The following is a 57,671-nucleotide window of genomic DNA, read 5'->3' as shown; positions in this document are numbered from 1 at the left end:
CGCGATTTCTTTTAGGGTAGAACCTACCTAAAGGTAAGTGTGAGAAATTTGATGAGCTATGCCCGAGTTTGCGGCCTGGATGCCTCGCTCGCAGTCGTAGGCGGCAAGTGGAAGCCGCTGATCCTTTTTCACCTTGCGGGCGAGCCGAAGCGTTTCGGGGAGATCAAGAAACTGGTTGTTGGCATTAGTGAAAAGGTCTTGATTCAGCAGCTGCGTGAGCTCGCGGCGTTCGGCGTGCTTACCAGGCGTGATCACCATCAGGTGCCGCCGATGGTGGACTATACGTTGACGGATTTCGGCAAGACACTCGCCAAGGCGATCATGCCGCTCTGCGAGTGGGGTACGGAGCACAGGCAGCAGATTGAGAAAGTTATACGGGCTGGAAATCCGACCGCAGCCGCAAGGTCGCCAACCGATTGACGACGTTCGGCCTCATCGAACGGCCGGGAGTAAAGCGCCGCCCACGAAAGCAGCCAGGCCGCTAACCACCCGGAAGCGGGAGGAGCTGCAGCCGCTCGCCTCAGCGCGCCGCGGTCGTCCGGCTGGCGAGGAAGCGGGCGGTCTCGAGCGGGGCGGCGAACGAAGTGCCGGTGCCGGTGACCGCGCGGCCGTCGATCGCGGCGGTCGGGACCTTCACCCCGAGCGCCCAGGCGTAATTATAGCCGTCGGGTGCGGCGTCGGGACGGTTGGTGCCGCTCCACGGCTTGCCGTCCGAATCGATCGCGCCGACCAGCACCGCATTAGGGTAAGCGGCGCGCGCCGGGCCGAGATTGCCGGGGTGATCGTAGCCATTGTTGCCGGCGGCGAGCACGACGCGGATGCCTTTGGCGGCGGCGTCGGCGATCGCGGCGGTGATCGACGGATCGGGATCGAGCGCGAGCGAGATGTTGATCGCATCGACGCCGAGATCGGCGGCGCGGCGGATCGCGCGGACCACCGGCGCCGCCGAGGGCTGGCACGGCGGGTTGGCGCCGCTCGGGCAGCCCGCGGGATCGTCGATGCGCAGCGAGATGATGTCGACCTGGCCGTGCGCGGCGCGGGCGAGGATCGTCGCCACCATCGTGCCGTGATCGTAGCGCGGCTCGAACGCGGTGCGGCCGGGATCCGAGGCCATGTCATATTCGGCGGAGACGAGCGCGGCGAGCTCGCTGGTCTTCGCCACGCCGCTGTCGATGATCGCCACGCGCGGCCGCGCCAGCGGAGCGGCGATCGGCGGCACCACCACCGGCGTCGCCATGATCGGCGGCGCGGCGACGGGCGCGGCGGTTTCCAGTAGCGCGACGAGCGACAACAACAGCGTGTTCACGAAACCCCGACCCCCCGGTCAAAGCGATTCACTTCGATCTTGCTATCCTACCGAGCTTTGCGGCGGGATTGCGGTGATGTGCGGGGGGTATGCTTAATAGTTTGTGGAGGAATCACCGCGGCGGCGCGGCAAGGGCTTCCTCCACAGGGGTGAAGGCCGAGCGGGTGCCGGTGGTATCGGGCACGTCGGTCGCGAAAAAGGCGATTCCGGTGCCCGCCGCGCGATCGAGCCACAGCCCCGAGCGCAGGCCGTACGCCTCGCCGCCATGGCCGAGGCGCGGACGGGCATCGCCGAACAGGGCGTCGCGGCATCCCGGCCGCGCGGTCGGCAGGAAGGTCATGGCGAGGCCGTAGCTGCAATAGAAGCCGTTGCTGGTGTCGCCGTTGCTGCCGTCGAACGTCCAGAGCGGGGTCTCGAGCAATGCCACCGATTTGCGGGTGAGCAGGCGGACCCCGTCGAGCTTGCCGCCCCCGAGCAACAGCCGGCCGATCTTCGCCAGCCCGCGCGCGGAGATGCGCAGGCCGCCCTGCGGCGAGAAGATCGCGCCATTGGCGCCGGCGCGCCACTTGCCGAGATCGCAACTGCCGTCGCTGGCCAAGGTCACCGCGCAAGCGGGTGCGGCGCCCTTGTTGTCGTCCTTGGTCGGCTGCTTCGCACGATAGATTACGACAGCGCGCGCCGCTGTCGCCGGGGAACAGCTCGCCCAATTATAGCAGGCATCGAGCTCGAGCGGCCGCAGCACCAGCCGGTCCATCAGCCGGTCGAAGCGCTCGCCGGTGGCGCGCTCCATCACCGCGGCGATCACCGGGAAATTGAAATTGGCGTAGCGGAAGAAGGTCCCGGGCGGATGTTCGGCGTCCCACGCCTTGGGGTCGGCGAGCACGCCCGCCATGTCGGCGTCGAGCGGCAGCACGTAATCGATATTGTCGGTCAGGCTCGAGCGGTGCGACAGCAACAGGCGCAGCGTGATCGGCGCTTCCGGAAAGGCGGGATTGCGCAGTTTCCGGCCGAGCGCGATCGACACGTCGGCGTCGAGATTCAGCTTGCCCTGCTCGACCAGCCGCAGCACCCCGATCGCGACGACCAGCTTCGAGACCGAGGCGACCCGCACCGGATCGTCGGGCGTGACCGGGCGCTTCGCCGCAAGATCGGCATAGCCCGACACGGCCAACGCGGTCTCGCGCTCGCGATCGAAGGCGATGCGGACCGTCGCGACCGGATCGGGCGCGGTTTGCGGGAGCGAGGCGAGGAGCAAGGCCGGGAGCAACATCGAGGCAGGATGACCAGCGCTTTCCCTTTTCGCAAATAGCGATAGTCTTCCGCCCCATGAACTTGCGGCATATCGAGATCTTCCACGCCGTCTATGTGAACGGCTCGGTCAGCGGCGCGGCGCGCGCGCTCAACGTGTCGCAGCCCTCGGTGTCGAAGATGCTGCGCCACGCCGAATCGCTGCTCGGCTTTCAATTGTTCCAGCGGACCAACGGGCGGCTGGTGCCGACCGAGGACGCGCACACCCTGTTCACCGAAGTCTCCGAGATCCAGGACCGGGTCTATGCGCTGCGCGAGGCGGGCAAGAATCTGCGCCGCGGGGCAGGGGGGATGCTGCGCGTCTCGGCGCTGCCGAGCCTCGCGCTGCAGGCGCTGCCGACCGCGGTGGCGCAGTTCCTCAAGACGCGCGACAACGTGAAGTTCGACCTTCAGACCGTTCACCACGACGATCTGCTGCGGAAGTTGTTCGAGCGCGAGACCGACATTGCCATCGCCTATGAAGTGCCGACCGCGGCGCCGATCGATCACAAGCCGCTCGGCGAGGGCGAACTGGTGGTCTTTTATCGCGAGCAGGACATGCCCGACGCGCCGCCGCGCTGCGACATGAGCTGCCTCAAGGGTCATCGCTTCATCAGCCTCGCGACCAGCGGGCCGATGGGGCAATTGTTCACCCAGGAAGTCCAGCGGCAGGGCATCGTGCTCGACGAAGTGATCCTCGCCCGGACCTTCTACATCGCCGCGGCTCTGGTGCAGCAGGGCGTCGGCATGACCGTGGTCGACAGCTTCACCGCCCAGGCCTCGCTCGCGCCGGGGCTGGCGATGCGGCCGCTCAAGCCGCCGATCACCTTCGGGGTGCATGCGATGTACCTGCACAATCGGCCGCTGACCGCGCTCGCCACCGATTTCCTCAAGACCCTGCGCGGCGTGATCGACGTGGCGTAGAACGACATAGGCTGGAAAGCTTTCTCCCGTCACTGCTTCGCGGGGGGGGGGGGGGCGGCGAACGGCATGTTCCGGCCGGGCGCGCTTACCTGTCCCGAAGCTTCTGTATCGCAACCCAGATATGGAGGCTGAAGATCAGGCCGCTTCCGACAAGCCAGGCCCATGCGTTGAAATCGCGTTCCGGCGAGTTGAGCGAACCTATAAGGACAATGCCAGAGAGCAAAAGGCCAACGATTACAAAAGGCCAATTGACCATGGCGCGAGCTTGACGCCTCGCCTCTGAAGCCGGCCTGGGAGGAACTATGGCGGGACGGTCTCGAACGAGACGATGCGGGGCAAAGCCAGCCCAGAATAGCCACGCTGATATGCCGAGAACGCATGCACCAATGATGATGGAGTCCGACCAGTCGGGAAGCGACAATGATCTGGAGATGATGGTCCAAACGATGATCGCCAAAGTGACGATGCCGGCGACTGTCCATACGCCGCGTCGACCGGCTATCTTACGCCAGTCTTCTGTCAGTTGCTTATATTCGTCGGCGGTTACAAGTTTGCCACCCCCATTCTTGGATGGATAATACAGATATCCTCCCTCTACGGGGACGAATTGCTTATTGAATGCGCCAATCGAATCAAACACTGGAGCCTCGCACCACGAGCAGGTCGAATAGGGGATGCGCTGCAGGGTGCCAAGGCGTGACCAGTTGATACGGGCGAATGGAAGAGGCGGCTCTCAAGGTCCCGCCCCAAAGCAGACCATGCGCTTTCCACCATTCTCGGCCGCGCACGATCGCAGCTGCCTTTGACCGTCGCAATCTTGGTCGCACGCAGAATACAAATGGCGATGCAGCCCCGCCAAACAAGCCATAACAAGGGGCTATGCCGCGCGCGCCAGACGTTATGCGCAGACTTTTGGAGCCGCGCGATACGGAAGGCAGGTGATGATCCCCGCTCCCTATCTGCTCTATCTCGGCCACAGCACCGATGCCGTCGGCATCAAGACCTCGCGCGGGCTCGCGGCCTTCCGTCCGCAGGATTGCGTCGGCGAATTCCGCTACGACGATTGCCCGCTGACTCTGGGCATCCCGCGGATGACGATCGCCGAGGGGGCGGCGGCGGGGGCGAGGACTCTCGTGCTCGGCATCGCCAATTCGGGCGGGACGCTGGGCCGCGATCTGGTCGACGATGCGCTGGCGGCGCTCGAGGCGGGGATGAACGTCGCCTCGGGGCTCCACCAGCGGTTGCGCGACGAGCCGCGGCTGGCGGCGCTGGCGCAGGAGAAAGGTGTCCAGCTGTTCGACGTGCGCGATCCGCCGGCGAATTTGAAGGTCGGCAACGGCAACCGGCGCGCCGGGCACCGGCTGCTCACCGTCGGCACCGATTGCTCGGTCGGCAAGATGTACACCACCTTGGCACTCGCGCAGGGCATGCAGGCGCGCGGGCTAAAGGCCGATTTCCGCGCGACGGGCCAGACCGGCATCCTGATCGCGGGCGGCGGCGTGCCGATCGATGCGGTGGTCGCCGATTTCATCTCGGGCGGGATCGAGCAGCTCGCCCCGGCGCGCGACGATGACGGCTGGGACCTGATCGAAGGGCAGGGCTCGCTGTTCCACCCCTCGTTCGCCGGCGTCTCGACCGGGCTGCTCCACGGCGCCCAGCCCGAGGCGATCGTGATGTGCCACGATCCCAATCGGCTGCATATGCGCGGCATCCCCGGGCGGGCGCTGCCCGAGCTGGGAGAGTGCATCGAGATGAATCTGCTGGTCGCCCGGCTCACCAGTCCCGATGTCCGCGCCGTCGGCATCTGTCTCAACACCTCGGCGATGGACCCGGCCGAAGCCCGGGCGCTGTGCGCGCGGCTCGAAGACCGGCACGGCCTGCCCTGCACCGATCCGATCGCGTTCGGAGTCGATGCCGTCCTCGACGAATTGCTATGTCCCGCACCCTCCGCGCGCAGCACGATAGCTTCGCACTGAGCCAGCCCTTCCGGATCTCCCGCGGCGTCAAGACGCAGGCGGAGGTGGTCACGGTCGAGCTGGAGCGAGGCGGGGCGGTCGGGCGCGGCGAAGGCGTGCCCTATGCGCGCTACGGCGAGAGCGTCGCGAGCGCGCTCGCCCAAATCGAGGAAGTGCGCGCCGCCGTCGAAGGCGGTGCGGACCGCGCGCAGCTGCCCGGGCTGCTCCCGCCCGGCGCTGCGCGCAACGCCCTCGACTGCGCCTTGTGGGATCTCGAGGCGCGGCTGGCGGGCCGCAGCGTCGCCGACACGATCGGCGCGCCCGAGCCCGGCAAGCTGGAGAGCGCGCTCACCATCGGCATCGACACGCCGATGGCGATGGCGGTCGCGGCGAGCAAGATCGCCGATGCCCCGCTGATCAAGGTCAAGGTCGACGCGACGATCCCCGATGCGCAGATCCGCGCGGTGCGCAACGCCGCGCCGCATGCGAGGCTGATCGTCGACCCCAATGAGAGCTGGGACCAGCAATTGGTCCGCGCGATGCAGGTGCTGCTGGTGACCTTGCGGGTCGATCTGCTCGAACAGCCGGTGCCCGCCGATGCCGACGAATGGCTCGAGGACTTTATCCCCGAGGTGCCGATCTGCGCGGATGAATCGGTGCATGTCGCCGCGGATCTCGATCGCGTGGCGCGGCGCTATCAGGTCGTCAACGTCAAGCTCGACAAATCGGGCGGGCTGACCGAGGCGCTCGCATTGGCCCGGGCGGCGCGCGCGCGCGGGCTGGGGCTGATGACCGGCTGCATGATCAGCTCGTCGCTGTCGATCGCACCGGCGCTCCACGTCGCGCGGATGAGCGATTTCGTCGACCTTGACGGTCCGATCTGGCTCAGGGAGGATCGCGCCGGCGGCGTGCGCGACGAGGCGGGCTATCTGGTGCCGCCGGAACGGGGTTTCTGGGGAATTTTATGAAGGTCGTGCTGCTCGGGATCGCGACCCTGTCGCTGGGAGCGGCACCGCCGGCGCCGCGGAAAGTCGACCTGCTCATCCGCGGCGGCACCATCTATACCGGGTCGGCCGAGCCCTTTGTCGGCGATGTCGCGATTGCGGGAGATCGCATCGTCTCGGTCGGCCGCCATGCCGCTGTGACCGCGGCGCGGGTGATCGACGCTAAGGGCATGATCGTCGCGCCGGGCTTCATCGATCCGCACACCCATATGGGCGGCGATCTGGCGTCCGACGACGCGGCGAAGCGGCTGGTGCCTGCCTTTCTGCTGCAGGGCGTGACCACGGCGTTCATCGGCAATGACGGGGGCGGCAGCCCCGACGTCGCCGCGGTGCTGGGCAGTGCGGCGGTGCGGCCGGTGGGGATCAACTATGCAGCTTATGTCGGCTTCGGCGCAGTGCGCGAAGCTGTGGTGGGCGAGGCCGATCGCGCGCCGACCCTCGCCGAGCTCGGCCAGATGAAAAGGCTGGTGGCGGACGCGATGTGCCACGGCGCGCTGGGGCTCTCGACCGGGCTGTTCTACGCGCCGCAGAGCTTCGCAAGGACCGGCGAGGTGGCGGCATTGGCGCGCGAGGCGGGGAAGCGCGGCGGCGTGTACGACAGCCATATCCGCGACGAATCCAGCTACACCGTGGGGCTCGCCGCTGCGATCGACGAGGCGATCGCGATAGGCAGAGAGGGCGGGCTGCCCACCCATATCAGCCATATCAAGGCGCTCGGCGTCGACGTGCAGGGCCACGCCCCGGCGATCATCGCGAAGGTCGCGGCGGCGCGGCGCGCGGGACAGAAAGTGACTGCGGACCAATATCCGTGGTCGGCGAGCGGCACGAGCCTGGTCGCGTCGCTGATGCCGCTCTGGGCGCAGGACGGCGGCCGTCCGGCCTTGCTCGGGCGCTTCGACGATCCGGCGCTGGCGGGGAAGCTCCGCGCGGGGATCACCGAAAATCTGCGCAAGCGCGGCGGCGCGGACAAATTGCTGATCGTCGAGGGCAAATATCTCAACCGCACATTGGCCGACGTCGCGAAGCAATTGGGGCAGGACCCGGTCGACGCGGCGATCGCGGTGATCCGCATCGCCGATCCCGGCGTGGTCTCGTTCAACCAGAGCGAGGCCGATATCGCCAAATTCATGGCAATGCCCTGGGTGATGACCGGCTCGGACGCCTCGGGCGGGCATCCGCGGGTCTATGGCAGCTTCGCGCGCAAATACGCGAAATACGCCAGGGCCGAGCGGGTGATCACGGTCCGCCAGTTCATCGAGCGCAGCTCGGCGCTGACCGCCGATACGTTCGGGCTGGCCGGGCGCGGGCATCTGCGCGCCGGCGCGTTTGCCGACGTGGTGGTGTTCGATCCGCGGACCTATGCCGCACGGGCGACCTATGAGCAGCCGACCTTGACCGCGCAGGGCGTGCGGACGGTGATCGTCAACGGCGTCGTCGCGGTCGACAAGGGCGCGCTCACCGGCAAGGCGGCAGGCCGCGCATTGCCGCATGCGCCGACGCCGGGGACGTGCAAGTGACGGGCATGCTCCAGCCGCCTCGTGCTCCGGCGAAGGCCGGAGCGTTGGCCACACTCCGGTGCGCGCCGTCTCCAGCGCTCCGGCCTTCGCCGGAGCACGGTGAGCGATGCTGAACCGCTGGTTCGCCATCGCGCTCTGGAAGCGCGTGCTCGGTGCGCTGGCGCTGGGGCTGGTCTTCGCCCTGGTCTGGCCGCAGGGCACGCCGTACGTCCAGTTCATGGGCGATCTGTTCGTCCGCGCGATCCGGATGCTGGTTGCGCCGATCGTGCTGGTGACGATCGCCGCGGGGATCACCGCGCTGGCCGATCCGCGGCGGCTCGGCGGATTGGGCGGGCGGACGATCGGGCTGTTCGCGCTGACCACCGCGATCGCGGTGTCGGTGGGGATGCTGGTCGCGACGCTCGTCCAGCCCGGCGTCGGCGCGCCGCTCGGCACCGCCGCGCCGCACGCGCTGGGCGAGCCGGTGACGCCGTACCAGCAACTGATCGGGATCGTCCCGCTCAACATCTTCGAGGCGCTGGCCAAAGGCGACATGCTCGCGCTGATCTTCGTCGCGATCCTCATCGGGGTCGGCACGGTGATGGCAGGCGAACCGGGCAAGCCCTTCGCGGCGCTGCTGCAAGCGACATCGGCGGTTTTGCTCAAGGTCGTCGGCATCGTCATGGAAGCGACGCCGTTCGGGGTGTTCGCGCTGATCGCCAATGCCGTCGCGGCGAACGGCGCGGCGGTGTTCGTCAATGTCGGCTGGCTGGCGCTCGCGGTGGTGCTGGGCAGTCTGATCCAGATCCTCGTGGTGCACAGCCTGATCCTGAAGCTGCTCGCCAAGCTGCCGCTGTTGCCGTTCTTCCGCGGGATCGTCGACGCGCTGGTGGTGGCCTTCTCGACCGCCTCCAGCTCGGCGACCCTGCCGGTGGCGATGCGCGTGGCAGAGAAGAATCTCGGGGTGGCGCGGCCGGTCTTCTCGACGGTGCTGCCTTTGGGCGCGAGCATCGGCAAGGACGGCACCGCGATGTATGTCGGGCTGCTCAGCATGTTCGCGCTGCAGGCGTTCGGCACGCCGCTGAGCCCGCAAGTCTATGGCATGGTGTTGCTGACCGGCGCGCTTGCCGCATTCGGCACCGCGCCGGTGCCGTCGGCGTCCTTGTTCATGCTCGCGGCGGTGCTTTCGGCGGTCGGCGTGCCGCCCGAGCAGACCGCGCTCGTGGTCGGCTTCGTACTGCCGTTCGACCGGCTGCTCGACATGACCCGGACGGTGCCGAGCGCCAGCGCGAACCTGATGGTGGCAACCACGGTGGCGCGCTGGGAAAGCGAGCTCGACGAAGCGGTGTACCGGTCGAAGGCCGACGCCTAGCGCGGCTTCTGGCACCAGAAGTGGATCATCCCGGCGAACAGGAACGGATGCTCCGCTTCCACCGCGTCCCATAGATCGAGATCGAGCGGATCGGCATCTGCGCCGTGCGTCGCGCAGAAACGGGCCGCGGCTTCGGGCGTGGCGTCGAAACCGACCAGCCGCAGACCAGCGCCTGCCACCAGCGCGGCGATCTCCGGAAAGCGATAGTGCCGCTCATGGACGTGGAAGGCGAGATCGCGGCAGCCGCTGAGGCTGTAGAAATCCTGGCTCTCGCGCAGCATCGCGCGCGGGTCCTCGTCGGGCAGCGACAGGATGTGCGCACGAAAGGCGCGGATTCCCGCGGCATCGCCTTGCCAGCCGCGCTCGGCGATCAGCGCGTGCGCGGCGCGGACCGGGGCGCGGGCGCGGTGGCTGTAGACCGCGAGACGGACCACCCCGCCCGGGCGCAGCACCTCGGTAATGCTGGCGAGGCCCATATCGGGATCGGCCATATGGTGGAGCACGCCGGTGCTGGCGGCCATGTCGAAGGTCTCGCCGAGCGCGGCGAGCGCGAGAAGGTCGCCCTGCAGGAAGCGAAGGTTGGCGAGGGCCAATGCCTCCGCCTTGCGCCGCGCGAAGGCTAGGCTTGCGCGGCTGAGGTCGATCGCGGTGACCGACAGGCCCGAATCCATCCGCGCCATGTCGATCGCTTCGTAGCCGGTGCCGCAGCCGGCGATCAGCAGGCGGAGCGGCGCCGCCGGAAGCGCCGGACGGTCGATGCCCGGCAAGCCTTCGAGAATCCTCCGGAAATCGGTGCGGCGCGACGCCGGCGGCGCCTGCCAGCGCGGATAGGGATGTTCCTCATATTGGCGCCGGACCGCGTCCGAAACGCCGTCGGCAGGCGGAGCGAAGCAGGGGATCGTGGCCGCGATCGCGTGCTCGACCGCGAGCTCGCCCATGCGCTGCGCGAGCGGCCGCCACGCCGGATCGTCGGGCAGCGCGGCGGGCTGACCGGCGAGCGCCGCCATCGGCCCTTCGAGCGGGATGCCGGGTTCGGACCAGACATATTGACTGGCAAAGCCGTGGAGCGCGAGCGCCGGCAGCAATGGCGCGCCCATATCGCCCGAGCGGATCAGCGCATCGCGCATCGCGATCAGCCGCGCTTCCATCGCCGGATCGGCATTGATGCAGCGGGTGAGGAAGGCGATCCACAGCGGCTCGGTGTCGCCCGCGTGGAGCAGCAAGCGCGCGGCGACGCCCGCCAGCGGCTGCGGATCGAGCTCTTCGCCGGCGAGGCAGCCGCGGACATCGTCGGCGAGGCCCGCATCATATGCGGCCGGGCGGAGCGTCGCGAGCAGATCGGCGAGCGGACGGCGGATGGCGTGGCGCGCGGCGGCATTACCTTCGGCACGGGCCAGCGCGGAACGCAGGACATGCAGCGCGGCGGCGGCGTCGCCCTGATGCGCGGCCAGCCCGCTCAGCGCCAGATAGCCGGGAAGGAAATCGGGATGCGCCTCGATGTTGCGGGCATAGGCCGCGCGCGCCGCGCCGAGGCGGCCGGCGCGCGCGTGTTGCTGGGCGAGGAGGAACAGCTCGGGAGCGGCGCGCATCGGGTCCATTCTAGGGTTGCCGTCCTCCCGGCGAAAGCCGGGATCTCATGTCGTACCGAGCCACCGCCTGAGATCCCCGCTTTCGCCGGGAAGACGGTAGGCGATACCCTGCGGTTATGCCTCGGTTCGCGTCGGGCGGTTGCTCCGGCGCCGAATGGCGATAGGCTCCGGCCATGAAACCATCGCTGCTGCTCCCGCTCCTCCTCGCCGCCAGCCCCGCATTCGCGCAACAGAGCCTCCAGCAGCGGGTCGAGGCCGGCTTCGCCGAAGCGGCGACCGGCACCCGCTTCGGGCTGGTGGTCGCCGACGCGGCCGGAACGGAGGTGGTCGCGGTCAACCCCGACGGACGCTTCATCCCGGCGTCGAACACCAAGATGTTCACCACTGCTACGGCCTATGCGTCGCTCGCAGGGCTCGACCAGCCCGACAGGTCGGGCGGCGCGGCGGTGCGGATCGAGGGCGGCGACGTCATCCTCGAAGGCCATGGCGACGCGCGGCTGTCGAGCGCCCCGGACTGCAAGCTGGATTGCCTCGCCACGCTCGCCGACGCGGTGGCGGCGAAGACGAAGCACGTCCGCCACGTGATCGGCGACGACACGGCTTTTCCCGACCAGCGCTGGAGCCCGGGGATGAGCTGGAACAACATCCCCAGCCGTTCGGGCACCGGCATCTCGGCGCTGACCCTCGACGACAACGAACTGGCGATCGACGTCACGCCCGGCGCGGTGGGCGCGCCGGCCAGGGTCGCGCTGCCGCTGGCTTATTACAGCGTCGACAATCGCGCGGTGACGGTGGCCGGGGGCGAGCGCCGGATCGGCTATGAGCGCGAGGTCAATGGCAGGGTGCTGCGGATCACCGGCACGATCGGCGCCGACGCCAGGCCCGAGCCGCTGCGCGTCGGGATCGACGATCCGGCGCATTATGCGGCGTGGCGGTTCAGGGCGCTGCTCGAAGCGCGCGGCGTCAAGGTGACCGGCGCGGTCTCGGCGCGGCACCGTGCGCTGATGCCGGGCGACGATCCCGAGACGCGCAAGGGCGCCCCGGTGGCGCGAGCTCCGCTCCAGCCGACGCTCGCACGGCTGACCCCGCCGCCGCTGGCCGAGGACGTGACGATCATCAACAAGGTCAGCCAGAATCTCCATGCCGAATTGCTGCTGCGCCGGGTCGGGCTGCGCACGGGCAGCGGCTCGATCGCCGACGGCGTGGCCGAGGTCCGCGCGATGCTCGAGGCGGCGGGGGTGCCGCGCACCGCCTGGGATCTGTCCGACGGTTCGGGCATGTCGAGCTACAACCGCGCGGCGCCGCGCGGGACGGTAAAGATGCTGCGCTGGATCGCGGCCCAGCCCTGGGGCGCGGCGTGGCGCGCGTCGCTGCCGGTGGCCGGCGTCGACGGCACGCTGGCCCGGCGGTTCAAGGGTACGGCGCTGGAGGGCAAGCTGTTCGCCAAGACCGGCACGCTCAACGCCACCAACGCATTGTCGGGCTATCTGATCGCGAAGAGCGGCAAGATTCTGACCTTCTCGGCTTTTGCCAACGATGTGCCCGCCGACGCCAGCGCCACCCGGTTTCTCGATGCGGCATTGGTCGCGGTGGCGGAGGCGAACTGATGTTCGTGCCCGTATCCGTGTTGATCGGCGCCGGTCTCGTCGTCCTGCTGTTGCTGGCCCTGCTCCTGCGCCCGCGCCGTCGCGATCCGCTGATGGGCGGGCAGCCGCCGATCGCGCGCACGAGCAAGCCGGCGGCGGCGGTGACAACCTTGCCTCCAGAGACCGAGGCGGAGGTGCGCGCATTGCTCGCGGCGGGGCGCAAGATCGAGGCGATCAAGCTCGCGCGCGATGCGGCGCATCTCGGCCTCAAACAAGCCAAGGATCTGGTCGAATCGATGGAGCGCTAAGCGCCGTCATGGCCGTCGGGAGGCCGCGCGGCGCGTCCCGGCGCTGGTTTGCAATGTAGGAATTCATGTGCTTGCCTCGGGCAGAGGCCCTGCCGCTCTGCTCTTTGACAAAGTCTAGTCCATCGTCGCCGATCCGCTGGAGCAGCTGTCACCTGCGGGGCGAAAGTGTCGCCTGCGTGTCGCATGGGTGTGTCATCGAAGGCGCGCGGGCGGCGCGTTCGAGTCGCCTTGGTGTCGCGTCGCCGGCGCCAAACCGCCGCGTGGCCGGCCTCTGCCCTCGTGTGAGCCGCGCGATTCGGCGTCAACCCGAAAACTTGGTAAACTTTGGACGAACTTCAGCCCGTGCCGCGGCCCCATGCCGCGATCACCGCATCCCCGGTTTCGGGCCGCAGCCGAAAGATGCCGCTGTCGAAATGACGGGTCGGATGGACCCGGTTGGTGAGCAGCGTCCAGGCGAGCCCGCGCTCGAAATCCACCCACAGGCCGGTGCCGGTGAAGCCGGTATGGCCGATCGTCTCGGCCGAGCAGGCCGCGCCGCCCGACCAGCCGGGAAATTTGCGTTCCCAGCCGCAGGTGCGGTGTTCGTATTGCGGCGTGCGGATCGCCGCGAGCATCGCGGGCGACGCGCCGCTGCCGTCGAGCAGGCCTTGCGCGAAATCGAGCACCCCGGCGACGGTGCCGAACAGTCCTGCATGGCCGGTCTCGCCGCCCATCGCGGCGCAATTCTCGTCATGGACCTCGCCCCTGAGCACGCGGCCCCGCCAGCTGCAGCGCTCGGTGGCGACCGCGGGGCCGGCGGGCGGGCCGAAGCACAGGCCGTTGCCGAGCGGCCATGCCCCGAGCGGCCGCCCGGTGACTCGCTCGATCGCGATGCCGAGCAGGAGAAAGTTGATGTCCGAATAGACCGGCGGGCCGTGCCGCCATTCGCGCTGCAGGACGAAGGCGCGCAGCCGGGCGGGATCGTCGCCATAGGTGTAGATCGGCTCGACCGCGGGCAAGAAGGTCCGGTGGGCGAGGCAATCGCGGAACGTCAGCTTGCGCTCGGCAGCATTAGCCACATCGTACTGGCGCAGATCGGGGATCGCGCTGGTCAGCGGCGCGTCGAGATCGAGCCGGCCCTGATCGGCGAGGCTGAGAATCATCGTCGTGGTGGCGATCACCTTGGAGACCGAGGCGAGGTCGAACCAGTGATCCTCGGTCAGCTCCTCGGGTTCGGGCACCAAAGCGGCCTTGCCGGCGTGGCGGATCCAGCGCCGGCCGTCTGCAGCGACCACCCCGAGAGTCGCGCCGGGAATGCGGCCCCCGGCGATCGCGGCGGCGGCGGGCGCGAAGGCCGCTTCGATGTTCATGGCGCGACCGGCTCGCGATCGTCGGGGCGCGGCCTGGCGCGGACGAGGAGCGGCAGGAACAGCAAGGCCGCGAGGCTGATCGCGCCCGAGGCGAGGAAGAACAGGTCGAAGCCGCGCAGGCCCTGGCCGTCGAGCCATTCGACGATCTGCCCGCCGGCGCCGGACAGCAGTCGCGGGAGCAGGAAGGCGAAGCCCGACAAAAAGGCATATTGCGCGCCGGGAAAGCGCGGGTTCACCAGCATCGACAGATAGACCACGAACACCGCCCCGGCCATGCCGTTGCCGAACTGGTCGGCGGCGGTGGCGACATAGAGCAGCCATTCGTCGTGTCGCTGGTGCGAGAGCCAGACGAAGCCGAAATTGCCGATCGCGGCGAAGATCGCGCCGATCGTCAGCGTCACGCCCCAGCGCCAGCGCGTCACCATCCAGCCGCCGAGCCCGACCCCGACGATGCTCGAGGCGAGCGCCACCACGCCGTCGGCGCGGCCGATCTCGCTCTTGGTATAGCCGAGATCGAGGATCATCGGCTTGGACAGGTTGAGCGCGAGCACGTCGCCCATCCGGTAGATGGCGACGAAGCCCATCAGCACGATCGCATAAAAGCCGTAGCGCCAGAAGAAATCGACATAGGGGCCGATCGCTGCGGAGGCGCGCGCCGGAGCGTCGGGCCGCAGCTTGCGGATGCGCGGAGTCAGTGCGGCCATCACGAGGAAGGGCAGCATGCAGAGAATGAGGACGACGGGCGTGACGTTGGTCTTCGAGCTGATCCCCGCGCCCGCGGCGGCGGCGAGGATCAGCCAGCCGATGATCGCAGTGGCGAGCGCGAGGACGAGCAAGATGACGATCGCTGCCGCAAGCCCGTCGAGCAGCGAGCCGAGACGATTGCCGCTGCAGCCGGGCTGGCGCGGCAGCAGCGCGAGGATCGGCAGCGGCACGAACGCGCCGGCGGCAATGAGGAGATAGGAGGCCTGCCAGCCCGGCTCCACGCCGAGGCTGCGGAGCATCGGCGCGAGGCTGCCCAGCGCGTCGGCGAACAGCAAGGCGCCGCTGCCCGCCGCGACCATCGCGGTGCGATAGCCCCACAGGTTCGACGCCGCGACCGGGCCCTGCTCTTCGGGCGTCGGCGCGAGCTCGATCCGCCACGCGTCGGCGGCGACTTCGAGCGTAGTGGTCCAGAAGGCGAGCAACACCGCGAACAATGCGGTCAGCGGCAGGCTCGCATCGGTGGGAAACAGCGCCATCGCCAGCATCGCGCTGAAGATGCCGAGCTGCGACAGCATGATCCAGCCGCGGCGCTTGCCGAAGAAGCGGGCAAAGCCGGGCACGTCATATTTGTCGAGCAGCGGCGCCCAGAGGAACTTGAAGGTCGGGAGCAATTGCACCCAGGCGAAGAAGCCGATGATCGCAAGCGCGACCCCGTGATCGGCGAGCCGCACGCTGAGCACGGTCGAGAACATGTAGAAGGGCAGCCCGGCCGAGAAGCCGAGCAGCACATAGAGCGCCATGCGCGGAAAGCCGCGGGGAATGCCGCTCGCGCCGGCAGCGGGCTCAGCCAAAAGGCGCGACCGATCGATCGTGCAGCCAAACTTGCGCCATGATGCGTCCCCGAACCATCCGTCGGCACGCTCGCCCGGCGCCTCGTGCCAGTCAATGGCGAAGGTGTTGCAACCACGACACAATCCCCCGGCGAACATGCCGACCGGCTATGGAGGTGTGAACAGAAACTATGGCGTGGCGTAACATTCTTGTTACTTAATGCCCGGGTTCCGCGGTGGGCACGCGGGACGATGGGGGCACCACTACATGGCTGGTTTCGCGTCGTTCAAGATTCTTCTTGTTTCGGGAACGGCATGTGCCGCGCTCGGTTTCGCGGTTCCGGCATTCGCGCAGACCGGCACCGAACAATCCACCCCTGAGGCGGCGACACCGACCGGCGCGGCGGTTCCGGTATCGGATGCTGAGGCGAGCACCGAGCCGCAGGGCCGCGAGAACGAGATCCTCGTCACCGGCTCGCGCATCCGCCAGGACCCGAACAATTCGGCGCTGCCGCTGCAGATCATCACCACGCAGGAAATCCAGCGCAACGGCATCAGCAGCCCCGAGCAATTGATCATGTTCCTGAGCACCAACGGCTCGGGCGCGGACAATCTCGCCTCGAACGCCGACGTGACCAGCGGTGCGCAGCGCGGCACCAACGGGCTTTCCGCCGCCAACCTGCGCGGGCAGGGCAGTGCCGCGACCCTGGTGCTGCTCAACGGCCGCCGCGTCGCCGCGCACGGCCTCACCGGCGGCGCGGTCGACGTCAACCAGATCCCATTCGCGGCGATCGAACGCGTCGAAGTGCTCAAGGACGGCGCCTCGGCGATCTACGGCACCGACGCGGTCGGCGGGGTGATCAACTTCATCACGCGGAAAGATTATCAGGGGCTCGGCTTCAACGGCTTCACCGACGTCACCGAAGCCGGCGGCGGCAACATCTACCGGCTCTCGGGAATCGCCGGCTATGGCGATCTCGACGAGGACGGCTTCAATGTCATGGCCGCGGTCGCCTATAGCTGGAACAAGGCGCTGCGCGGCGAGGACCGCCCGTTCGTCAACGGCTATCAGCCCGATCGCGGGCTCTCGATCGATACCCGCGGCACCCCGATCGCGACGGCGTTCAACATCGGCGCCAACACCCGGCCGAACAGCATCACCGCGGCCGGCACGCTGCTCACCGGGCTGACGCTGACCGCGCCCAACGGCGCCAATGCCGCGGCCGGCGGCATCAATGTTCTCGATCTGCCGGGCGGGGCCGGCTGCGAATCGATGGATGGCGGGCTGCCTTACGACGAGGCGTTGTGGAACGCGCCGAGCACCTATTACGCCTGCGCATGGGATACCGGCCGTGCCGCGGTGCTCCAGCAGCCGATCAACACGCTGACCTATTATGGCCGCGGCGTGGTCAATCTCGGCATGGGTCACCAGATGTCGCTCGAGGTCACCGGCTCCGACGCGACCTCGGCCAAGCGCTTCTCGAACGCGCAGCTGACCGCGAACACCACCAATCTCGCGATCGCCTATCCGCTCAACAGCCTGACCGCGGCGACCTATAACAGCGTGTTCAACGCGATCCGCGCGGCCTTCCCCGCGCAGGCGGCGGCGCTCGACGGTCGCTATGGCCGGCCGATCGCCTATCGCTGGCGTTGCATCGCCTGCGGCACCCGCGAATATGTCACCAACACCAAGACCCTGCGCGCCGCCTTCGGTGTCGAGGGGCCGCTGTTCGAGGGCTGGGATTATCGCGCCGGCGCATCCTATGCGAAGAGCGAATCCTCCTCGGTGCTCGGCACCGGCTATTATTATCGCGGCACGCTGGGCAATGGCGACTATGATCCGAACGCCCCCGCGGTCGCCGGCGCCGCGGCGATCAACGGGTTCACCCCGCGCGGCCTGGTCGGGGTGATGAACAGCGGGCTGATCAATCCGTTCAGCCTCGCCCAGACTCCCGAGGGCCTCGCCGCACTCGAATCGGTGTCGGCCTATGGCGCCACGCTCTATGGCGGCCAATATGAAGTGAAGCAGTTCGACCTGTCGCTGTCGGGGCCGCTGTTCCGCATCTGGGGCGGCGACGTCCAGCTCGCGGTCGGCGCCGATGTCCGCCGCGAGACCTATGAGTTCAACGGCTCGGACGCCGCCGCGGCGAGCGCGCCGGTGATCTTCCTCGCGGCGTTCGACAACATCAACGCGCTGACGCCGAAGAACCGGACGGTCAAGGCAGCCTATGCCGAGATGCTCGTGCCGATCCTGCCGGGGCTCGAAGTCACCGGCGCGGTGCGCATCGACGAATATTCGGGCTTCGGATCGACCACCAATCCGAAGGTCTCGGTCAAATTCCGTCCGATCGACCAGATCATGTTCCGCGGTTCGTACAATACCGGCTTCCGCGTGCCTTCGTTCAACCAGATCTTCAACGGCCTCACCGAAGCGCCGTATCTGGGCAGCGACATCGCCGATCCGGTGCGCTGCCCCGGCGGGGTTCCGACCAGTCCGGTCGGCACCGGGACGCCGTGCGACCAGATCCGCCCGAACATCTATACCGGCGGCAACCGCGAGCTGGGGCCCGAGACGGCGAAGCAATTGAGCGCGGGCGTGGTCGTCCAGCCGGCGCCCCTGTTCAGTGCCTCGGTCGACTGGTGGATGATCAACGTCGACAACACCATCCAGACGCTCACCCTGCGCCAGCTGATCGACAATGCCGCGCTGTTTCCCGAGCGCTTCCTGCGCGACCCGCCGGAGACGGGGACCATCTTCGGGATCGATCAGCGCTGGATCAACGCCGGTTCGCGGCGCACCCAGGGCCTCGAGGTGTCGCTGCGCGGCGGGCACGAATTCGGTGGCAGCAGTCGGGTCATGGCAGGACTCGACGGCACCTTGCTGCTCAAGAAGCGCGAGAAATTGACGCCGACCGCGCAATACGGTCCGAGCCTGATCGGCGTGTTCACCTTCGCCGGCGATCTCGGCGTGCGCTGGAAGCACAACGCGTTCGTCAGCTATTCGAACGACGATGTCGCGCTGTCGCTGAGCCAGATCTTCCGCAAGGGCTATCGCAACGGCGCGCTGCCCGGCATCGCCGCGGGAACGGTCACCCGGCCCGGCTACAATGCGTTCGTGAAGGACTATATCGTCTACAATCTGTCGCTCAGCTATACCGGGCTCGCGCCGGGCTACAAACTGACTGCAGGCGTGCGCAACCTGTTCGACACCGAGCCGCCCTTCGCGATCACCTATGACGGCAATACCGGCGCGGGCGGATCATGGGAGCCGCGCGTCGCCGATCCGCGCGGGCGCAGCTTCACCATGGGCGTCGAAGTCAAGTTCTGAGCTATTCCGGGGGGAGACCAGGGCCGCGGCGGGCAACCGCCGCGGCCCTTTTCTTTGCCGTCATCCCCGGCTGGAATGCCGGCGGTGTTCAGGCGGAAAGCTGCGACGAGCCCAAGCGTCACCCCGGACTTGTTGCGGGGTCCACCGCGCCGCAAAGGCGGTACTACCCGCTCTCGCTCTTCGTCCAGCCTGCTGGTGGACCCCGCCCGAGGCCGGGGTGACGAAGAAGGGCTACGTCCGCAGAATGAAGTGCGAGAACTTCGGGCCGGGAGGGGCCGGCCTGCTCTCGCCAGTCCGCAGGTGAAAATCCAGGGAACCGGGTGGTAAGCCGATCGATTGCTGAAACGCGTGCGAGGCTGCAAGATCGCGCCTCGAGCAGGGAGAGTGCGGCGTTGGGGCAAGCATCGTGAACGAGATCATTCTCGCAGGCGCGCTGGGCAGCCTGTGCGCGGGCATGGCGACCGGGCTGGGCGCGATCCCCGTGCTGTTCATGCGCCAGCCGAGCGACCAGCAGCAGAATCTGCTGCTGGGCTTCGCGGCCGGGGTGATGCTCGCGGCGAGCTTCTTCTCGCTGATCCTCCCGGCGATCGAAGTGGCGCGCGCGCAGGGCGCGAGTCAGGCGACCGCTTCGATCACCGTCGTCGCCGCGGTGCTGCTCGGCGCCTTCGTCATCGCCAAACTGAACGACTGGGTGCCGCCGCTCGACAAATTGGGCCTCGGCCCGCCCGGCATCGCCGCCGCCACCGCCTCGGTGCGACGGATCTGGCTGTTCGTCGCCGCCGTGACGCTGCACAATTTCCCTGAGGGCATGGCGGTCGGCGTGAGCTTCGGCGGCGGCGATTTCGACGCGGGGCGCGTGACGGCCCTGGGCATCGGACTGCAGAATATTCCCGAGGGGCTGGCGGTGGCGGTAGCGTTGAGCTCGATCGGCTATTCGCGCGGCCGCGCGGCGCTGATCGCGGCCGCTTCCGGGCTGGTCGAGCCGGTGGCAGGGCTGATCGGCGTGAGCATCGTCAGCGTGGCGCAGGCGTTCCTGCCCTGGGGTCTCGGCCTTGCCGCGGGCGCGATGATCTATGTCGTGGCGTCCGACATCATCCCCGACGCGCATGCCAGGATCAACGGCGGCGGCAAGGTCAGCACCGGACTGATGATCGGGCTCGCCGCGATGATGTTCCTCGATACGACCTTCGGTTAGGCCGCAAATCACGGTTACCGACGGGTTTTTCCACGACTTTTTGCCAGAGAATTTATTAAGTATTTGATTTGGCGAACGCCTGTCTTGCCTGATCTGGGCATTTACATCGCCGCAGGTCGGTTCTGTCCTATCTTTGTCGGATTTGCTGTGTGACATTCCTGCGCGACTCGCAGACTGCCGGGGGCGGCGGCCGCGAGCGTGTAGGGGGATGTAGATGCGGCAAACCACCTTGTCCGTGGCGCTCGAGGTAAAGCCCGAGAGCTATGATCATTTGTCGTCGCTGCTCGATAAATTGCGCGAGAAGCGCAGCACCGATCCATCGGGCGGCACCGGGCCCTTTGCCGATTTCCTGACGCGGGTGCCGGCGGTGCACTTCATGTCGCTCAGCGTCTTTCCCGGCTTCGACTATGATCCCTTGTTCGTCATCGAAGCCAATTTCGACGGTGAGAAGGGGCCGTTCTGGGCGCAGCTCGAATCGGCGATCGGGCCCGAACTGCGCGCCATGCTGCGCTGCTGCAAGAAGCCGCTCGACAATGACGGACCCTTGTTCGATTCGATCACCGCGTCGGACGCGCGCGCGCCGATCGCCCCCTATCTCGAGCGGCGCTCGCTCACCCCGACGGTTTTCCACCACGGCAATCGCGGGATGACGCGCGACCGCATCCTCGCCGAGCACAAATTGTTCGAAGCGACGCGGGTCGAGCTGGCCTGCGCCAATGTCGACGGCCCGAATCCCTATCGCGTGCTCACGCCGCGGCAGATCCATGCGAAGCTGCGCGAGGCGGTGCGCCCCGATTTCGCGTGGCTCGACCAGCCGGCGCCGACGCGTATCCCGCTCGCGCAGAATATCGGCGATTGGGTGCGGCTGATCCTGTTCGTCGTCGCGGCGGTGTTCGTGCTGTCGGTGCCCGGACTGTTCCTCAGCCTCGCCATGCCATGGGACCGCTATCTGATCCTGCTCGGCGTGGTGTTCGTCGGCATCGCATTGCTGCTCAAGAAGATCGGCGTCGCGTTGCCGGGCACCGCAGTGGCGACCAAGTTCAGCTTCCTCAAATTCTTCTTCAGCCAGCTGATCCCGCTGTTGCTGTTCGTCGCCGGGTATCTGGTGGTCGCGGTGGCGATCGGCACGCCGCTGTCGATGCTGGCCACCGCGCGCGATTTCGACGCGGCATGGCACGGCATGGTCACCTGGCTGCTCTGGGGGCTGGCCGGCGCGCCGGTGGTGGTCGCCGGCATCATATTGTGGCTGCGGGTGATCGAGCGTCGCGATGCATCGCAGGATGCGCCGCCGGTCGATCCGGTGATGCTGCGCGAGATGGCGCGGCGCGAGGACTGGATCCCGCAGAACCATATGGGCTCGGTCGTGCTGATCAAGCCCGGCATCCTGCGAATGATCCTGATCCGTGCCGGACATCGCGGGCTGGGCCTCGTGCTGCGGATCGTCGCGCGCAAGGGCTATCTCGGCTCGATGCGGACGATCCACTTCGCGCATTGGGCGATGGTCAACAACCGGTCGCGGCTGATGTTCTTCTCGAACTTCGACCAGACCTGGGAGAGCTATCTCGACGATTTCATCGAGAAGGCGCATGCGGGGCTTACCCTCGCCTGGTGCTGCGGGGTGGGATTCCCGCCGACGCGGTTCCTCGTCAAGGACGGCGCCAGCCATGGCCGCCAGTTCAAGGAATGGGCACGCCATTCGATGACGGTCAGCCGCTTCTGGTACTCGGCCTATAAGGACCTGACCGCCGAGCAGATCGAGCGGAATTTCCGCATCGCGATGGGCTTACGCAAGCGAACACTCTCGGACAAGGACGCCGCTTTGTGGATCAACGACCTGTGAGCGCCGCACCGAAGGGCCCGCCGAGCTGGAAGCTCGCATCGCCGCACGACACGCTCACCCAGGGCATGGTGGTGAGCGGCTTCGCCTCGCTGCCGACCGGGCGCGCATTGTTCCTGCAATTCTGCTGGGACGGCGTCCAGAAGCAGCAGGGCGGCGCGTGGCTCGCGGCACTGCAGGCGGTGGCGCCGATCACCGATGCCGACGGCAAGGACGCGCGCGCCGCGGGAATTGGCCTCACCTGGGAGGGGATGCGCAAGATGGGGCTCGACGCGAGCACGCTCGCCTCGTTCGACCGGCCGTTCAAGGAAGGCATGTTCCAGGAAGACCGGCTGCGCCGGCTCGGCGACCGGCGCGAGGGCGAATGGCTGTCGACGGTGACTCCCGGCGGCCCCAAATGGAGCGGCAACACGCCGGTCGACAATAGCGGCTGCGGCATGGCCGACGCGCATGCCTTCGACGATCTCGAAAAGGTGGTCGAAACGCAGGTCAAGACGCCGATCACGGTGCATGCGCTGCTGCTGCTCTACGAGAAGGACGAAGAGACTGCCGAAGCATGGTGCCGCACCGTCGGCGATGCGCTGGCGCCGCACGAGGTCAAGATCGTCCACGGCCTGCCGCTCGATCTGCGGACCGACGAACGCGGGATAGCGCGCGAGCATTTCGGCTTCGCCGACGGGGTCTCGCAGCCCGCGCCGTTCGAGGAGAAGGTCGTCGTCGTCAAGGACGGGAGCGATTATCCCAAGGATTATTGGAACGGCGTGCCGCTCGGCGAAGTGCTGATGGGGCATGAGAACGGCCATCACGAGATTGCGTTGGGGCCGGTCGTCGCCGACTCGCCGGCAGGGCGCGCCGCCGGGCTGCCCGAGCATCCACGCGGCGTCGGCTTCCTCGATCTCGGGCTCGACGGCAGCTATATGGTGGTGCGCGAATTGAAGCAGGACGTCGCCGCCTTCTGGAATTCGATGGATGCCGCGTCGGCGCGGATCAACCGGCGCGATCCCGAGCATTCGGGGCATATCGACGCCGAATGGATCGCCAGCCGGGTGATCGGGCGCGATCTCGACGGCAACCTGCTCTGCCCGAACAGCAAGACCGGGGTGCTTCCGGTCGACAAATACGACCAGCCCGACAACGACTTCCTGTTCTACGATCGCGACAAGCTCGGCCATGGTTGTCCGCTCGGCAGCCATGTCCGCCGCGGCAATCCGCGCGACGGGCTCGCGCCGACGCCGAACGACAAGCAGACTCTGCTCGACGCGGCAAACAACCATCGCATCCTGCGGCGCGGGCGGAAATACGGGCCTGACATCCCCGACAAGCGCACCGACGACGGCAAGGAGCGCGGACTGCTGTTCATCTGCCTCAATACCGACATCACCCGCCAGTTCGAGTTCGTCCAGCAGACCTGGATGCTCAACCCGAATTTCGCCTTCCTCTATGACGAGGTCGATCCGCTGCTCGGGCCGAAGGGGATGCTGACCATTCCCGAGAAGCCGCTGCGGCGCATCATCGAGGTCGACACCTTCGTCCAGATGGCGGGCGGCGAATATTTCTTCCTGCCGAGCATGCCGGCGATCCGCTATCTGGCGTCGCTATGAGCGCGTTGACGTCGCGCGACGTGCTCCGGCCGGGGCCGAGGGGGATCAAGGCGGCCATCCAGCGGATGGTGTTCGCGCTGATGCCGAACTTCTTCACCTTCCTGCGGCGCTGGAAGCCGGTGATGAAGCTGGGCAACAACTATCTCACGTCGCGCTACGACGATGTCCGCGAAGTGTTCGCGACCGATCCGGCGTTCGGGGTGATCTACAAGCCGCATCTCGACGTGATCATGGGCGGACAGCCCTTCTTCCTCGGCATGGCCGACACCGAGCAATATCGTCACGATACCGATGCGATGCGCCGGGTGGTGCGGCCCGACGACCTGCCGAGGCTCGCGGCGCAGACCGAAGCCTTGGGCGAGGCGATCGTCGCGCAGGCCGGCGGCCGGATCGACGTGGTCGATACCCTGGTGCGGCGGGTCACCTTCACGATGCTCGGCGATTATCTCGGCGTGGCCGATCCGCAGGGCGGCGATTTGCGCGTCTGGGGCACCCGGCTGTTCGAGTTCCAGTTCGTCGATCAGGGCAACGATCCCGAATTGCGCAAGCAGGTCGACGAGATCGCGCCGGCGCTGCGCCTGCACATCCAGAACGAGATCGTGCGGCGGCGGATCGAACCGGGCAAGGACGATGTGCTTTCCCGCTGTCTCGCGCTGCAGGCAGCGGGCGATCCGGCGTATAGCGACGATTTCATCCGCACCTCGCTGATGGGCTTCATCGTCGGTGGGCCGCCGCAGCCGCCGATGGTCGTGCCGCAGGCGATGGAGCAATTGCTCCGCCGGCCAAAGGCGCTGGCCGAAGCGCAGGCGGCGGCGCGCGCCGACGATGACGATCGGCTGCGCCGCTATGTGCTCGAGGCGATGCGCTTCGATCCGCTCGCGCCGGGCCTGCCGCGGGTGGCATTGGTCGACTGGACGCTCGGCCGGGGCACGTCGCATGCCGCGACGATCCCCGCCGGCGCGCAGGTGCTCGCCGCCTTCGCCTCGGCGATGATGGATCCGCGCCGCGTCGCCAATCCGCGCGTTTTCGATCCCGATCGGCCGGCGAGCGACTATATGCATTTCGGCTTCGGGCTGCACGAATGCTTTGGCCGTCACATCAACCACGCGACCTTGCATCTGATGCTCAAGCCGCTGCTCAAGCGGCCGAAGCTGCGCCGCGCGGCAGGCAAGGCGGGCAAGCTCAGCAAGAACGGCCCGTTCGCCGAACGGCTGGTGGTGACCTACGACTAGCCCCTCGCTCGTGCGATAGCCGCAGGAATTCGCGCGAATCTATCGAATGCACCGCGCGGATGCGCCGGGGTGATGCTACGGGCCCTGGACAAGGCCGAGCGGGGTGCGTGGAAGAGAATGACGGATCAGCGACTACCGGACCGGAGCTTTGCGGCGTTCCTGTTCGACATGGATGGAACGATCCTTGACAGCATCGCGGTCGCCAATCGCGTGTGGACCAGCTGGGCCGAGCGACATGGGCTCGACCCCGGTGAAGTCATCGAGGTACTCCACGGGGTACAGGTGGCTACGACGGTGCGCCGTTTCGCCTCGGCGGAGATGGACGTCGAGCATGAGGCGGCGCTGATCACGGCGGCAGAGGTCGCGGACGTAGACGGGATCGTGGAGGTTGCCGGAGCAAGGGCGTTTCTCGAGAGCCTGCCGCGCGACCGTTGGGCCGTGGTCACCTCCGCCCCGCGCCGGCTCGCGATCAGACGCATGGAAGCTGCCGGCCTGCCGACGCCGCCTATACTCGTCAGCGCCGAGGATGTTCGCAACGGCAAGCCGTCTCCCGATTGCTTCGCTGCCGCGGCCCGCGCGCTCGGCGTCGACGTCGGCGATTGCCTCGTCTGGGAAGATGCGCCGGCGGGCATCGCGGCAGGCGAGGCGGCCGGCGCGACCGTGATCGTGGTGGAAGCGACGCACCGGCATTCGCGCGACGATGGTCGCTTGCGGGTTCCCGACTATCGCGGGCTCGCCGCGCGCGCGACGTCCGACGGCAGGCTGCGCCTGATCGAAAGCGATCCGCAATCCTGAGCGATCGTCCGGTTCGTCGGCCGCTATCTCAGGTCCGCAACCGTCAGTTCGATACCTGCACGATCGTGCCGATCCGGAACGCGCCCAGCGCCGCCTCCCAACCTTGCGCTCCGGCAGGGTCGTCGGCGTTGGCGGGCCGGATCGCATAGCGCGGATCGCTGCGCAGCTTCGGGCTCGCATCGGGGAAGGCGATCAGCAGGTCATAGGCGCCGGATTTCAGATCGCGTGGCAGCGTAACCGCGAGCGGCAGCGCGGGCGTTGCGCCGGACAGCAATTGGCGCAGGTCGACGCCGGCGACCGGCAGGCGACGCACGGCGCCTCCTCTGTCGCGAAGCAGGAGCGTGACGCCACGCGGATTGGACGGACGCGCCCATCCTTCGTTGCGAATCGTCAGAGTCAGCCGGAGATCGCCACCCGGCGCGACGCGACGGTCATGCACGATGTCGAGCAGGCGGAGGCGATAGCCCATCCTCGCGGCGACTTCGTCGTAACAGCCATTGGCGCGCCAGGCGTCGTGGAACTGCCGGCGATAATAGTCGGCATTGAGATAGGTGAGGCCGTAGCGCGCGCCTTCGCGGAGGATGTCGGCACATTGCGTGCGTGGGGCCGCGCCGGGATCGTCCGCGGGGTTGCAGGTCTCGCCGCCGAACGGCGACAGGTCGCCGAGCCGATCGATATAGTCCTGCTCGTCCGCGCGCACCTTCGCATCCTCGCTGAAGGTGCCGACATCGGTCTGGCTGGCGAGGAAGCAGTCATTGTGGAAACCGATGCGAAGCCCCTCGACGGGCAAGCGCGGCAGCCAATCGCGGATATAGGGCGGATAGCGGAACTGGACGAAGCGGTCCGCCGGTGCCGCTTCCAGCAGCGCATCCTTGATCGCCGTACGGGCGGCGGGCTCGGTCAGGCCGTTCGACGAAGTGTGCCATTCGCCCCATGCCCCGACGAAACCCGCCTGCACGAACGCGATGACATCGGAGTTGGCGTGCAGCACCGGTTTCAGTTGCGCGAGGTGGCGCAGGACCAGCGGCAGGGCCGCATCCTTTGCGTCGCGATACTCGGTCTCGCCGCGCGGATAATTGTACACCGCCCGGACGATCAGCTTTACTCCCGCGCGCCGGGCGGCGGCGAAGCCGGTCTCGAGCTTGTTCAGATAGTCCGCGGGCAGCGGCCGCGTGCGATAGGGCTCGAGATCGATCCGCGCATAGATCAGCCGGTAGCCTTGTTTGTACGCGGCTTCGAGAAACGCGGAATCGAGCCGCTGCAGATCGCTCGGTCCGGCGCGGTAGAAGCCGCGTTCGGGGTTCGCCAGCGGTCCGGTCCCCTCGCTGAAGCTGGCCGTGACCCTGTCCTGCGTATGCGGTCCCGCAATCGCATTCGCGCCGCAGAGAAGCACGAGTCCCGCCAAACTCGCGATCACCGTGCGGATCGAAGTCGCGCTCATCGCAGCGCCGCTTCGGCCCAGGTCGCCACCACCGGCAAGTCGCTGATATTGCCGTCGCGCGCGACGACGATCTCGATCAGCTTGCTGCCGCGCAGATCGGCGGTCAGCGGCTGTGCGGCCTCGCCGAATCCCAAGGGCAGGCTCTCTGCCAGCAATCGACCGTCGCCATAGACGCGGAAGCGCACCTTGTCCTTCGTGTTCCGCGTCGAATCATCGACGCCGACCAGTGCCTCGAAGCGGGTCCGTCCCGTGCGGTTGCGGATCTCGAGCCGCGACCCGGCGAGGATGCCGATGCCGGTATCGAAGCCGCGCCCGGCGATCTGCAGCGCCTGATCATAAGGCGTCGCATCGGCGCGCGCGCCGCCCCAACCGGCATAGATCGGGCGCTCGCCGCCATTGCGGGTGCCGCTCCATTGGCCGATCATGCGGTGGCCCATCGGATCGGGCTCGGGCGTGGTGACGCCGTCCGCCGCGACGTTGATGTCCCCCGGGATCTCCGAGAGATACACGCCGTCGGTCAGCCGGCGTACGCCTTGCGCTTCGAAGATCAGCGTCTCGCGCGGCGCGAGCGTGAAGCTGGCCTCTCTCTTGAACGGCGCCAGTGCGGACTTGTCCCACAGATTGCGCAGCCGGATCGGCGCGGTGTCGGAAAATTTGAGGTGCGCGGCGGTGAGATCGACCTTGGCCGGCGCCAGCCCGCGATTGAACAGTGCCACCGCCTTGCGCCCGCCCGCCAGTGTCTTGACGATGATCTGCACGTCATTGCTGTCATAGGCGATCACGCCCTGATGCCCGCCGCGATCCTGATTGACTGCGACCACATCGGCATTGCCCCAGATGTCGAGCAGGCTCTGCGGCGCGTTGCGCAGATCATAGCCGATCAGCAGCGGCGCGTTGATGATCGCCCAGAGCGCGAAGTGCGAACGCGCCTCGGTCAGATGGTTGGCGTCGAAATCGCCATGGCCGATGAACAGCATGTCGGGATCGTTCCACGCGCCCGGCTTGGCGTAGAGCGCGCGCGTCGAGGCGCTGTCGAAATTGTGGAGCATCCGCGTCCAGTTCGGCGTGATGTCGCCGCTGGTACGCCACAGGTGACCGACCCGATTGCCCCAGCTGCGCACGTCGGCGCTGCCCCAGGCGCAGAGCGAGAAGATATAGTCGCCGTCGGGATTGTGGCGTTCGAGCGCCTGCGCGACCTTCTCGTAGAGCGCGCGGACCGTGGGAACATCGGTGCGGTTGATCGATGCCTGGTCGATCAGCGGCGGCATCGGCGTGTAGTGATTGTCGCGCACCACTGCGCTGCCGGGGGCATAGACGTTGATCCCGCAGGCATCGACCTTGATGTAATCGAACCCCCATTCGCGAAAATAGAGCGCGATATCCTGATCGACATGGCCGAACAGCCCGACCTCGCGCTCGGCGGTGGTGCCTTCGGGCAGGTTCGGCGAATGGAGATCATAGGCCTGCGAGCAGGCGTTGCGGCCGACATCGCTGTAGATCCCTGCCTTGAGCCCCATCGCGTGCAGCCGATCGGTGAACGGGCGGAAGCTGGTGTCGCCGCCGCGGACCGCCGCGGAGGGGAAGATGCGGGTGCGGATTTGCATCCGCCCGTCGGTCGTCCGCCGCTTGAGCCACCAGCCGTCGTCGACGTTGACATAGACATAGCCGAGCTTCGCCAGGCCGCTGTCGACCAGCTTCTGCGCGGCGCCGAGCACCTTGTCCTCATCGACTTCGGTGCGGAACGCGTTCCACGAGCTCCAGCCCATTGGCGGGGTCTGCGCCTGCTTGCGCTCGGGCAAGGTCCAGCGGCCGGTCGGCGCGAGTGGATCCGTGGTCTGGGCGCGTGCCGGCGCCGCGCCCAGCACGAGCGCGGACGCGAAAAGGAGAGGCTTGTACATCGAGGACCTGCTGCGGGCCGGAGTGGATATCGAGGGGATCACGCCGCGGCGCGTCCCATGCAGAGATCGACATAATCGGCATGCGCGGGCAGATCGGCGAGCCGCGCCGCGATCGCCGCGCGCATCCTTGCGAGCTGGCTTTCGAGCGCCTCGCGCGGCGCCGCGTCCGCGATCGGATGGTGCCGCTTCGGCATCAGGCCCTGCCCGATCAGCACCGACGCCCAGCTGCCTTCCTTGAACAGATCGTGCGGCTGCTCGACGAACAGGCCCTCCGCGAACAGCGCCAGCCGCTCGGCGAGACTGTCGGGAATCACCATGTCGCGGCAATGCGTCCAGAAGGGCGTGTCGTCGCGTTCGGTGACCTTGTAATGCGCGACGATGAAGTCGCGCACCCGCTCCCACTCGGTGGCCATCATCGCGTTGAAGCTGTTCCGGACAACGGGGTTCACGCCCCCGCCGCGCGGGAACAGGGTGATCAGCTTCGCCAGCGCCGACTGGACCATGTAGATCGACGTGCTCTCGAGCGGCTCGAGGAACCCGCCGGCCAGCCCCAACGCGACGACATTATGGTCCCAGGTCTTGCGCCGCCGGCCGGTGACGAAGCGCAGCATGCGGGGTTCGGCGATCGCGGGCGTGTCGAGCCGGGTGAGCAGGGCATCGGTGGCGGCGTCTTCGGAGACGAAGGCGTCGCAGAAGACATGGCCGTTGCCGGTGCGGTGCTGGAGCGGGATGCGCCATTGCCAGCCGGCATCGAGCGCGGTCGAGCGCGTGAACGGCGGGAGTTCCGCCAGCTTGCCGCTCTGCACCGCGACCGCGCGGTTGCACGGCAGCCAGTGGCTCCAGTCGTCATAGCCTGCGCCGAGCGTCTGCTCGATCAGCACGCCCCGGAAGCCCGAGCAATCGAGGAAGAAATCGCCGGCGATTTCGTGTCCGTCCTTCAGCGTCAGCCCGGCGACGTCGCCGGTGGTGCCGTCCCGGTCGACATGTTGGACCATCCCCTCGATCCGCTTGACGCCGAGGCGCTCGGAATAGCGCCGGAGCATCGCGGCGTAGAGCGCAGCGTCGAAATGATAGGCGAAGTGGAGCTGTCGCGCGTCCGGGTCGCGGAGCTGAGCCATGCCGAAGCGCCCCGCCATCGCCGCCTGGGTCTCGAGATTGTACGCGAGCAGGTCGCTGGTGCCGCCCTCGGCGCGGTGGCGCAGCCAATGCTGGAGAAAGCCGGTGCCGTTGAGGTCCGTGCCGATCGGCCCGAACGGATGGAGATAGCGCGCGCCGCGCTTGTGCCAATCGACGAATTCGATGCCGAGCTTGAAGGTCGCTTCGCTGCCGCGCAGCACGTCGATCGAATTGATTCCGAGGATCTGGTGGAAGGTCTCGATCAGCGGGATCGTAGCCTCGCCGACGCCGACGGTGCCGATTTCTTCGGATTCGATCAGCGTGATCGTGCGCCGTTCGGTGCCCAGCGTCCGCGCGAGGCAGGCGGCCGCCATCCACCCCGCCGTGCCGCCGCCCAATATCACGATGCGCTGCATCGTATCCTCCCTCTCCGCCGACCTTGGGCCGGTGCGCCCATCCGCACCGGCCCGTGCTCCCCGTCAGAATTTGGCGCGGATACCGAATTGGAAGCGGCGATCATATTCGAACGAGCCGCCCGGCAGGAACTTCACTTCGCGGTCCGGATCGTCCTCGGTCGGACCGCTCACCTGCGCGCGCATCTTGATGCGGGTGTTGAGCAGGTTCGAGCCCTGGAAGCTGAATTCGAGCTGCGGCGTCACTGCGATGCGGATCGAGCCGTCGAGATAGCCTTCGGGCTCGTTCCACACCGGGAAGCCGAGGCAGCAGTCATTGACCGAGTTCACATATTTGGATCGCCAATTATAGGCGAGACGCGCGCCGAAGCCCGGCTTCTCGTACATCAGGATCGCGTTGAAGGCGTGATCGGAGAGATTCTCCAGCCGGTCGACCTGGATCATTCCCTCGAGCGCCGAGCGCGCGATCGAACTGCCGCCGGTGGTATCGACGACCAGATTGGCGTTCTTGACCCCTTCGTTCTTGATCCGGGTGTAATTGGCCTGCACGCCGAACCCGTCGAAGGGCGCCGGCAGGAAATCGAAATAGCGCTGGAAGGCGATCTCGAAGCCGTAGATCGAGGCACCGTCGCCGTTGACCGGTCCGCGGACCACGACGTCGCGGGTCACGCCATTATTGGTGATCGGGACCGAAAAGGTGCCGTTCTGGATATAGTCGCGAAACTTTTTGTAGAAGGCCGCGACGCTGAACGAACCCAGGCTGCCGCTATACTTTTCGATCGAGATGTCGAACTGATCGGCCTGGATCGGCTTTAGCCGCGGATTGCCCATCTGCGCGGTATAGCCGTAGCGCAGGCTCACCGGATTGCCGGCGGCGTCGAGCACGATCGCGGGATTGCCGGCGCGGATGTCCGATTGCGGCACGAATGAGCGCTGCACCGCCATGAAGTTCTTGAGCAGGCCGATATCGGGCTTGGAAATCGCGCGCGATCCGGCGAAACGGACGAACCAGTCATCGCCGAGCCCGAAACGGATGTTGAGGCTGGGCAGCCAGTAATTGGTCTGGTTACGCACCGTCGACGGCGTGCTGCCGCCGCTCGAAAAGGCCTGATCCTCGAGCGAATTGACCGCGAGGCAGGCCGGCGAGATCGCATATTGGCCCGGCTCCAGGCCGGCGATCACTTCGGGAGGCAGCGGCTGGCAATTGAGATCGCCCGAAGTGAACGGCACGGCGTAATTGAGCGCGCCCTCGCTCTCGACGCGCAGATTGACCCAGCGCACGCCGAGATTGCCGCTGACGTTCAGACCGCCGATGCGCGCGTCGTCGCCGCCGAACTTGACCATCGCATAAGCCGATTTGGTACGCTCGCTGACGTCGAGGATCTCGCCGGGGGTGAAGCAGCTATTGGCGATCTCGTCGGGACGATCGCAGATCGGGTTCCACAAGGACGAGGCGGTGCCGCCCTCGTCGGTCTGCCCGCCGATGCTGAAGCGGCGATACGTCTCGGCCTGGTTGGCGAGGATGTCGGAGCGCATGAATACCAGAGGCGAGCCGTTGAACAGGCCGCCGCCGAACATGTTTTGCGCGTAGGTGCGGGTCTCCCAATAGCCAGGGGCATAGCCTTCGAAATTGACGCTGCCGTCGGAATTGAACGTGCGCGGGCTGGTCAGGAACACCGAATCGCGCGGGTTGGTCTGCCAGTCCGAAGTGATGCTCGCCCAATTGTAGAGCGACCAGTTATGCTGCTGCCGGCGATCGGCATAGCGCCCGCCGAAACGGACTTCCGCGAGCCAAGGCGAGTTGAATTCATAGGCGCCGTCGATGCGGAAGGCGTCCATCTTCCCGGTGCTGTCGGTGATGTGGTCCATCGCCGAGGCCGGGGTGTAGTTGCGCGGATCGGCAAAAGGCTGATCGCCGATCTGGTTGTAGCCCGAAGGCGCGCGCAAGGTGAGCTTCGGCAGCTCGCCGCGCAGATCGAGGTCCATGTTGGCGAACGTGCGGAAATTGAAGGTGATGTCGTAATTGTAATTGGTCGCGCGGACGTGCTGATAGTCGAGATTGAAGCGGAGCCGGTCGGTCGCCTGCCATGTCAGGTTGAACGACGCATCCTCGACCAGCCGGTCTTCGTTCGAATAACGGGTGGCGACATCGAGCGGGGCGCCGGCGCGGCACGGCACATTGGCGTGGCTGACGTCCGAATTGAGGCACGGCTGATAGAGCGGCAGGCCGTTGGGCAGCACGCCATATTGATCGGTCGAGCCCGGGACATATTGCGGCGGGCTGGCGGCCCAGTCGATCGCGCCGAAGCCCCAGCCGCCGCGCGATCCGGTGATCACCCCGGTCTGGAACAGTCCGTCCTCGCGGAAGGTGAAAGGGGTGCCGCCGCCGGCCTCGTTGAAGCCGAGGCCCGGCGCGTCGGGCGGCGCGAGCAGGCTGCCGTCGGTCCACACCGTCGAATGGTTGGTCACCGCGGGATCGACCCACGCCCAATAGCTCAGCGCCTGATGCTCGATCCACGTATTCTCGTAGCGCGAGCGGTTATATTGCACCGTCGCCTCGAGCCGGCCGTCATTGCTCTTCCATTGCGCCGCCGCCGAAATGCCGAAGCGCTTGCGGTCATATTCGGTCTCCGAGAAGCCGATGCCCGAAGGGATGTAGGTGGTCTCCGGGCCGTAGACGCCCGGCGCGAAGGGCATCATCCGCGGCAAGGTGACACCGCGCGAATTGGTGACGACGTGCGAGTAAGCGAGGTTGGCGAGCAGCCCGAACTCGCCCGCGCCGGTGCTCCAGCGGTTCGAATAGAGCGCGGAGGCGTCGGGCGTCGCGCGCTGGCTGATGTCGCCGTAATTCTGGGTCAGGCTGACGGTGAAGACCTGGCCGGGCTGGTCGAACGGCTTGCGGGTGCGCAGATTGACCGTGCCGGCGATGCCGCCCTCGATCATTTCGGCGGTCTGGTTCTTGTAGGTGTCGACCCCGGCCATCAGCTCGGGCGAGACGTCGCTCCAGCTGAGTCCATAGCCCGAGGTCGCCGAGAAAGTGTCGCGGCCGTTGAATTCCGAGCGCACCTGCTGGAGGCCGCGGATCACCACGCCCGACGGCTCGGCGGAATAATGCATCACGTCGTCCTTGGCGGCCGAGCGGATGACCGTGACACCGGGTACGCGCTGGAGCGCCTCGGCGACCGATTTGTCGGGGAAGGCGCCGATGTCGGTGGCGGTGATCGAATCGACCACGGTATCGGAATCGCGCTTGATCCGGGCCGCATTCTCGAGCGCCTTGCGAACCCCGGTTACGACGATGTCGCCCGAATCGTCCGGCTCCTGCGTTTCGGCTTGACCACCGGCATCCTGCGCCGCCGCGGGAGCCATCGAGCCCAGCAGCCAGAGCGCCGTCCCCGCGACCAGGGCACTACGAAAGCGCGCACGTCTCATCGCTATTTCCCCCCATATGTTTTAGCTGAAATCTAACGTTTCGTTACATTGGTATTGCAAGAGGTCGCACGATTCGCGCACCTTCGCAAGTAAGAATTATCTTATAAATTCACGATATCGCGCATAAGGAAAGAAAACGAAAGCAATCTGTGGCAATTCGGTCACTCCGGGCGCGAGTTGCCCAAAGGCAGCTCCACGTAGACGCGTTGATCGAGCCTCCGCGCGAGCAGGGAGAAATGCCGGTCGTCGATAGAGTCGACTACCGTCCGCGACGACGGCCCCCGCCTCAGAGGCGCCCGCGGACGCCCACGAAGAACGAACGGCCGGAATATTCGTAGAAGTTCGGCACGTTGCGGTGGGTATTGAACCGCCTGATGTCCGAGCCGAGCAGGTTCGATCCCTGGACATAGACCGACAGGTTCTTGGTCAGATCGTAAGAGAGGCTCGCCGACATCTCGTGATAGGCATCTTCCTTGACCGGAAGATAGCCGAGATTGCCCGACTGGGCGTACACGTAGCGCGACTGATAGCTGTACGAGACCTGCGCACCCACGCCGTTCTTTTCGTAGAACAATTTGGCATTGGCCGAGAACGGAATCGCCCCCGGCAGATCGGTGGTCACGTCGCCGGACTTCGCGCGCGAGTGATTATAGGTGAGGTTGGCCTGCACCCCGAAGCCGTTGTCGAGGAAATATTGGCCGCCGAGTTCGACGCCGTACACGTCCGCCGCGTCGCCGTTGACCACCTGATATTCGACGAAGGGGAAGCTCTGCTGCTGGTTCGCCGGCTGCGCGGTCGGCGTGATCGTTACGTCGACCGGCACCGTGGAGACGAAGTTGGTGATGTGCTTGTAGAAGCCGGCAAGGGTCAGGGCGAGGCGGTTCGACGGATAGAATTCGAGCGACGCATCGAGCTGATCGGCCTCGGTCGGCTTGAGGTTCGGATTGCCGGCATCATAGATGATGTAGGTGCCCGATTGGGCCGAGGTGGCGTCCTTGGCAGGCGACAGCTCACCGAAGGTCGGCCGCGAGATCGCCTGCGACGCGGCGAGGCGGAGACGCAATCCGTCGGTGAGATCATAGGCGAAATTGGCGGCTGGCAGCAGCCGGGTATAGTCGCCGCCGCCATCGATCGCGTCGACCGGATTGAAATCGACGTCGTTGTCCTGGGTGCCGGCGCGCGGGATGATGCTCGCGATGGTGGCGCCGTATCCGGTCGACGAGACTTTGGTCGAGACCAGCCGCGCGCCGATATCGCCCCGCCAGCGGCTCCCTTCGAAATTGATCTGGGCATAGCCCGCCCAGGTCCGCTCCTTGATGCGATAGGAAGCGGGGAGATCGGGCTCGATTATCTGCGTCGAATAGCCTGCCGGATACGGCGAGAGCGAGCATCCAGGGATCGCCGCGCCGGTATCGTCGAGGCAGCTGTTCGGATCGAGGATCGCCGGGTTGTTGTCCGCCCGCGGCAGCGCGCCGAGATAGGTGTCGATATCGAAATAGGGGAAGTTGCGCGGGAAATTGCCGCCCAATTTGGCGAGGATGCCGCCACCATTGCCCGGCCGGACCACGTCGGCGTCGAGCTCGCCGAAGGTGAACGGATAGCCGCAATAATTGCACGAAGTGGTATATTGGTTGTCGATCGTCGACACCGTCTTCCGGCGATCGGTCCATGCGACGCCGATCTTGATCGACTTGAAGATGCCACCCAGTTCGTATTCGGCATCGAGCTTCGCGCCGTTGGTGCGATCCTCGATGTTCTGGCCCTGGATGCCGATATAATGCGCGCGGAAATCGTCGTTGGTCGCCTGATCGAGCGTCCGCCCGCCCGGGATGGTGACCGCCAGATCGGGAATGCCGCCGTCGCGCGTCGCGAACTCCGCCGAGGCGCCGGGAATGCCGGCGACGACGAAGCGGTTCTGCCCGCCGGTATTGTCGCGCGCTTTGCCGAAATAGCCGTCGAGACCGAACTTCAGCCGGTCGGTCGCGCGCCAGTCGATATGGCCGCCGAGCTGCCAGGTCTGGCTCTTGCGCGGTTCGTCGGTGGTGAGCACCTCGGCGACCAGATCGTCGAGCGCGAAGCCGGTGACGACATGGTTCGCGTCGGTCTGGATCGACGCCGGATCCCAGCGCAGCGAGCCGTCGTCGCCGAGCGGATTGAGATAGTTGGACGAGCGATAATTGTGCTGGGTGACGTTGTAGCGGCTGTACAGGCCGTCGATGGTCAGCTCGAAATCGCTCGACGGCTTCCACTGGAACGATGCCGCGGATCCGATCCGCTCGCGCTCGCCGCGGACATAGCCGACGCTGTAGTAATCCGGCCAGATGAACGCCGGACCGTTTTCGTCGGGATTGACCTGGCCGTCGCGGTCGAAGTCGATGCCATAGGCGGCCTCGGTGCCGTCGGTGATCGAATACTCGCCGAGATTGTCGGTGCGGAACTTGTACTTGTTGTAGCTCGCGCCGATCAGGAACCCCATCGTGCCGTCGGCGAAGGTGGTGCTGAACACGCCGGAGATCTTGTAGCCGCCCTTCTCGACCAGGTCGTTATACTGGCCCTCGATCGCGATCGAGGCGTGCATCCCCGGGCGATCGAGCGGGCGCGCGGTGCGCAGATCGACATTGCCGCCGATGCTCCCCTCGAGCGCAGAGGCCTGGATCGCCTTTTGCACTTCGGCACCCGAGATGATTTCGGACGGCAGCACGTCGAAGGCGAACGACCGGTCGGCGCCGTCGGTCGGCAGGATGCGGCCGTTGAGCGTGGTGATCGCGAAATTCTCGCCGAGCCCGCGAATAGTGATGTCGCGACCCTCGCCGCGGCCGTCGCGGCCCACCGTCACGCCGGGGATGTTGGCCAGCGCCTCGGCGACGTTGCGGTTGGGGAATTTGCCGAGTTCCTCGGCCGAGATCGCGTCGACGATGGTGTCCGCGTCGCGCTTCGCCTGGATCGAGCGCAACAGGCTGCCGCGCACGCCGCGCACCACGATCGCTTCGCCCTCGGCGCTCGCATCGGTCTGGGGTTCGGGTGAATCGGCCGTCTGCGCTGCGGGCGCGCCGGGGTCCCCGGCCTGGGCAGCTGCGCCCGACGCCGCGAGCAGCGCGGTGACGCTCGCGCCGCCAAGGATCAGATTGCGCCAGAGAAGCTGTCGGGTCATCGCGAATCCCCTTGATGCTGCGCGATGTCCGGATGCTCCGGCCGCGCGATATATTGCGTTTTGGTAACGTCGCGCTTGCATCTCTGTCAAATAGAAAAGAAACGAAACATATTCTGTTTGTTGTCGCCACGGCTCGGCGCTGGTAAGCACCGCTCAGGGAGGTTTTCATGTCCGTCATCCGGGACACCAGCGAACGACGTCAGCAGATCAGCGCACTCGTACGCGAGCGCGGCAGCGTTCAGGTTGCGCCGCTCGCGGCGCGGTTCGGCGTGTCGATGCAGACCATCCGCAAGGATCTTCATTATCTCGAGCGGCGCGGCGTCGCCGAACGGTCCTATGGCGGCGCCATCTCCGCCGACGCCGTCAACGTCGTCGCAGAGCCGCCGCTCGAGGCGAAGCGCGCCAGCAACATCGACGAAAAGGCGCGGATCGGCGCGCTGGCGGCGTCGATGGTGCGGCCCGGCGATTCGATCGTCCTCGATTCGGGCACCACCACGCTCCAGATCGCGCACCACCTTCCCGACGACGAGGACATCACCGTCCTCACCAACGATCTCGACATCCTGTCGGTGCTCGCGCGCAAGGAGCGGATCGGGGTGGTCATGCTCGGCGGCGCGCTGCGGCGCCGCAACCGCGCCTTTTACGGCGCGCAGACCGAGAATGCGCTCGACGATCTGCACGTCGACAAATTGTTCCTCGGGGTCGACGGCTTCGATCTCGAACGTGGCATCACCACCCATTTCGAGCCCGAGGCGATGCTCAACCGCAAGATGGCCCGAGCGGCGCGGCAGGTGATCGCGGTCACCGACAAGTCGAAATTCGGCAAAGTGTGCCTGCATCGCATCCTGAGCGTCGGCGAGATCGACGATCTGATCACCGACGCCGAGGATTCGGATGGGATGCAGGCCGCCGCCGAGCGCGCCGGCTTCCGCCTCCACATCGCCTGAGGTCCGGCCAGCTGTCGACATTCAATCCTCCCCCGCCGGGGGAGGTGTCAGGCGCAGCCTGACGGAGGGGCGGAGGCGCAACCCCAGAGAGGCGCTTCCGCCTCCTCAGTCGCCGTCGGCGCCACCTTCCCCTTGCGGGGGGATGGGTTGCGTTCCCCGCTCGGCCGGCACCCAAAGGTCATGCCGGCCGGGAACGCCTATCGCCCGCGCCCGAAAAATCGTTGCGCATTCTTCCAATAGATCTTGTCGATCACCGCGCGCGGCAGATCGAGGCCCGCGGCATCGGCCTTGATCGCATCGACGCGCTGCCCGAGCGGCGTGGCGAGATAGCGCCAGTCGTTGCGCCATACGCGATCGGCCTCGCGGGCAAAATCGTCGGTCGCAGGCGGGTTCTGGGCGCGCGCAGCGGGGTCGGGCGGACTGTCGGTGAGGTCGGTGCCGTAGAGGACGCGGTCCTGGTATTTGACGAAGAAATTGCGCACCCGATCGCGATCGCCGACCGATTGCGCCTGCAGGTTCGACATGCGCGCGGCGAGATCGACCATCGCGTTGGGGTAGCGATCGAGGAAGGCGGCGAGTTCGTCGACGCTCCATTCGAGACTCGCCATGTGCGCGCCATCGAAAGCGAGCTTCGGATGCCGGGCGACGAAGCGGTCGCGCGCGGCCATCAGCGCCTCGTAGCTCGGCTCCTCCGGATGGAGATACATGTAATATTCGGGATGCGCCTTGAAATAGGCGCGGTCGTTCTCGGTGGTCATCTGATCGAGCGGCAGCCAGCAATTCTTCGGCTCGCCCTGGTGGACGATCAGCGGAATCCGCCGTTGCTCGAGATGCGCGATCACCCCGTCGAAGCGCGGATCGTCGATGAACACGCGCTTGCCCTGCGCGTCCTCCGCCACCATCCCGATATTCTTCCACACCTTGACCGCTACCGCGCCTTTGGCGACCGCATCGTCGATCGCGCGGATCGTCCGTTCGGTCCAGCCGGGGGTGCCGAAGCCTTGCATCGAGAAGGTCGTGGCGAACTGGAGCCGCTGGGGATCGGCGGCGCGCATCGCCTGCGCGACCCTGGCCTGTAGCGGGAGCGGTGGGAAATCGGGATAATCGACATTGATCGCGAGGAGATGGAAGCCGTCGCGGCGTGCCACTTCGAGGAAGCGCGGATCCTCGACATTGGCATGCACATGCGCGTCGAACTTGGCGACCTTGTCGAAATCGCCTTCGCCATAACGCGGGTCCGGCGCGGTCGCGCTCGCCAGCATCGCCGATGCCCCGCACAGCAGCAGGGCGCCCCAAATTCGCATCCGCAACTCTCCATCGATGCAAATCGAAACGAAACGCTCGATTATGTTGCGTTTTGATTTGCGCCGCATCCTTGCTTCGTGCAAGCTCTTTCTCGAACGGCCGTCGCCCCGGGGGTGTCGCCGCCTGCGTGGGAGAGAAAGATGCCGCCAAGCCCCGTCACCCGCCGCGCGATGCTGCGCTCGCTGATGGCGAGCGGCGCTATGGTCGCCGCGCCCGCGATCGGCGGCAAGGCCTGGGCCGCGGCGCCCACGGGGGTTCGCCTGTCCGACGGCGCGCTGACGATCGCGTTCGACGCGGCGATGCGATCGCAGCTGTCGCACGGCGGCCGGGTAGTGACCTCGGCAGCCGCTGCGGCGACGCTGCGCACCGATCGCGGCCCGATCGACCGCTTCCTGTTCCTCGATCACGCCGAGGCGGCCGCCGACGGGCCGCACGGGAAGGGTCGGCAGCATCGGATTCGCGCCACCGCCGGCGGTGGAATCGAACTGCAGCTGTCGGTCACCTTTTTCGACCGCTATCCCGGGCTGGCGCTGTACGACGCGCGCTTCCGCAACACCGGCACCGCGCCGATCGCGGTCACCGGCTGGCAGCTCGCCACGCACGATCTGCTTGCGCACCGCGACGGCGCATGGACCTTCGCCGGCGCGTCGCACCCCGATCGGCGCGATTGGGTGCAACCGGTCAAGCCGGGGTTCGACCAGCGCAACTTCATGGGGATGAACAGTTCGGATTATGGCGGCGGCACCCCGGTGGCCGTGGTCTGGCGCCGCGACGTGGGTCTCGCGGTCGGGCATGTCGAGACGGTGCCGCGGCTCGTCGCGCTGCCGGTGACGGCGCAGCCGGGCGGCACCCGTATCGGCATTTCGGGCGACGCGCAGATGCAGTTCGCGCCCGGCGCGACGCTGGCGCTGCCGACTGTTTTGCTGATGGCGCATGAGGGCGACCATTTCCGCCCGCTCGACGCCTATCGCCGGATCATGGCCGAGCGCGGGCTGGCGGCCCCGGCGATCCCCGAATCGAGCTATGGTCCGATCTGGTGCGCGTGGGGCTATGAGCGCAACTTCACTACCGAACAGGTCTATGGGACTTTGCCCAAGGCCAGGGCGCTCGGGTTCGAATGGGCCGTGCTCGACGACGGCTGGCAGACCTCGGAGGGCGACTGGAAGGTCGACCGCACCAAATTCCCGCGCGGCGACGCCGACATGAAGGCCTTTGCCGATCGCATCAAGGCCGACGGCATGCGTCCACGGCTGTGGCTGGCGCCGCTCGCGGTGGATCCGGGCACCGATCTGCTGCGCGACCGCCCCGACATGCTGATCCTCGATCGCAGCGGCGCGAAGCAGGACGTCACCTGGTGGAACGCCTATACTTTGTGCCCCGCCTATCAGCCCGTCATCGACTATCACCGCGCGCTCGTCCGCCGAATCATCGGCGATTGGGGCTTCGAAGGGCTCAAGCTCGACGGCCAGCATCTCAACGCGGTCGCGCCCTGTCACAATCCCGCGCACAAGCATGAACGGCCCGAGGAATCGTTCGAGAAGCTCCAGGATTTCTGGAAGGCGATCTACGACGAGGCGGTCGCGATCAATCGCGAGGCGATCGTCGAGATCTGCCCGTGCGGCGACAGCTTCGCGTTCCACAATCTGCCCGCGACCAACAACACCCCGGCGTCCGACCCCACTTCGTCGTGGCAGGTCCGCTCGAAGGGCAAGACTTTCAAGGCGCTGATGGGGCCGTCGGCGCCCTATAGCGGCGACCATGTCGAGCTCAGCGACGGTCGCAACGACTTCGCCTCGACCTATGGCATCGGCGCGATCCCCTCGACCAAATTCACCTGGCCCGCCGATACGACCAACCCGACCGACAAATTGCCGCCCGGCGGCTTCGTGCTCACCGCGGAAAAGGAAGCGCTGTGGCGCAAGTGGATTGATCTCTATCGCGCCAACATGCTCGCCAGGGGCAAATATCTCGGCGGCCTCTACGACATCGGCTTCGACAAACCCGAGGGCCATGCGATCGAGAAGGACGGGGTGGTGCATTACGCCTTCTTCGCCGACAAATGGGACGGACCGATCGCGCTACGCGGCCTCGGCGAGGGGCGCTACACGCTGGCCAACGGCTTCACCAATGCCGCGCTCGGCACCGCGTCGCGCGACCAGGGCGTGATCCGCGCCTCGTTCGAACACTTCCTGCTGGTGCGTGCCACGCCCGTCGCCGGAGGCGCGGCATGACCGCGGTCTCGAGCCGCGCCTGGCTCGTCAATGCGCTGATCACCGTGGCGCTCTGGGGCATCTGGGGCGCGTTTTCGGGCCTGTCGCCGCAGCGCGGCTTTCCGGAGACTCTGGTCTATTGCGTGTGGGCGCTGACCATGATCCCGCCGGCCCTGGTGGTGCTGGCCCAGGCCGGATGGCAGCTCGACCGCTCGCCGCGTGCGATCGGCTATGGCCTCGCAATCGGCCTGCTTGGCGCGGGCGGCCAGATGCTGCTGTTCTACGCGGTCGCGCGCGGGCCCGCCTATCTCATCTTCCCGGTCATCTCGCTGTCGCCGGTAGTGACGATCGCGCTCTCGGCAGCGCTGATCGGCGAGCGCACTGGCCGGCTGGGCGCGATCGGGATCATCCTCGCCTTGCTCGCGCTGCCGACCTTCGACTTCGCGCCCGGCGGCGCAGCGGGAACATCGCTGACCTGGCTGGTGCCTGCCCTGATCGTGATGCTGTGCTGGGGAGTGCAGGCCTATTTCATGAAGGCGGCCAATCAGGTCACCTCGGCCGAGAGCATCTTCGTCTACATGACGATTTCCGGACTGATGCTGGCCCCGGTCGCGTGGGCGATGACCGACTTCCGCGCGCCGATCAACTGGGGCCTCGACGGTCCGTGGCTTGCCGTCCTCATCCAGTCGCTCAACGCGATCGGCGCGCTGACTCTGGTGTTCGCCTTTCGCTACGGCAAGGCGATCATCGTCGCGCCGCTCGCGAATGCCGGTGCGCCACTCGCCACGGCGTTGCTCTCGCTGGTCCTTCTCGGCGTGGTGCCGGGTCCTCTCAAGACGCTCGGCATCGCGCTCGCCCTGATTGCGTCGCTGCTCCTCGCGCTCGAACCCGACGCGGAAGCGAAATCTATTGGTGAAGCTATCTAGTTTCGTTATATTTCGCTTTATTGTGTTTCGGGTCGAATCGCATTATGTCGATCGGGCAAAGGAGCCGAAGTGGAATTGATTCGCGATATCGTGCTGCGGCACAAAACGGGGGAGCCGATCGGGGTGACCTCGGTCTGTTCGGCGCATCCGCTGGTCATCGAGGCGACGTTTCGCCACGCGCTACGGACCGCGCAGCCGGTGGTGCTGATCGAGGCGACCTCCAATCAGGTCAATCAGGACGGCGGCTATACCGGCATGGTCCCGGACGACTTCCGGACCTTCGTGCAGACGATCGCGACGCGGACGGGCTTTCCGCTCGATCGGCTGGTGCTGGGCGGCGATCATCTCGGCCCCAATGCGTGGACCGCGCTTCCCGCCGCGCAGGCGATGGACAAGGCCGAGATCATGGTCGCGGACTATGTCCGCGCCGGCTTCCGCAAGATCCATCTCGATTGTTCGATGAGCTGCGCCGACGATCCCGTGCCCTTGCCCGAGCGGACCATCGCCGAGCGTGCGGCGCGGCTGTGCGCTGCGGCCGAGAAGGCCTATGCCGGCCCTGCCGCCGACGCGCCGGTCTATGTCATCGGGACCGAGGTGCCGGTGCCGGGGGGCGCGGCCGAGGATCTCGAGGAACTCGCCGTGACCACGCCCGACGCGGCCATCGCGACGGTCGACATGCATCGCGACCTGTTTCGCGATCTGGGCCTTGCCGCTGCCTGGGAGCGCGTGATCGCGACGGTAGTGCAGCCGGGCGTCGAGTTCGATCACGACAAGGTGGTCGATTATCGCCCTGACCGCGCCGTCGCGCTCAGCCAGGCGATCAAACCCGTCGACCACCTCGTGTTCGAGGCGCATTCGACCGATTATCAGACCGCGGGCGCGCTCTCGGCGCTGGTGCGCGATCATTTCGCGATCCTCAAGGTCGGCCCTGGCGTTACCTTCGCGCTGCGCGAGGCGCTCTGGGCGCTCGATGCGATCGAGCGCGAGACGGTGGCGCCCGAGCGCCGAGCAAATCTTCGCGACGTCACGCTCGTCCGGATGCGGGCCGAACCGAAAAACTGGCAGAAATATTATCACGCCGCCGGCGACGCGCTGACGCTGCAGCTGCAATACAGCCTGTCCGACCGGGTTCGTTACTATTGGCCCGATCCCGAAATCGCCGCCGCGCAGGAACGGCTGTTCGCCAACTTGCGCGAAGCCGCGCCGCCGCTGGCACTGGTCAGCCAATATCTGCCGCTGGCCTATGCGGCGGTGCGATCCGGCCAGGCCGCACTCGATCCTGCCGAGCTTGTCATCGCGCATATCGGCGCGGCGCTCGATGCCTATCACGGAGCTTGCTATCCTCATGCCTGACACTCTTCTCGTAACGGACAACGAGGATCTGAAATCCGTGCCCTGGACGCAGCGGGAGATCGAGCAGCAACCCGAAACGCTGCGGGCGACGCAGGCGCTGCTGCGCGCGCAGCAGGCGGAGATCCACGGTTTCGTCGCGCCGCTGCTGGCCCGGTCCGATCTTCGCATCGTACTCACCGGCGCGGGCACTTCGGCCTTTGTCGGCGAATGCCTCGCGCCATGGCTGTCGCAGCTGCTCGGCCGTCCGGTCGAGGCAGTGGCGACGACCGACATCGTCAGCGCCCCGCTTTTCCATCTGCGCCGCGAGACACCGACACTGCTCGTGTCCTTCGGCCGCTCGGGCGGAAGCCCGGAAAGCGTCGCCGCGGTGGATTTGCTGGATGCGCATGTCGACGCGGCGTTTCACCTGATCGTGACCTGCAACGCAGAGGGCGCGCTGGCCCAGCGCGGCAATGCCAATACGCATGTCGTCGTGCTGCCGGAGCTGACGCACGATCGCGGCTTCGCGATGACCTCGAGCTTCAGCGCGATGATGCTGGCGGCGCTGTCGATCCTCGGCGGAATCGAGGTGCTCGACGCACGCGTGTCCACGATCGCGGCGGCGGTCGACGACGTGATCTCGCGCGCCGCGCCCTTGGTCGAACGGCTTGCCCGTAGCGGCTTCAAGCGCGTGGCCTATCTGGGCAGCGGCGTGTTCAAGGGTCTCGCGCGCGAGGCCGCACTGAAGATGATGGAACTGAGCGACGGCGCCGTGGTCACCTGCTTCGACAGCGCGCTCGGTTTTCGGCACGGTCCCAAGACGATCGTCAATGCCGAGACGCTGGTCGTGGTGTTCGTGGCCAATGACCCGCTCACGCGCCTGTACGATCTCGATATCGTCGAGGAATTGCGCAGCGACGGGCGCTGCGGCGAGGTCCTCGTCCTCTCGGCGCAGCCCTCCGACGGCGCCGAGATCACGCTTCACGGCATGGCGCAGGCCGCCGATGCCGATCTCCTCTTCCCGTTCATCGTCCCCTGTCAGCTGCTTGGTCTGCGCGTCTCGCAGATACTCGGCCTGACGCCCGATCGTCCCAATGCGAGCGGCACCGTCAACCGGGTCGTCCAGGGCGTGCGGATCCACGCCGCGTCCGCATGACCGCATCCTGTTTCCTCGGTGTCGACGGTGGCGGCACCAAGACCGAATTCGTCTGCATCGACGGCGAAGGCAGGGTCACCGGCCGAACGGTGACCGGCACCACCTATCATCTGGAGGTTGGCGTGGAAGAAGCCGTGCGGCGGCTTCGGGAAGGCGTCGAGACGGTGTGCAAGGCGCTGGAGATTGTGCCCGCCGGGATCGACTACGCCTTTTTCGGCCTGCCCGCTTATGGCGAGGACAGTGCGGTCGACCCGCGGCTACGCGAGGCATGCGGCGAGGTGCTGGGACATGGTCGCTTTGCGTGCGGCAACGACATGATCTGCGGCTGGGCGGGCTCGCTCGGGTGCGAGGACGGAATCAACATCGTCGCCGGAACCGGGTCGATCGGCTATGGCGAGCGGCAAGGCGTAGGCGCGCGGGCCGGCGGCTGGGGCGAGGTGTTCGGCGACGAGGGTTCGGCGCACTGGATCGCAATCCGCGGGCTGACGCTGTTTTCGCGAATGAGCGATGGTCGCGCGCCGAAGGGGCCGCTTTACGATCGAATCGTCGAGGCCTTCTCGCTGCGCAGCGATCTCGAATTGTGCGAGCGCCTGATGGGCGGGCAAGGTATGCCGCGGGGGGAGATCGCCGCTCTCGCCAACCTCGTCTCGCAGGCAGCGGACGAAGGCGATGCGGGCGCCCGCGCGATCCTGACTGCCGCGGCGCGAGAATTGCTCGAGCTGGCGGTCGCGCTCCGGAGCCGACTTGGTTTCCCCGACGGCATGCCGGCTCCGATATCCTGGTCCGGCGGCGTGCTTTCGCAGCAGCGATTCGTCCGCGAGACGTTCCTCGATTTGCTTGCCGCCACCCAGGCCTTTGTCACGGTGGAGCCCCGGCACGCACCCGGCTATGGCGCCGCCCTGTACGCGCGTCGGCTGTCGGCGATGTCCGGCGTCTGAAGCAAGCCCGTCCCAGCCTTCAGGCTGATCCGCAGGATTCGTCCGACAGCACCGTCGGCGAGCCGGCCGCCGGACGGCCTTTTTCGTCGTCGCTTTCCCCCGGCTATCGACTGAGCTACCGGGAGGATCATGACTTCGATTGCTCCGTTGATCGCCGGGATCGAACTTGGCGGCACCAAATGTATCGCATTGCTGGGAACAGGCCCCGATGACGTACGCGCGCAGCGGACGGTCCCGACGACCGATCCGGAGACCACGCTGACTGCGATCGAGGCGGCGCTCGACGCATGGACGTTCGACGCAATCGGAGTCGCCAGCTTCGGGCCGCTCCAGCTCGATCCCGCCGCAGCGGATTTCGGCGCAGTCACCGCCACCACCAAGCCCGGCTGGACCGGCACCGATCTCGTCCGCAGGCTGGAGCGGCGCTATCGCAGGCCGATCGGCTTCCAGACCGACGTCAACGGTGCCGCGCTGGCCGAGGCCCGCTGGGGCGCGGCGCAAGGGCTGACGACGCATGCCTATATCACCATCGGCACCGGCGTCGGTGTCGGGCTGATCGCCGGCGGCCAGCCGGTGCAGGGCGCGGCGCATGGCGAAGCGGGGCATATGCGCGTGCCGCGCGCACCCGGCGACGATTTTGCCGGCTGGTGCCGCTTCCACGGCGATTGCGTCGAAGGGCTGATCTCGGGCCCTGCGTTGGCCGAGCGTTTCGGCTGCCCCGGCGATCGATTGCCGCAGGACGGGCCGCAATGGGAGCTGTTCGTCCACGATCTGGGCGGGCTGCTCCACAATCTCGTCACCGTCGCCGCGCCCGAGCGGATCGCGATCGGCGGCGGGGTGATCGCAGCGCGCGCGCATCTCTTCCCGCGGCTGCGCGCCCGGCTGGCCGACAGCCTCGGCGGCTATGGTTCGCTCGCCGGCTATACCGACACGCTGGAGGCGCGGCTGGGGCCGCCGGGGCTCGGGACGATGGCGGGGCCGTTGGGAGCGCTCGCGACCGGGATGCGCGCCGTCGGCAGCTGAGCGCCGTCGCTCAGGCCGGGTCGATCTGGTCGAGATGCAGATACAAGGGATTGAAATCGGCGAGCGCGCGGATTTCGCTCCAGTTCGAAAAGCCGATGAAGCGCCGGTCGCGATGCACGATCCCGTCCTCCACGAGCGACCGCAGCGTGCGGTTCACATGCACCGGAGTAAGCCCTGCCATGTCGGCCAGCTGCTCCTGCGTCACCGGCAGCTCGAACCGGGTGCCGGCGCACAGGCCGGCTGCCTTCATGCGCAGCGCAAATTCGCAGAGTACATGGGCGATGCGCGATCGCGCGTCGCGGCGGCCGACATTGGTCACCCATTCGCGATAGATCGATGCCTCGACCTGCGCTTCGGTCCACATCGCCTTGCCGACCGCCGGGTTGTGCAGCGTGAGCTGCCGCAACGCATCGCGTTCGATCCCGATCGTCTCGAGCGCGGTCAGCGCCTGCACATTGTGATCGGATATCTCGAGGAACAGATTCTGGAGGTCGAGGAAATCGCCGGGCAAGTGCAGCGAGACGATCTGGCGGGCACCTTGCGCGGTGCTTTTCTGCCGGAACGCCAAACCGGACAGGATCAGCGCGCAGAATTTGTGCGGCGATTCGCCCTCGCGGACGAGGTAGCTCGAGGGCGGGCAGGTCCGGACGACATGCGGCAGGCTGAGAATGGCGGCGCGATCCCGTTCGTCGAGCGCGACTCTGGTGGCGAGCTTTCGAACCACGAAGTCGAGAGGCGAGGCGGAAGACTGCATGCTTGCTCTGATCTTGGCGGGAGCATTGCATCTCTCAGTCGCCGCAAGCCAGGCCACTTTGCGGCGATTCAAGAACTGTAGCAGGAATTCTAGCAGCTGTCGCTATCTTGCCCCCGGCAAGACGCCATGCCTTCAGTATCTATGAATATTGGAGCGATAATAGACATTTGCATCAAATAGCTCAGTACTGCTGATTTCGGCTATTTGCTTTGCATAAGCCTTGCGCGCGGGGGTCAAATCACATCCATGTCGATCTTGTAATGGTGCCATGCGAAGATCGCCGCGGCACCGCGGTGCGGGCGCCAAGGCAGCGACCATGCGCGCAGCATCTTCTCCGACGGCCGCTCGGCATGGCCGAGGATCCGGCCGATCTCGATCTGCACCGCAAGGTCGCCCGCCGGCCAGATATCGGGGCGTCCCTCGGCGAAGAGCAGATAGATTTCGGCGGACCAGCGGCCGATGCCCTTGATCCGGGTGAGCGCGGCGATCGCTTCCTCGTCGTCCGCGGGCAGATTGGCGAGATCCAGCCGGCCGCTGGTCACTTCATCGGCGAGACTGCGCGCATAAAGCACCTTCTGGCGCGACAGGCCGACGGCACGCAGCGTCTCGTCCGAGGCATTTGCCACGATCACCGGATCGGTGAGGTCGCCCAAAGCCGCCGCCAGCTTGTTCCAGATCGATTGCGCCGCGGCGACGCTGACCTGCTGGCCGATGATCGTGCGCAACAGGGTCTCGTAGCCGCGGTCGCGGATGCGCGGCGGCGGATAGCCGGCGCGGGTCAGCGCCACGCCGAAGGCGGGCTCGGCGACGACGAGCGCGTCGATCGCATCTTTCAGCTGCGCCTGGCTCAGGCCCATGGCCGATATCCTTGAATCGAGGGGACTTCGGCGGCATGGACGGGTCCGACCAAGGAGGATTGCATGCCCAAGCTTATCGTCGTGACCAGGGAAGGGGAAGAACGCGAAGTCATGGGCGATGCGGGCCTCAGCGTGATGGAAGTGATCCGCGACAACGGCTTCGACGAATTGCTCGCGATTTGCGGCGGCTGCTGCAGTTGCGCGACCTGCCACGTCCATGTCGATCCGGAATTTGCGGCCAAACTGCCGCCGATGAGCGAGGACGAGAATGACTTGCTCGACAGTTCGTCGGACCGTGACGAGCGCTCGCGCCTGTCGTGCCAGATCCAGTTCACCAATGCGCTGGACGGCCTCAAGGTGACGATCGCCGCCGAGGACTGAGCGGGGCGCCGGGAGAGTCATGCGCGCCGCGCTTGACTCGAAATCAATTCCCGTTCGCGGCGAAATCCGGCAAGCCGCTGTTTCGAAAGCGTAAATTCGGAGCGTCGTTGACTCGCCCGCGATTTGGCGCCCGCCACGCGACGCTGGCGCCACTCCGACGCGCCGATCACGCGACGCTGACGCGACTGGCGCGCGACGCCGACGCGTCAACCGCGCGTCACCTGCGCGCCATGTCCCGATTTTCCGGACAGGTTGATCCGACAATGTCAAAGAGCGGCCGGTAACGCCGACCGCCCGAGGCGAGCAGACCAGATCCTATTTTTCAAGCGCCGGGGGCAGCCGCTGCATCCTCTTTCGCTGTGCGAGGGAGGATTTGGAGCGTCACCCCCGCGCCGCGATCGCGTAGAGCGCGACCGCGGCGGCGTTCGACACGTTCAGGCTCTCGACCTTGTCCGAGATCGGCAGCCTCGCGAGCTGGTCGCAATGCGCCTCGGTGTTCTGGCGCATGCCCTCGCCCTCGGCGCCGAGCACGAGCGCGATCCGGCCCTGGCCCATCACCTGCGCCAGGGTCCCTTCGGCATGGCCGGTGAGGCCGACGCGCCAGAAACCAGCCTCGGCGATCTCCTCGAGCGCGCGGGCGAGATTGACCACCCGCACCCACGGCACGGTCTCGAGCGTGCCCGAGGCGGCCCGGGCGAGCGCGCCCGATTCGGGCGGCGCGTGGCGATCCTGGGTGACGATCCCGAGCGCGTCGAACGCCGCCGCCGAGCGCAGGACCGCGCCGACATTGTGCGGATCGGTGACCTGATCGAGCACCACCAGCGGCCGCTGATCGCCTTTGCCCTGGGCGAGCAGGTCGCCGAGCCAGATTTCCTCGAGCGGATCGACTTCGGCGACGAGGCCCTGATGCGGCGCGTCCCCCGGCACCAGCCGGCCGAGATCGGCGGCATCGGCAAAGGTGATCGGAATCGCCGGCGGGATATCGATCCCGGCCAACGCTTCGCGCGTGCCCCAGATTTTCCGGACCGTGCGTTCGGGATTGGCGAGCGCTGCCAGCACCGCGTGGCGACCATAGAAACGCGGGCGCGATGCGGGCGCCTTGCTCGGGCGATGTCCTTTGCGTGCCATCAGTCGAGATCATCCGGATTGGGGTAGGCGAACGGATCGGTCACGTTCGGTTCGGTGGGGAAGGGCTTGCGCGGCAAGGCTTTGTCGGCGTTGGCGGCGTTGAGCAGGAAGCTCGCGAGGATCACTGCGCCCTGGCGCATGTCCGCGGGCTTGATGTGATCGAAGGTGTCGATGCTGGTGTGGTGCAGGCGGCTGCCATAATCGAGCGGGTCCTGGACGAACTGGAAGGCCGGGATGCCGACCGCCGAGAAGAAGACGTGATCGGTGCCGCCGGTGCCGCGAATCGCCACGGTGTTCGCTCCCATCGAACCGAACGGCGCGAACCAGTCGCGGAAGATCGGCACCGCGGCGGCATTTCCTTCGGCATAGATCCCGCGGATCTTGCCCGATCCGTTGTCGAGATTGAAATAGGCGGCGAGCTTGTCATGGCCGGGCTGGCGGGTGATCGGCCAGCGATTGGCCCAGCCATAGAAGCGCGCGAGCCCCGTCTCGGGCGCGCCGGGCTTGCGCTGGCGAGTCGCGATATGCTGCTCGACATAGGCCATCGAGCCGAGCAGGCCCTGTTCCTCGCCCGACCAGAGTGCGAAACGGATCGTCCGCTTCGGCTTGACCCCCATCGCCTGGAGGATGCGCGCGGCTTCCATCACCATCGCGACACCGGCGCCGTTGTCGACCGCGCCGTCGCCTGCGACCCACGAATCGAGATGCGCGCCGGCCATGACATAGGCGCCCGAAGCGTCGCTGCCGGGGATGTCGGCGATGATGTTATACGCCTTGGTGTCGGTGTCGACGAAATGGACGACGTTCTCGAGCTCGACCACCGCGGGTCCTTGTTTGGCGAGGCGTGCGAGGCGGCGATAATCCTCGGCGGCGATCTCGACGCCGGGGACCTGCTGGGTCTCGCCGGCGCCGAACAGATAGCCGGCGCCATGGACCAGTTTGCCGTCGCGGGGCGACATCACCGCATAAGCGACCGCGCCTTCGGCCTTCAGAAAGGCATCGAGCTTCGCGGTATAATCGAGCCGCTTCATCCGGCGGTCGCTCGCCTCGGGATCATATTTGGGCTGATCATAGACGTCGAGCTTGGTCAGCTCGTCGCCGCTATAGCGCCGGAATGCCGGATCGCCCGGCTCGGAGCCGTCATTGGGAAGCGTGACCATCACGATCTTGCCGGCGAGCTTGCCGCGATAGCGCTCGAAATGGCGCTCCTCGCTGATCGGCGCGACGATCACCGGCGCGCTGATCTTGCCCGGGGTCGCCGGAGTCCATGCGATCGGAATCGCGGTGAGGGTGATCGGACGCGGGCTGACCATGCGCGCGCTCGACCGCTCGATCCACCAGCCGCGGCCGAAATCGAAGCCTTCCTTATGGACGTTCCTGAGCCCCCAATCGCGGAATTTCGACGCGGTCCAGTCCTCGGCGGCGCGCATGCCGGGCGAATTGGTCAGGCGCGGACCGATATGATCGGTGAGATGCTGGACGGTCAGCATCACCTGGGAACGGTTGAAGCCTTCGTCGAGGATACGCCCCACTTCGGTGCGGTCGACCGATTGGGCGCCGAGCGGCGAAGCGAGAAGGGTGAGGGCGGCAATGGCGGCGGCGGTGCGCATGAGGCTCCTGCGAAACTGAAAGAATGCCGGCGACGCTATGCGGCGCGCGGTCTGCGCGCAAGGCGTTGACAGGGCCGGGTCGCTTCGGCATTGGACCGCCTCGCTTCGCTGGCGGCACCATGGACAGGTGGCCGAGTGGTTAAAGGCAGCAGACTGTAAATCTGCCCGGGTTTCCCGTACGCTGGTTCGAATCCAGCCCTGTCCACCAGCCGCCTGCGGGGCGGCATTCTCTGAAAAGATTGGCGCCGCGCCGAGGATGTCCGGTCCTAGCGCGTCGCGTCGGCCAGGCGGTCCAGCAGCCAGGCGATTCCGGCGTCTGCCAGCGCCACTTTCGGTACGAAGGCGTTGAGGCGGAATTGGCCCAGAGGAAGAGGCGGATCCGTTATCGCGATCCCGAACCGCGCGCCGTAAATTGCCGCGAACCGGCGCGGTATCGCGCAGACGAGATCGGTGTCGGGCAGGATCGCCGCGGCGAACATGAAGTTCGGAACGGTCAACGCCACGCGCCGCGACAGGCCGTCGCGCGCGAGCACCGCGTCCACGAACCCGTGCGGATCGCCGGTGAGCGAGACGACGAGATGGCTGCACGCGCAATAGGAGTCGATCGACGGCGCGGCGAGAAACGGATGATCGCGCCGCAGGGCGAGGACGAAATCCTCCTGGTACAGCGTCCGCTTCTCGAAGCGCGCCGGCGCTTCGTCGGCCGGGATCACCGCGAGATCGAGCGCACGTGCGTCGAGATCGGCAAAGACACTCGACCAGGCGCGCTCGGGCAGCGTTTCCCCTGCCACGGGCAGCAACTGGCGAATGCCGATGTCGATGCCCGGCGCTTGTGAAACCAGAAGGCCGAGCAGCGACTGGAGGAAAACGGCGGACACGCCGTCCGGTGCGCCGATCACGAGACGCCGCGTCGAGCGCGCCGGATCGAAACTCTCGGCGTTGGCGACGATCGACCGGATGCCGCGCAGCACCTCGGCGATCGCCGGGGCGAGCGCACGCGCGCGGTCGGTCGGCACGACGCCGCGCGGGGTGCGCAGGAACGCCGGATCGTTGAGCAGCCGCCGCAGCCGCCCAAGGCCGTGGCTCACCGCCGAAGGCGAGAGGTTCAGCCGTTCGGCCGCCCGGCCGACATGCCCCTCCTCGAAAACCGTCTCGAACAGCACGAGGAGATTGAGGTCGGCGCGCGATAGATCAATTTCATGCAGCATATCGGTGAAATCGTACCACTGGATGCAGCAGCTATCCACCTTCATTCATGGGCCAACGGCGCGGATCTTCGCGCCGGCCAATATGGAGAAAGCGAATGATGTTCAGCCAGATCTGGGCAGTCTGCGCCGCCGGCGCGGCGTTGATCGGCACCGTCGACGGCATTGCAAAGGTCGCGGACGACCCGGAGGTGACGGCCTTGGCCAGGCGCGCCGCAGACGCTCATGCCAGTCTCATGCAAGGCGACATAAAGGCCTACCGCAACGCAATACAGCTTGCGGCGGACTTCACGCTGATGGACCCGTTCGGCGGCCAGCCGACGGGCGTGCCGACATCCGACGCACAATGGCAGCGGATCGGCCGGTTCTTTCGGGCCGGGCGCGACGCGACTTTCGAGCTTCTGACTGCCTATCGCGCGGCGGACCTGATCGTGCTCGTCGCCAGGGAAGCCGCGCACGTCGCGGTCGGGTCGCTCCCGGCGCAGGACTGGTCGCTTCGCGTCACGCTGGTCTTCCGGCGCGACCGGGAGGGGTGGCGGCTCGCGCATCGGCATGCAGACCCGCTGGTCAAGGGATTGACGCTCGATCAGGCCGGAAAAGTGACGCTCGGCAAGCCATGAGCCCGTTTCGCAAGGTGTAATAGTATCATAATGTGAGCATTGATGCCACATGGAGGGAAGATACTTTCAATCGCCGGCGGCGCTGCTATTGCTGAGAGCGAGGAGCGCGCAGCGATGGCACCGGCGTGGCGGAGGGAGGAAAGGATGCGCGCGATCGCCACGCCCCGGCGCCTCCCTTGCCGCCGCCGCGGACGAGTTCCTCGCTTTCAGGCCGCATTTCTGATGCGCAGGCTGGCGCTTTCCATGCTTGGAAGTGTCGGCCTGTTGCTCGGCGGATGCGTCGCGCGGCCCCCGGCGACGACGCAGTGGAAAATCGAGGCCGAGCAGGCGGCGTTCGTCACTTTCGGCGAAATCATCGACGTGGAGACGCCGGCGGGGCTGACGCTCTGGTATCCGCGCGAACTTCGCGGCCCCGTCGCGATCGATTTCGATGCGCTGGCGGTATCCGAGGGCGGCGCCAACGATGCCGTCAGCGACCTCAATGCCTTCTGGATGGCGCGCGACCCGCGCGCGCGGGGCGGATCGGCGTTCGCGAGGCGACGGTCGGGGGCGTTCGCCGAATATGACGAACTGCGGACCTATTATGTCGGGATCGGCGGCAACCGGAACAGCACGACGCGGTTCCGCCGCTATATCGGCGCGCCGGGAAACCGGCCCCTGCTCCCGGAGCACGACCTCAAGGGGGCAGAAAATCTGCTCGTCGCCAATCGCTGGACGCACGTGCGGCTGATCGCCGACGGGCGGCACATTGCCGTCGAGCGCGACGGGCGGCGGATCTTCACGCTCGACGATCCCCAACCCTATCGGCGCGGCTGGTTCGCGCTGCGCACCACCAAGAGTCATTTGCGCATCCGCAATCTGCGCATCGGAAAACCATAGGAGCGAGACATGCGCCTGACGCGACGCACGATGATGCAGGGCTCGATCCTCTCCGCGACCGTCGCGGGCGCCGTGCCGGCGCTGGCGCAATCGCGGGGCAAGCGCGTCGCGGTGCCGCTGCGCTGGATCGACGGCGCCGCACCGGCGCTCCATACCGGCCAGACCTTCGGCATCGCCTGGGCGCGCGGGACGCTGGCGAAGGGGCAGGCGCTGAACGTGCGCGGCGCGGGCGGCGAACTGCCGTCGCAGAGCTGGCCGACGGCGTATTGGCCCGATGGTTCGATCAAATGGACCGCGCATGCATTGGCCGCAGGGGCGGGGGGCGATGGGCTGGTGGTCGCCCGCGGCCGTCCGGCGCTGCCCGAGGGGCCGGTGTCGGTGCGCGAAACGGAGGACGCGATCGTGATCCGTTCGGGGGCGCTCGAATGGGAGATGGCGCGCAGCGGCGCTGCCATGGTGCGGTCCGCGCGAATCGGCGAGCGGAAATTGCTCGCCAATGCCCGGCTGGTCGGCGAGATTCGCGCCGGATCGCCCGAGGGCGAGCGCGTCGTGCTGAGCGGCAGGATCGAACGCGCGGTGATCGAACAGAAGGGGCCGGTGCGTGCGGTGGTGCGGCTGGAAGGGCATCATGTCGGCGGCGGCCGCGCGGTGCTGCCCTTCGTGGTGCGGCTCTACGCCTATGCCGGCTCGGACGCGTTGCGTGTGGTCCACAGCTTCGTCCTCGACATCGACGCGACCGACCATATCGCTGCGCTCGGCGTGGCCACCGACGTGCCGATGCGGGGCGCGCTGCACGACCGCCATGTCCGTCTCGCCACCGCCGACGACGCGATGTTCGCCGAAGCGGTGCGCCCGCTCACCGGGCTGCGCCGCGATCCCGGCAAATCGGTGCGCGAAGCGCAGATCGCGGGTCGCGCCGTGCCGATGGCGGAGATTCGCGATCCGGTCGGTAAATTGCTCGAGCGGATTCCGGCCTGGGGCGATTTCACCCTGTCGCAGCTTTCGGCCAACGGATTCACGCTGACCAAGCGCACCGGCGAAGGCCATGGCTGGATCGATTCGGACGAAGGCCGCCGCGCGCCCGGGTTCGGCTATGTCGGATCGCCGCAGGGCGGGGCGGGGATCGCCGTGCGCTATTTCTGGCAGCGTCACCCGACCCAGATCGACATTCGCGATGCCGCTTCTGACAGCGCGAGCCTGACGGCGTGGCTCTGGTCGCCCGACGCCCGGCCGATGGACGTTCGGCCCTATCATGGCACGATGGGGATGGAGGGGTACGCCGCGCAGAATCAGGGTCTCGATATCACCTATGAGGATTACGAACCTGGCTGGGACGATCCGAAAGGGATAGCGCGGACCAGCGAGCTGATGCTCTGGGCATTCGACGCAACGCCCGGGACGCCGCGCCTGCAGGCGCTCGCCCGCGCCGCGGCGACACCGCCGCAACTGATGGCGGAGCCCGCGCATCTTCATGCCGCCGGCGTGTTCGGCGACTGGGGGCTGCCCGACCGCTCGACTCCCGCCCGCGCGCTGATCGAGGACCAGCTGACCCATCTGATCGACTTCTACGCCGGCGAAGTCGATCGGCGCAGCTGGTACGGCTTCTGGGATCATGGCGACGTGATGCACAGCTACGATTCGGACCGGCACCAGTGGAAATATGACATTGGCGGGTTCGCCTGGGACAATAGCGAGCTCTCGACCGATCTGTGGCTGTGGTACGCGGCGTTGCGTTCGGGCGATGCGAAGAGCTGGCGGCTCGCCGAGGCCATGACCCGACACACCGGCGAGGTCGATGTCTATCATCTCGGCCGCTTCAAGGGGCTCGGCACGCGCCACGGCGTCCAGCATTGGAGCGACAGCTCGAAGCAGCCGCGGGTCAGCAACGCCGCCTATCGCCGGATCTTCTATTATCTCACCGCCGACGAGCGGGTCGGCGATCTGATGCGGGCGTTGGTCGATTCCGAACAGACGCTCGCGCATGTCGAGATCGGGCGGAAGACCGGTGCGCCGAAGGAGCAATTGCCCGAGGGGGTGATCCAGATGGCGTTCGGCACCACCTGGGCGGTGTGCGCGGGCGCGTGGCTCACCGAATGGGAACGTACCGGCGACAGGAAGTGGCGCGACCGCATCGCCGCGGGGATGGACAGCATCGGCCGCATGCCGAATGGCTGGCTGACCGGTGGGGCGCCTTATGATCTGGCGAGCGGGCGCTTCCTGATCCGCGACAATGTCGGCATCTCGCACCTCAATTCGGTGTTCGGCGCGGTCGAGATCCAGGCCGAATTGATCGAGCTGATCGATGTGCCGCGCTTCCGCACGGCGTGGCTCGATTATTGCCGCTGGTACAATGTGCCGCGCGACGAATGGGCCGCGCGGTTCGACCGGCCCTATGGCGGGCGCAACCTCAAGCAGGGCCATTCGCGGCTTACCGCCTATGTCGCGAAAGCGACGGGGGATGCCGGCCTCGCGCGGCGCGCGGCGGCGGAATTCTATTCGGGCGAGGCGGGGATGCGCATGGTCAAGGGCGATCCGCGGGTGACGCTGCCCGGCGGGGTGGTCGAATGGCCGGGCGTGTCGACCAACGGTGCGGCGCAATGGGGGCTCGCCGCGATCCAGACGCTGGCGCTGGTGCCCGAGGCGCTGGACGCAGTCCCGATCCCGACGCGGGCGCCGCGGACCGATCAGGCCAACCCGGAGCAGCCGCCGGGGTATCGGCCGTAAAATCCTCCCTCGCGCAGCGGGGGAGGTGGCAGGCGCAGCCTGACGGAGGGGGCTTCTCCGCGAACGCGTCGCTTGGGGAGAGGCCCCCTCCGTCGCCTTCGGCGCCACCTCCCCCGGTTTCCGGGGGAGGATTAAGAGACTAGAAAACCGCCGCCACCAATTGCCGGAATGCGTCGGCGCGGTGGCTCATCGCATGTTTGGCCTCGGGATCCATTTCGCCATAGGTCAGGTCGTGGCCGTGCGGCACGAACATCGGATCATAGCCGAAGCCACGCGCGCCGCGCGGCGGCCAGACCAATACGCCATCGGCGCGGCCCTCGAACCATTCGACATGGCCGTCGGGCCATGCCAGAGCGAGCGCGCAGACGAAATGGGCGTCGCGGCCGGTCTCCGGGGGAAGCGCCGCGAATTTGTCCTCGACCCGCTGCATCGCGATTCCGAAATCTTTGGTCTCGCCGGCCCAGCGCGCCGAGAAGATTCCCGGATCGCCGTTCAGCGCCTCGACGCACAGGCCGCTATCGTCGGC

General features: G+C 67.0%; 43 protein-coding genes and 1 tRNA gene (1 of these 44 cut by a window edge). 26 read left to right on the top strand and 18 right to left on the bottom strand.

Going from position 1 to position 57,671, the window contains the following annotated elements; all coding sequences use genetic code 11:
- The first annotated feature begins 51 nt into the window (after window positions 1–51).
- Complete coding sequence (locus Q9Q95_RS01390) at window positions 52–420, top strand: helix-turn-helix domain-containing protein (protein ID WP_306093268.1); 369 nt, start codon at window positions 52–54, stop codon at window positions 418–420.
- 100 nt (window positions 421–520) lie between these two features.
- On the opposite strand, the gene Q9Q95_RS01385 is transcribed toward Q9Q95_RS01390, so the two are convergent.
- Window positions 521–1,306 carry a S8/S53 family peptidase gene (locus Q9Q95_RS01385; protein WP_306093267.1) on the bottom strand — a complete coding sequence of 262 codons (786 nt, stop codon included), beginning with the start codon at window positions 1,304–1,306 and terminating at the stop codon, window positions 521–523.
- Between the two features lie 112 nt (window positions 1,307–1,418).
- On the bottom strand, window positions 1,419–2,576 hold the full coding sequence (locus tag Q9Q95_RS01380) for a serine hydrolase (protein ID WP_306093266.1): 1,158 nt from the start codon (window positions 2,574–2,576) through the stop codon (window positions 1,419–1,421).
- A gap of 56 nt (window positions 2,577–2,632) precedes the next feature.
- Here Q9Q95_RS01380 and Q9Q95_RS01375 point away from each other — a divergent pair, with 56 nt between their 5' ends.
- A complete protein-coding gene (locus tag Q9Q95_RS01375) occupies window positions 2,633–3,517 on the top strand; it encodes a LysR family transcriptional regulator (RefSeq protein ID WP_306093265.1) in 885 nt (294 codons plus the stop codon).
- An 85-nt stretch (window positions 3,518–3,602) separates the two neighbouring features.
- Here the strand turns inward: Q9Q95_RS01375 and Q9Q95_RS01370 are convergent, their stop codons facing one another.
- On the bottom strand, window positions 3,603–4,157 hold the full coding sequence (locus tag Q9Q95_RS01370) for a hypothetical protein (protein ID WP_306093264.1): 555 nt from the start codon (window positions 4,155–4,157) through the stop codon (window positions 3,603–3,605).
- Window positions 4,158–4,458: 301 nt separating this feature from the next.
- On the opposite strand from Q9Q95_RS01370, the gene dgcN reads away from it, so the two are divergent.
- The 4 genes from dgcN to Q9Q95_RS01350 all read left to right on the top strand — a co-directional run bounded on the left by dgcN (window position 4,459) and on the right by Q9Q95_RS01350 (window position 9,344).
- Window positions 4,459–5,493, top strand: coding sequence for an N-acetyltransferase DgcN (gene dgcN / locus Q9Q95_RS01365; RefSeq protein WP_306093263.1), 1,035 nt, complete (start codon window positions 4,459–4,461; stop codon window positions 5,491–5,493).
- Window positions 5,451–6,440, top strand: coding sequence for an N-acetyl-D-Glu racemase DgcA (gene dgcA, locus Q9Q95_RS01360; RefSeq protein WP_306093262.1), 990 nt, complete (start codon window positions 5,451–5,453; stop codon window positions 6,438–6,440). Before dgcN ends, dgcA begins: the two co-directional genes overlap by 43 nt.
- The gene (locus Q9Q95_RS01355; protein WP_306093261.1) at window positions 6,437–7,993 is read left to right on the top strand and encodes an amidohydrolase family protein; all 1,557 of its coding nucleotides are present in this window, start codon (window positions 6,437–6,439) and stop codon (window positions 7,991–7,993) included. Before dgcA ends, Q9Q95_RS01355 begins: the two co-directional genes overlap by 4 nt.
- 106 nt (window positions 7,994–8,099) lie before the next feature.
- Window positions 8,100–9,344 carry a dicarboxylate/amino acid:cation symporter gene (locus tag Q9Q95_RS01350; protein ID WP_306093260.1) on the top strand — a complete coding sequence of 415 codons (1,245 nt, stop codon included), beginning with the start codon at window positions 8,100–8,102 and terminating at the stop codon, window positions 9,342–9,344.
- Here Q9Q95_RS01350 and Q9Q95_RS01345 read toward each other — a convergent pair.
- A complete protein-coding gene (locus Q9Q95_RS01345) occupies window positions 9,341–10,942 on the bottom strand; it encodes a bifunctional 2-polyprenyl-6-hydroxyphenol methylase/3-demethylubiquinol 3-O-methyltransferase UbiG (protein ID WP_306093259.1) in 1,602 nt (533 codons plus the stop codon). The genes Q9Q95_RS01350 and Q9Q95_RS01345 overlap by 4 nt on opposite strands.
- 164 nt (window positions 10,943–11,106) lie before the next feature.
- Between Q9Q95_RS01345 and dacB the strand changes: the two genes are divergently transcribed.
- Both dacB and Q9Q95_RS01335 read left to right on the top strand, forming a co-directional pair.
- Window positions 11,107–12,540: a D-alanyl-D-alanine carboxypeptidase/D-alanyl-D-alanine-endopeptidase gene (gene dacB, locus Q9Q95_RS01340; protein ID WP_306093258.1), complete on the top strand. Its 1,434-nt coding sequence runs from the start codon at window positions 11,107–11,109 to the stop codon at window positions 12,538–12,540.
- Entirely contained in the window at window positions 12,540–12,827 is a 288-nt protein-coding gene (locus Q9Q95_RS01335) for a ribosomal protein L7/L12 (protein ID WP_306093257.1), read from the top strand. The genes dacB and Q9Q95_RS01335 overlap by 1 nt, the downstream gene beginning before the upstream one ends.
- A 335-nt stretch (window positions 12,828–13,162) precedes the next feature.
- Here Q9Q95_RS01335 and Q9Q95_RS01330 read toward each other — a convergent pair whose 3' ends face one another.
- Together Q9Q95_RS01330 and Q9Q95_RS01325 are read right to left on the bottom strand one after the other, a co-directional pair.
- Entirely contained in the window at window positions 13,163–14,176 is a 1,014-nt protein-coding gene (locus Q9Q95_RS01330; RefSeq protein ID WP_306093256.1) for a serine hydrolase, read from the bottom strand.
- The gene (locus Q9Q95_RS01325) at window positions 14,173–15,732 is read right to left on the bottom strand and encodes a permease (protein WP_306093255.1); all 1,560 of its coding nucleotides are present in this window, start codon (window positions 15,730–15,732) and stop codon (window positions 14,173–14,175) included. Before Q9Q95_RS01325 ends, Q9Q95_RS01330 begins: the two co-directional genes overlap by 4 nt.
- Before the next feature lie 247 nt (window positions 15,733–15,979).
- Between Q9Q95_RS01325 and Q9Q95_RS01320 the strand changes: the two genes are divergently transcribed.
- From Q9Q95_RS01320 to Q9Q95_RS01295, 6 genes are all read left to right on the top strand, one after another.
- The gene (locus tag Q9Q95_RS01320) at window positions 15,980–19,039 is read left to right on the top strand and encodes a TonB-dependent receptor domain-containing protein (RefSeq protein WP_306093254.1); all 3,060 of its coding nucleotides are present in this window, start codon (window positions 15,980–15,982) and stop codon (window positions 19,037–19,039) included.
- Window positions 19,040–19,445: 406 nt separating this feature from the next.
- Entirely contained in the window at window positions 19,446–20,234 is a 789-nt protein-coding gene (locus Q9Q95_RS01315; protein ID WP_306093253.1) for a ZIP family metal transporter, read from the top strand.
- A 214-nt stretch (window positions 20,235–20,448) separates the two neighbouring features.
- Complete coding sequence (locus Q9Q95_RS01310; RefSeq protein WP_306093252.1) at window positions 20,449–22,074, top strand: hypothetical protein; 1,626 nt, start codon at window positions 20,449–20,451, stop codon at window positions 22,072–22,074.
- Window positions 22,071–23,672 carry a hypothetical protein gene (locus tag Q9Q95_RS01305; protein ID WP_306093251.1) on the top strand — a complete coding sequence of 534 codons (1,602 nt, stop codon included), beginning with the start codon at window positions 22,071–22,073 and terminating at the stop codon, window positions 23,670–23,672. The genes Q9Q95_RS01310 and Q9Q95_RS01305 overlap by 4 nt, the downstream gene beginning before the upstream one ends.
- On the top strand, window positions 23,669–24,904 hold the full coding sequence (locus Q9Q95_RS01300; RefSeq protein WP_306093250.1) for a cytochrome P450: 1,236 nt from the start codon (window positions 23,669–23,671) through the stop codon (window positions 24,902–24,904). The genes Q9Q95_RS01305 and Q9Q95_RS01300 overlap by 4 nt, the downstream gene beginning before the upstream one ends.
- Before the next feature lie 72 nt (window positions 24,905–24,976).
- Entirely contained in the window at window positions 24,977–25,699 is a 723-nt protein-coding gene (locus Q9Q95_RS01295) for an HAD-IA family hydrolase (RefSeq protein WP_306093249.1), read from the top strand.
- A 43-nt stretch (window positions 25,700–25,742) separates the two neighbouring features.
- On the opposite strand, the gene Q9Q95_RS01290 is transcribed toward Q9Q95_RS01295, so the two are convergent.
- The 5 genes from Q9Q95_RS01290 to Q9Q95_RS01270 all read right to left on the bottom strand — a co-directional run bounded on the left by Q9Q95_RS01290 (window position 25,743) and on the right by Q9Q95_RS01270 (window position 37,150).
- The gene (locus tag Q9Q95_RS01290; protein ID WP_306093248.1) at window positions 25,743–27,140 is read right to left on the bottom strand and encodes a DUF4832 domain-containing protein; all 1,398 of its coding nucleotides are present in this window, start codon (window positions 27,138–27,140) and stop codon (window positions 25,743–25,745) included.
- Window positions 27,137–29,038, bottom strand: coding sequence for an NPCBM/NEW2 domain-containing protein (locus Q9Q95_RS01285; protein ID WP_306093247.1), 1,902 nt, complete (start codon window positions 29,036–29,038; stop codon window positions 27,137–27,139). Before Q9Q95_RS01285 ends, Q9Q95_RS01290 begins: the two co-directional genes overlap by 4 nt.
- A 38-nt stretch (window positions 29,039–29,076) precedes the next feature.
- Window positions 29,077–30,570: a tryptophan halogenase family protein gene (locus tag Q9Q95_RS01280; RefSeq protein ID WP_306093246.1), complete on the bottom strand. Its 1,494-nt coding sequence runs from the start codon at window positions 30,568–30,570 to the stop codon at window positions 29,077–29,079.
- Window positions 30,571–30,633: 63 nt separating this feature from the next.
- Window positions 30,634–33,999, bottom strand: coding sequence for a TonB-dependent receptor (locus Q9Q95_RS01275; RefSeq protein WP_306093245.1), 3,366 nt, complete (start codon window positions 33,997–33,999; stop codon window positions 30,634–30,636).
- A 286-nt stretch (window positions 34,000–34,285) separates the two neighbouring features.
- Window positions 34,286–37,150 carry a TonB-dependent receptor gene (locus Q9Q95_RS01270; RefSeq protein WP_306093244.1) on the bottom strand — a complete coding sequence of 955 codons (2,865 nt, stop codon included), beginning with the start codon at window positions 37,148–37,150 and terminating at the stop codon, window positions 34,286–34,288.
- A 167-nt stretch (window positions 37,151–37,317) separates the two neighbouring features.
- On the opposite strand from Q9Q95_RS01270, the gene agaR reads away from it, so the two are divergent.
- Window positions 37,318–38,097, top strand: a complete 780-nt coding sequence (agaR, locus tag Q9Q95_RS01265; RefSeq protein WP_306093243.1) for a transcriptional repressor AgaR — start codon at window positions 37,318–37,320, stop codon at window positions 38,095–38,097.
- Window positions 38,098–38,294: 197 nt separating this feature from the next.
- Here agaR and Q9Q95_RS01260 read toward each other — a convergent pair whose 3' ends face one another.
- A complete protein-coding gene (locus tag Q9Q95_RS01260) occupies window positions 38,295–39,401 on the bottom strand; it encodes an amidohydrolase family protein (protein WP_306093242.1) in 1,107 nt (368 codons plus the stop codon).
- A gap of 141 nt (window positions 39,402–39,542) precedes the next feature.
- On the opposite strand from Q9Q95_RS01260, the gene Q9Q95_RS01255 reads away from it, so the two are divergent.
- From Q9Q95_RS01255 to Q9Q95_RS01230, 6 genes are all read left to right on the top strand, one after another.
- A complete protein-coding gene (locus Q9Q95_RS01255) occupies window positions 39,543–41,633 on the top strand; it encodes a glycoside hydrolase family 36 protein (protein ID WP_306093241.1) in 2,091 nt (696 codons plus the stop codon).
- On the top strand, window positions 41,630–42,538 hold the full coding sequence (locus tag Q9Q95_RS01250) for an EamA family transporter (RefSeq protein WP_306093240.1): 909 nt from the start codon (window positions 41,630–41,632) through the stop codon (window positions 42,536–42,538). Before Q9Q95_RS01255 ends, Q9Q95_RS01250 begins: the two co-directional genes overlap by 4 nt.
- 69 nt (window positions 42,539–42,607) lie before the next feature.
- A complete protein-coding gene (locus Q9Q95_RS01245) occupies window positions 42,608–43,891 on the top strand; it encodes a D-tagatose-bisphosphate aldolase, class II, non-catalytic subunit (protein WP_306093239.1) in 1,284 nt (427 codons plus the stop codon).
- Window positions 43,884–45,026: an SIS domain-containing protein gene (locus tag Q9Q95_RS01240; protein ID WP_306093238.1), complete on the top strand. Its 1,143-nt coding sequence runs from the start codon at window positions 43,884–43,886 to the stop codon at window positions 45,024–45,026. The genes Q9Q95_RS01245 and Q9Q95_RS01240 overlap by 8 nt, the downstream gene beginning before the upstream one ends.
- Window positions 45,023–45,964, top strand: a complete 942-nt coding sequence (locus Q9Q95_RS01235; protein WP_306093237.1) for an N-acetylglucosamine kinase — start codon at window positions 45,023–45,025, stop codon at window positions 45,962–45,964. Before Q9Q95_RS01240 ends, Q9Q95_RS01235 begins: the two co-directional genes overlap by 4 nt.
- 129 nt (window positions 45,965–46,093) lie before the next feature.
- A complete protein-coding gene (locus Q9Q95_RS01230) occupies window positions 46,094–46,987 on the top strand; it encodes an ROK family protein (protein WP_306093236.1) in 894 nt (297 codons plus the stop codon).
- A gap of 10 nt (window positions 46,988–46,997) precedes the next feature.
- On the opposite strand, the gene Q9Q95_RS01225 is transcribed toward Q9Q95_RS01230, so the two are convergent.
- Window positions 46,998–47,741 carry a Crp/Fnr family transcriptional regulator gene (locus Q9Q95_RS01225; RefSeq protein ID WP_306093235.1) on the bottom strand — a complete coding sequence of 248 codons (744 nt, stop codon included), beginning with the start codon at window positions 47,739–47,741 and terminating at the stop codon, window positions 46,998–47,000.
- A 233-nt stretch (window positions 47,742–47,974) separates the two neighbouring features.
- Complete coding sequence (locus Q9Q95_RS01220) at window positions 47,975–48,598, bottom strand: DNA-3-methyladenine glycosylase (RefSeq protein ID WP_306093234.1); 624 nt, start codon at window positions 48,596–48,598, stop codon at window positions 47,975–47,977.
- 63 nt (window positions 48,599–48,661) lie between these two features.
- On the opposite strand from Q9Q95_RS01220, the gene Q9Q95_RS01215 reads away from it, so the two are divergent.
- Window positions 48,662–48,979: a 2Fe-2S iron-sulfur cluster-binding protein gene (locus Q9Q95_RS01215; RefSeq protein ID WP_306093233.1), complete on the top strand. Its 318-nt coding sequence runs from the start codon at window positions 48,662–48,664 to the stop codon at window positions 48,977–48,979.
- 381 nt (window positions 48,980–49,360) lie between these two features.
- On the opposite strand, the gene rlmB is transcribed toward Q9Q95_RS01215, so the two are convergent.
- Window positions 49,361–50,107, bottom strand: coding sequence for a 23S rRNA (guanosine(2251)-2'-O)-methyltransferase RlmB (gene rlmB, locus Q9Q95_RS01210; RefSeq protein ID WP_306093232.1), 747 nt, complete (start codon window positions 50,105–50,107; stop codon window positions 49,361–49,363).
- Window positions 50,107–51,717 (bottom strand): M20/M25/M40 family metallo-hydrolase, encoded by a 1,611-nt coding sequence (locus Q9Q95_RS01205; RefSeq protein ID WP_306093231.1) that lies wholly within the window; start codon window positions 51,715–51,717, stop codon window positions 50,107–50,109. The genes rlmB and Q9Q95_RS01205 overlap by 1 nt, the downstream gene beginning before the upstream one ends.
- A gap of 121 nt (window positions 51,718–51,838) precedes the next feature.
- Here Q9Q95_RS01205 and Q9Q95_RS01200 point away from each other — a divergent pair.
- A tRNA-Tyr gene (locus Q9Q95_RS01200) sits at window positions 51,839–51,925 on the top strand.
- Between the two features lie 58 nt (window positions 51,926–51,983).
- Here the strand turns inward: Q9Q95_RS01200 and Q9Q95_RS01195 are convergent.
- Window positions 51,984–52,970 carry a LysR family transcriptional regulator gene (locus Q9Q95_RS01195; protein ID WP_306093230.1) on the bottom strand — a complete coding sequence of 329 codons (987 nt, stop codon included), beginning with the start codon at window positions 52,968–52,970 and terminating at the stop codon, window positions 51,984–51,986.
- Between the two features lie 50 nt (window positions 52,971–53,020).
- Between Q9Q95_RS01195 and Q9Q95_RS01190 the strand changes: the two genes are divergently transcribed.
- The 3 genes from Q9Q95_RS01190 to Q9Q95_RS01180 all read left to right on the top strand — a co-directional run bounded on the left by Q9Q95_RS01190 (window position 53,021) and on the right by Q9Q95_RS01180 (window position 57,145).
- The gene (locus tag Q9Q95_RS01190) at window positions 53,021–53,542 is read left to right on the top strand and encodes a nuclear transport factor 2 family protein (RefSeq protein WP_306093229.1); all 522 of its coding nucleotides are present in this window, start codon (window positions 53,021–53,023) and stop codon (window positions 53,540–53,542) included.
- 243 nt (window positions 53,543–53,785) lie between these two features.
- Window positions 53,786–54,421, top strand: coding sequence for a DUF6250 domain-containing protein (locus Q9Q95_RS01185; protein WP_306093228.1), 636 nt, complete (start codon window positions 53,786–53,788; stop codon window positions 54,419–54,421).
- Window positions 54,422–54,430: 9 nt separating this feature from the next.
- Window positions 54,431–57,145, top strand: a complete 2,715-nt coding sequence (locus Q9Q95_RS01180; RefSeq protein ID WP_306093227.1) for a Tat pathway signal sequence domain protein — start codon at window positions 54,431–54,433, stop codon at window positions 57,143–57,145.
- A 139-nt stretch (window positions 57,146–57,284) separates the two neighbouring features.
- On the opposite strand, the gene rdgB is transcribed toward Q9Q95_RS01180, so the two are convergent.
- A protein-coding gene (gene rdgB, locus Q9Q95_RS01175; protein WP_306093226.1) for an RdgB/HAM1 family non-canonical purine NTP pyrophosphatase crosses the window boundary here: on the bottom strand, window positions 57,285–57,671 show its 3' portion. The gene runs 258 nt beyond the window's last position; only the last 387 of its 645 coding nucleotides appear in the window; the start codon falls outside the window, past its right edge; it ends in the stop codon at window positions 57,285–57,287.

It is taken from the genome of Sphingomonas sp. DG1-23 (assembly GCF_030730875.1).
GTDB lineage: Bacteria > Pseudomonadota > Alphaproteobacteria > Sphingomonadales > Sphingomonadaceae > Sphingomonas.
The sequence above is the reverse complement of the archived record's forward strand: the minus strand, read 5'-3'. Positions and strand labels throughout refer to the sequence as shown.

Coding starts and splice junctions, on each gene's coding strand:
- Q9Q95_RS01255 (WP_306093241.1), top strand. CDS start 39,543: ATGCCGCCAAGCCCCGTCACCCGCCGCGCGATGCTGCGCTCGCTGATG.
- Q9Q95_RS01320 (WP_306093254.1), top strand. CDS start 15,980: ATGGCTGGTTTCGCGTCGTTCAAGATTCTTCTTGTTTCGGGAACGGCA.
- Q9Q95_RS01185 (WP_306093228.1), top strand. CDS start 53,786: ATGCTTGGAAGTGTCGGCCTGTTGCTCGGCGGATGCGTCGCGCGGCCC.
- Q9Q95_RS01285 (WP_306093247.1), bottom strand. CDS start 29,038: ATGTACAAGCCTCTCCTTTTCGCGTCCGCGCTCGTGCTGGGCGCGGCG.
- dacB (WP_306093258.1), top strand. CDS start 11,107: ATGAAACCATCGCTGCTGCTCCCGCTCCTCCTCGCCGCCAGCCCCGCA.
- Q9Q95_RS01310 (WP_306093252.1), top strand. CDS start 20,449: ATGCGGCAAACCACCTTGTCCGTGGCGCTCGAGGTAAAGCCCGAGAGC.
- Q9Q95_RS01220 (WP_306093234.1), bottom strand. CDS start 48,598: ATGGGCCTGAGCCAGGCGCAGCTGAAAGATGCGATCGACGCGCTCGTC.
- Q9Q95_RS01375 (WP_306093265.1), top strand. CDS start 2,633: ATGAACTTGCGGCATATCGAGATCTTCCACGCCGTCTATGTGAACGGC.
- Q9Q95_RS01295 (WP_306093249.1), top strand. CDS start 24,977: ATGCTACGGGCCCTGGACAAGGCCGAGCGGGGTGCGTGGAAGAGAATG.
- Q9Q95_RS01240 (WP_306093238.1), top strand. CDS start 43,884: ATGCCTGACACTCTTCTCGTAACGGACAACGAGGATCTGAAATCCGTG.
- Q9Q95_RS01390 (WP_306093268.1), top strand. CDS start 52: ATGAGCTATGCCCGAGTTTGCGGCCTGGATGCCTCGCTCGCAGTCGTA.
- Q9Q95_RS01180 (WP_306093227.1), top strand. CDS start 54,431: ATGCGCCTGACGCGACGCACGATGATGCAGGGCTCGATCCTCTCCGCG.
- Q9Q95_RS01205 (WP_306093231.1), bottom strand. CDS start 51,717: ATGCGCACCGCCGCCGCCATTGCCGCCCTCACCCTTCTCGCTTCGCCG.
- rlmB (WP_306093232.1), bottom strand. CDS start 50,107: ATGGCACGCAAAGGACATCGCCCGAGCAAGGCGCCCGCATCGCGCCCG.
- Q9Q95_RS01380 (WP_306093266.1), bottom strand. CDS start 2,576: ATGTTGCTCCCGGCCTTGCTCCTCGCCTCGCTCCCGCAAACCGCGCCC.
- Q9Q95_RS01260 (WP_306093242.1), bottom strand. CDS start 39,401: ATGCGAATTTGGGGCGCCCTGCTGCTGTGCGGGGCATCGGCGATGCTG.
- agaR (WP_306093243.1), top strand. CDS start 37,318: ATGTCCGTCATCCGGGACACCAGCGAACGACGTCAGCAGATCAGCGCA.
- Q9Q95_RS01330 (WP_306093256.1), bottom strand. CDS start 14,176: ATGAACATCGAAGCGGCCTTCGCGCCCGCCGCCGCCGCGATCGCCGGG.
- Q9Q95_RS01195 (WP_306093230.1), bottom strand. CDS start 52,970: ATGAAGGTGGATAGCTGCTGCATCCAGTGGTACGATTTCACCGATATG.
- Q9Q95_RS01290 (WP_306093248.1), bottom strand. CDS start 27,140: ATGAGCGCGACTTCGATCCGCACGGTGATCGCGAGTTTGGCGGGACTC.
- Q9Q95_RS01250 (WP_306093240.1), top strand. CDS start 41,630: ATGACCGCGGTCTCGAGCCGCGCCTGGCTCGTCAATGCGCTGATCACC.
- Q9Q95_RS01355 (WP_306093261.1), top strand. CDS start 6,437: ATGAAGGTCGTGCTGCTCGGGATCGCGACCCTGTCGCTGGGAGCGGCA.
- Q9Q95_RS01280 (WP_306093246.1), bottom strand. CDS start 30,570: ATGCAGCGCATCGTGATATTGGGCGGCGGCACGGCGGGGTGGATGGCG.
- Q9Q95_RS01275 (WP_306093245.1), bottom strand. CDS start 33,999: ATGAGACGTGCGCGCTTTCGTAGTGCCCTGGTCGCGGGGACGGCGCTC.
- dgcN (WP_306093263.1), top strand. CDS start 4,459: ATGATCCCCGCTCCCTATCTGCTCTATCTCGGCCACAGCACCGATGCC.
- Q9Q95_RS01345 (WP_306093259.1), bottom strand. CDS start 10,942: ATGGACCCGATGCGCGCCGCTCCCGAGCTGTTCCTCCTCGCCCAGCAA.
- Q9Q95_RS01300 (WP_306093250.1), top strand. CDS start 23,669: ATGAGCGCGTTGACGTCGCGCGACGTGCTCCGGCCGGGGCCGAGGGGG.
- Q9Q95_RS01215 (WP_306093233.1), top strand. CDS start 48,662: ATGCCCAAGCTTATCGTCGTGACCAGGGAAGGGGAAGAACGCGAAGTC.
- Q9Q95_RS01230 (WP_306093236.1), top strand. CDS start 46,094: ATGACTTCGATTGCTCCGTTGATCGCCGGGATCGAACTTGGCGGCACC.
- dgcA (WP_306093262.1), top strand. CDS start 5,451: ATGTCCCGCACCCTCCGCGCGCAGCACGATAGCTTCGCACTGAGCCAG.
- Q9Q95_RS01235 (WP_306093237.1), top strand. CDS start 45,023: ATGACCGCATCCTGTTTCCTCGGTGTCGACGGTGGCGGCACCAAGACC.
- Q9Q95_RS01225 (WP_306093235.1), bottom strand. CDS start 47,741: ATGCAGTCTTCCGCCTCGCCTCTCGACTTCGTGGTTCGAAAGCTCGCC.
- Q9Q95_RS01335 (WP_306093257.1), top strand. CDS start 12,540: ATGTTCGTGCCCGTATCCGTGTTGATCGGCGCCGGTCTCGTCGTCCTG.
- Q9Q95_RS01270 (WP_306093244.1), bottom strand. CDS start 37,150: ATGACCCGACAGCTTCTCTGGCGCAATCTGATCCTTGGCGGCGCGAGC.
- Q9Q95_RS01190 (WP_306093229.1), top strand. CDS start 53,021: ATGATGTTCAGCCAGATCTGGGCAGTCTGCGCCGCCGGCGCGGCGTTG.
- Q9Q95_RS01350 (WP_306093260.1), top strand. CDS start 8,100: ATGCTGAACCGCTGGTTCGCCATCGCGCTCTGGAAGCGCGTGCTCGGT.